The organism is Natronococcus sp. A-GB1 (assembly GCF_029688845.1).
Classification (GTDB): domain Archaea; phylum Halobacteriota; class Halobacteria; order Halobacteriales; family Natrialbaceae; genus Natronococcus.
This window is the reverse complement of sequence record NZ_JARUKW010000015.1, coordinates 54,934-109,562: the sequence shown is the minus strand read 5'-3', so window position 1 is coordinate 109,562 and position 54,629 is coordinate 54,934. Positions and strand designations below refer to the sequence as shown.

Annotated in this window: 60 protein-coding genes and 1 pseudogene (2 of these 61 only partly in view); 32 read left to right on the top strand and 29 right to left on the bottom strand. The window is 65.7% G+C overall.

Translation table 11 applies throughout. The features are described from left to right. Together QA600_RS17065 and QA600_RS17060 are read right to left on the bottom strand one after the other, a co-directional pair. Positions 1–798, bottom strand: partial view of a phosphatase PAP2 family protein gene (locus QA600_RS17065; RefSeq protein ID WP_278293145.1) — the 5' portion only. The gene continues 213 nt to the left of window position 1, outside the view; the window shows 798 of its 1,011 coding nt (coding positions 1–798); its start codon is at positions 796–798; its stop codon lies off the left edge, out of view. Between the two features lie 61 nt (positions 799–859). Next, a complete protein-coding gene (locus QA600_RS17060; RefSeq protein ID WP_278293144.1) occupies positions 860–994 on the bottom strand; it encodes a transporter in 135 nt (44 codons plus the stop codon). 185 nt (positions 995–1,179) lie between these two features. Here QA600_RS17060 and QA600_RS17055 point away from each other — a divergent pair, with 185 nt between their 5' ends. From QA600_RS17055 to QA600_RS17035, 5 genes are all read left to right on the top strand, one after another. Then, positions 1,180–3,039 carry an aldehyde ferredoxin oxidoreductase family protein gene (locus QA600_RS17055; protein WP_278293143.1) on the top strand — a complete coding sequence of 620 codons (1,860 nt, stop codon included), beginning with the start codon at positions 1,180–1,182 and terminating at the stop codon, positions 3,037–3,039. Next, the gene (locus QA600_RS17050) at positions 3,039–3,320 is read left to right on the top strand and encodes a ubiquitin-like small modifier protein 1 (RefSeq protein WP_278293142.1); all 282 of its coding nucleotides are present in this window, start codon (positions 3,039–3,041) and stop codon (positions 3,318–3,320) included. Before QA600_RS17055 ends, QA600_RS17050 begins: the two co-directional genes overlap by 1 nt. An 83-nt stretch (positions 3,321–3,403) precedes the next feature. Further along, positions 3,404–4,630: an iron-containing alcohol dehydrogenase gene (locus QA600_RS17045; protein ID WP_278293141.1), complete on the top strand. Its 1,227-nt coding sequence runs from the start codon at positions 3,404–3,406 to the stop codon at positions 4,628–4,630. A gap of 173 nt (positions 4,631–4,803) precedes the next feature. Further along, positions 4,804–4,950: a C2H2-type zinc finger protein gene (locus QA600_RS17040; RefSeq protein WP_278293140.1), complete on the top strand. Its 147-nt coding sequence runs from the start codon at positions 4,804–4,806 to the stop codon at positions 4,948–4,950. A gap of 87 nt (positions 4,951–5,037) precedes the next feature. Further along, positions 5,038–5,304, top strand: coding sequence for a hypothetical protein (locus QA600_RS17035; RefSeq protein ID WP_278293139.1), 267 nt, complete (start codon positions 5,038–5,040; stop codon positions 5,302–5,304). 67 nt (positions 5,305–5,371) lie between these two features. Here the strand turns inward: QA600_RS17035 and QA600_RS17030 are convergent, their stop codons facing one another. Then, the gene (locus QA600_RS17030) at positions 5,372–5,749 is read right to left on the bottom strand and encodes an SHOCT domain-containing protein (RefSeq protein ID WP_278293138.1); all 378 of its coding nucleotides are present in this window, start codon (positions 5,747–5,749) and stop codon (positions 5,372–5,374) included. A gap of 31 nt (positions 5,750–5,780) precedes the next feature. Next, entirely contained in the window at positions 5,781–7,424 is a 1,644-nt protein-coding gene (locus QA600_RS17025) for an FAD-dependent oxidoreductase (protein WP_278293137.1), read from the bottom strand. Between the two features lie 125 nt (positions 7,425–7,549). Here QA600_RS17025 and QA600_RS17020 point away from each other — a divergent pair, with 125 nt between their 5' ends. After that, a complete protein-coding gene (locus QA600_RS17020) occupies positions 7,550–8,647 on the top strand; it encodes a glycerol dehydrogenase (protein WP_278293136.1) in 1,098 nt (365 codons plus the stop codon). A gap of 51 nt (positions 8,648–8,698) precedes the next feature. Next, positions 8,699–9,301, top strand: a complete 603-nt coding sequence (gene hpt, locus QA600_RS17015; protein ID WP_278293135.1) for a hypoxanthine/guanine phosphoribosyltransferase — start codon at positions 8,699–8,701, stop codon at positions 9,299–9,301. Between the two features lie 168 nt (positions 9,302–9,469). On the opposite strand, the gene QA600_RS17010 is transcribed toward hpt, so the two are convergent. Next, positions 9,470–10,264, bottom strand: a complete 795-nt coding sequence (locus QA600_RS17010; protein WP_278293134.1) for a transcriptional regulator FilR1 domain-containing protein — start codon at positions 10,262–10,264, stop codon at positions 9,470–9,472. 204 nt (positions 10,265–10,468) lie between these two features. Here QA600_RS17010 and QA600_RS17005 point away from each other — a divergent pair, with 204 nt between their 5' ends. The 5 genes from QA600_RS17005 to QA600_RS16985 all read left to right on the top strand — a co-directional run bounded on the left by QA600_RS17005 (position 10,469) and on the right by QA600_RS16985 (position 14,986). Continuing rightward, complete coding sequence (locus tag QA600_RS17005) at positions 10,469–11,470, top strand: DMT family transporter (RefSeq protein WP_278293133.1); 1,002 nt, start codon at positions 10,469–10,471, stop codon at positions 11,468–11,470. Between the two features lie 112 nt (positions 11,471–11,582). Next, entirely contained in the window at positions 11,583–12,656 is a 1,074-nt protein-coding gene (locus QA600_RS17000) for a Vms1/Ankzf1 family peptidyl-tRNA hydrolase (protein WP_278293132.1), read from the top strand. Between the two features lie 111 nt (positions 12,657–12,767). Then, complete coding sequence (locus tag QA600_RS16995) at positions 12,768–13,424, top strand: hypothetical protein (RefSeq protein WP_278293131.1); 657 nt, start codon at positions 12,768–12,770, stop codon at positions 13,422–13,424. A gap of 103 nt (positions 13,425–13,527) precedes the next feature. Further along, the gene (locus QA600_RS16990) at positions 13,528–14,025 is read left to right on the top strand and encodes a hypothetical protein (RefSeq protein WP_278293130.1); all 498 of its coding nucleotides are present in this window, start codon (positions 13,528–13,530) and stop codon (positions 14,023–14,025) included. A 166-nt stretch (positions 14,026–14,191) separates the two neighbouring features. Then, positions 14,192–14,986, top strand: coding sequence for an alpha/beta hydrolase (locus QA600_RS16985; protein ID WP_278293129.1), 795 nt, complete (start codon positions 14,192–14,194; stop codon positions 14,984–14,986). On the opposite strand, the gene QA600_RS16980 is transcribed toward QA600_RS16985, so the two are convergent. Then, positions 14,987–15,622 carry a metallophosphoesterase family protein gene (locus tag QA600_RS16980; RefSeq protein ID WP_278293128.1) on the bottom strand — a complete coding sequence of 212 codons (636 nt, stop codon included), beginning with the start codon at positions 15,620–15,622 and terminating at the stop codon, positions 14,987–14,989. A gap of 95 nt (positions 15,623–15,717) precedes the next feature. On the opposite strand from QA600_RS16980, the gene QA600_RS16975 reads away from it, so the two are divergent. Both QA600_RS16975 and QA600_RS16970 read left to right on the top strand, forming a co-directional pair. Further along, positions 15,718–15,894: a hypothetical protein gene (locus tag QA600_RS16975; RefSeq protein WP_278293127.1), complete on the top strand. Its 177-nt coding sequence runs from the start codon at positions 15,718–15,720 to the stop codon at positions 15,892–15,894. A 3-nt stretch (positions 15,895–15,897) separates the two neighbouring features. Beyond that, positions 15,898–16,863 (top strand): TIGR03885 family FMN-dependent LLM class oxidoreductase, encoded by a 966-nt coding sequence (locus QA600_RS16970; RefSeq protein ID WP_278293126.1) that lies wholly within the window; start codon positions 15,898–15,900, stop codon positions 16,861–16,863. A gap of 303 nt (positions 16,864–17,166) precedes the next feature. Here the strand turns inward: QA600_RS16970 and QA600_RS16965 are convergent, their stop codons facing one another. Next, complete coding sequence (locus QA600_RS16965) at positions 17,167–17,808, bottom strand: hypothetical protein (protein ID WP_278293125.1); 642 nt, start codon at positions 17,806–17,808, stop codon at positions 17,167–17,169. A gap of 235 nt (positions 17,809–18,043) precedes the next feature. On the opposite strand from QA600_RS16965, the gene fer reads away from it, so the two are divergent. Both fer and QA600_RS16955 read left to right on the top strand, forming a co-directional pair. Next, a complete protein-coding gene (gene fer / locus QA600_RS16960) occupies positions 18,044–19,216 on the top strand; it encodes a ferredoxin Fer (RefSeq protein WP_278293124.1) in 1,173 nt (390 codons plus the stop codon). A gap of 361 nt (positions 19,217–19,577) precedes the next feature. Then, complete coding sequence (locus QA600_RS16955) at positions 19,578–21,080, top strand: potassium channel protein (RefSeq protein ID WP_278293123.1); 1,503 nt, start codon at positions 19,578–19,580, stop codon at positions 21,078–21,080. A 292-nt stretch (positions 21,081–21,372) separates the two neighbouring features. Here QA600_RS16955 and QA600_RS16950 read toward each other — a convergent pair whose 3' ends face one another. Beyond that, positions 21,373–22,164, bottom strand: a complete 792-nt coding sequence (locus QA600_RS16950) for a helix-hairpin-helix domain-containing protein (RefSeq protein ID WP_278293166.1) — start codon at positions 22,162–22,164, stop codon at positions 21,373–21,375. 271 nt (positions 22,165–22,435) lie between these two features. Between QA600_RS16950 and QA600_RS22835 the strand changes: the two are divergent. Continuing rightward, a pseudogene (locus QA600_RS22835) lies at positions 22,436–23,421 on the top strand (transposase). Between the two features lie 67 nt (positions 23,422–23,488). Further along, complete coding sequence (locus tag QA600_RS16935) at positions 23,489–24,007, top strand: gamma carbonic anhydrase family protein (protein ID WP_278293120.1); 519 nt, start codon at positions 23,489–23,491, stop codon at positions 24,005–24,007. Between the two features lie 101 nt (positions 24,008–24,108). Here the strand turns inward: QA600_RS16935 and QA600_RS16930 are convergent, their stop codons facing one another. The 3 genes from QA600_RS16930 to QA600_RS16920 all read right to left on the bottom strand — a co-directional run bounded on the left by QA600_RS16930 (position 24,109) and on the right by QA600_RS16920 (position 26,824). After that, positions 24,109–25,284 carry a CaiB/BaiF CoA-transferase family protein gene (locus tag QA600_RS16930; protein ID WP_278293119.1) on the bottom strand — a complete coding sequence of 392 codons (1,176 nt, stop codon included), beginning with the start codon at positions 25,282–25,284 and terminating at the stop codon, positions 24,109–24,111. Between the two features lie 104 nt (positions 25,285–25,388). After that, on the bottom strand, positions 25,389–25,592 hold the full coding sequence (locus QA600_RS16925; protein WP_278293118.1) for a hypothetical protein: 204 nt from the start codon (positions 25,590–25,592) through the stop codon (positions 25,389–25,391). 5 nt (positions 25,593–25,597) lie between these two features. Then, entirely contained in the window at positions 25,598–26,824 is a 1,227-nt protein-coding gene (locus tag QA600_RS16920) for a thiolase family protein (protein ID WP_278293117.1), read from the bottom strand. Positions 26,825–26,994: 170 nt separating this feature from the next. Here QA600_RS16920 and QA600_RS16915 point away from each other — a divergent pair, with 170 nt between their 5' ends. Further along, on the top strand, positions 26,995–27,606 hold the full coding sequence (locus QA600_RS16915; RefSeq protein WP_278293116.1) for a VOC family protein: 612 nt from the start codon (positions 26,995–26,997) through the stop codon (positions 27,604–27,606). Positions 27,607–27,621: 15 nt separating this feature from the next. Here the strand turns inward: QA600_RS16915 and QA600_RS16910 are convergent, their stop codons facing one another. Then, positions 27,622–28,266 (bottom strand): DUF6517 family protein, encoded by a 645-nt coding sequence (locus tag QA600_RS16910; RefSeq protein ID WP_278293115.1) that lies wholly within the window; start codon positions 28,264–28,266, stop codon positions 27,622–27,624. A gap of 170 nt (positions 28,267–28,436) precedes the next feature. Between QA600_RS16910 and QA600_RS16905 the strand changes: the two genes are divergently transcribed. Continuing rightward, complete coding sequence (locus QA600_RS16905) at positions 28,437–29,747, top strand: aspartate aminotransferase family protein (protein WP_278293114.1); 1,311 nt, start codon at positions 28,437–28,439, stop codon at positions 29,745–29,747. A gap of 63 nt (positions 29,748–29,810) precedes the next feature. On the opposite strand, the gene QA600_RS16900 is transcribed toward QA600_RS16905, so the two are convergent. Continuing rightward, a complete protein-coding gene (locus QA600_RS16900; protein ID WP_278293113.1) occupies positions 29,811–31,400 on the bottom strand; it encodes a fused MFS/spermidine synthase in 1,590 nt (529 codons plus the stop codon). Between the two features lie 3 nt (positions 31,401–31,403). On the opposite strand from QA600_RS16900, the gene QA600_RS16895 reads away from it, so the two are divergent. Together QA600_RS16895 and QA600_RS16890 are read left to right on the top strand one after the other, a co-directional pair. Next, positions 31,404–31,649, top strand: a complete 246-nt coding sequence (locus QA600_RS16895; protein WP_278293112.1) for a hypothetical protein — start codon at positions 31,404–31,406, stop codon at positions 31,647–31,649. A 397-nt stretch (positions 31,650–32,046) separates the two neighbouring features. Further along, a complete protein-coding gene (locus QA600_RS16890) occupies positions 32,047–32,658 on the top strand; it encodes a TMEM175 family protein (RefSeq protein WP_278293165.1) in 612 nt (203 codons plus the stop codon). A 32-nt stretch (positions 32,659–32,690) separates the two neighbouring features. Here the strand turns inward: QA600_RS16890 and QA600_RS16885 are convergent, their stop codons facing one another. Continuing rightward, positions 32,691–32,915: a hypothetical protein gene (locus tag QA600_RS16885; RefSeq protein WP_278293111.1), complete on the bottom strand. Its 225-nt coding sequence runs from the start codon at positions 32,913–32,915 to the stop codon at positions 32,691–32,693. A gap of 86 nt (positions 32,916–33,001) precedes the next feature. Here QA600_RS16885 and QA600_RS16880 point away from each other — a divergent pair, with 86 nt between their 5' ends. Then, on the top strand, positions 33,002–33,406 hold the full coding sequence (locus tag QA600_RS16880) for an SRPBCC family protein (RefSeq protein ID WP_278293110.1): 405 nt from the start codon (positions 33,002–33,004) through the stop codon (positions 33,404–33,406). Positions 33,407–33,433: 27 nt separating this feature from the next. On the opposite strand, the gene QA600_RS16875 is transcribed toward QA600_RS16880, so the two are convergent. Next, positions 33,434–34,708: a GTP-binding protein gene (locus tag QA600_RS16875; RefSeq protein ID WP_278293109.1), complete on the bottom strand. Its 1,275-nt coding sequence runs from the start codon at positions 34,706–34,708 to the stop codon at positions 33,434–33,436. A 94-nt stretch (positions 34,709–34,802) separates the two neighbouring features. Between QA600_RS16875 and QA600_RS16870 the strand changes: the two genes are divergently transcribed. The 3 genes from QA600_RS16870 (at position 34,803) to QA600_RS16860 (ending at position 38,145) form a co-directional block, all read left to right on the top strand. Continuing rightward, on the top strand, positions 34,803–35,099 hold the full coding sequence (locus QA600_RS16870) for a hypothetical protein (protein WP_278293108.1): 297 nt from the start codon (positions 34,803–34,805) through the stop codon (positions 35,097–35,099). Further along, on the top strand, positions 35,099–36,082 hold the full coding sequence (locus tag QA600_RS16865; RefSeq protein WP_278293107.1) for a TRC40/GET3/ArsA family transport-energizing ATPase: 984 nt from the start codon (positions 35,099–35,101) through the stop codon (positions 36,080–36,082). Before QA600_RS16870 ends, QA600_RS16865 begins: the two co-directional genes overlap by 1 nt. 176 nt (positions 36,083–36,258) lie before the next feature. Then, a complete protein-coding gene (locus QA600_RS16860) occupies positions 36,259–38,145 on the top strand; it encodes a carbon starvation CstA family protein (RefSeq protein WP_278293106.1) in 1,887 nt (628 codons plus the stop codon). A gap of 92 nt (positions 38,146–38,237) precedes the next feature. On the opposite strand, the gene QA600_RS16855 is transcribed toward QA600_RS16860, so the two are convergent. After that, entirely contained in the window at positions 38,238–38,858 is a 621-nt protein-coding gene (locus QA600_RS16855) for a hypothetical protein (protein WP_278293105.1), read from the bottom strand. A gap of 84 nt (positions 38,859–38,942) precedes the next feature. Here QA600_RS16855 and QA600_RS16850 point away from each other — a divergent pair, with 84 nt between their 5' ends. Next, on the top strand, positions 38,943–39,167 hold the full coding sequence (locus QA600_RS16850; RefSeq protein WP_278293104.1) for a hypothetical protein: 225 nt from the start codon (positions 38,943–38,945) through the stop codon (positions 39,165–39,167). Here QA600_RS16850 and QA600_RS16845 read toward each other — a convergent pair whose 3' ends face one another. From QA600_RS16845 to QA600_RS16825, 5 genes are all read right to left on the bottom strand, one after another. Beyond that, a complete protein-coding gene (locus QA600_RS16845) occupies positions 39,168–40,361 on the bottom strand; it encodes a redox-regulated ATPase YchF (protein WP_278293103.1) in 1,194 nt (397 codons plus the stop codon). It abuts the gene before it with no gap. 138 nt (positions 40,362–40,499) lie between these two features. Then, the gene (locus QA600_RS16840; protein ID WP_278293102.1) at positions 40,500–40,787 is read right to left on the bottom strand and encodes a hypothetical protein; all 288 of its coding nucleotides are present in this window, start codon (positions 40,785–40,787) and stop codon (positions 40,500–40,502) included. Positions 40,788–40,879: 92 nt separating this feature from the next. Continuing rightward, positions 40,880–41,977 carry an alanine--glyoxylate aminotransferase family protein gene (locus QA600_RS16835; RefSeq protein ID WP_278293101.1) on the bottom strand — a complete coding sequence of 366 codons (1,098 nt, stop codon included), beginning with the start codon at positions 41,975–41,977 and terminating at the stop codon, positions 40,880–40,882. A 21-nt stretch (positions 41,978–41,998) separates the two neighbouring features. Continuing rightward, complete coding sequence (locus tag QA600_RS16830; RefSeq protein WP_278293100.1) at positions 41,999–42,676, bottom strand: class I SAM-dependent methyltransferase; 678 nt, start codon at positions 42,674–42,676, stop codon at positions 41,999–42,001. A 54-nt stretch (positions 42,677–42,730) separates the two neighbouring features. Beyond that, entirely contained in the window at positions 42,731–43,507 is a 777-nt protein-coding gene (locus QA600_RS16825) for an NAD(P)H-hydrate dehydratase (RefSeq protein WP_278293099.1), read from the bottom strand. 114 nt (positions 43,508–43,621) lie between these two features. On the opposite strand from QA600_RS16825, the gene QA600_RS16820 reads away from it, so the two are divergent. Continuing rightward, positions 43,622–44,248, top strand: coding sequence for a phosphoribosyltransferase family protein (locus QA600_RS16820; protein WP_278293098.1), 627 nt, complete (start codon positions 43,622–43,624; stop codon positions 44,246–44,248). Positions 44,249–44,260: 12 nt separating this feature from the next. Here QA600_RS16820 and QA600_RS16815 read toward each other — a convergent pair whose 3' ends face one another. Both QA600_RS16815 and QA600_RS16810 read right to left on the bottom strand, forming a co-directional pair. Beyond that, positions 44,261–44,401 (bottom strand): rubrerythrin-like domain-containing protein, encoded by a 141-nt coding sequence (locus tag QA600_RS16815; RefSeq protein ID WP_278293097.1) that lies wholly within the window; start codon positions 44,399–44,401, stop codon positions 44,261–44,263. 111 nt (positions 44,402–44,512) lie between these two features. Continuing rightward, positions 44,513–47,365, bottom strand: coding sequence for a bacterio-opsin activator domain-containing protein (locus QA600_RS16810; RefSeq protein ID WP_278293096.1), 2,853 nt, complete (start codon positions 47,363–47,365; stop codon positions 44,513–44,515). A gap of 376 nt (positions 47,366–47,741) precedes the next feature. On the opposite strand from QA600_RS16810, the gene QA600_RS16805 reads away from it, so the two are divergent. Next, entirely contained in the window at positions 47,742–48,248 is a 507-nt protein-coding gene (locus QA600_RS16805) for a hypothetical protein (protein ID WP_278293095.1), read from the top strand. Between the two features lie 7 nt (positions 48,249–48,255). Here the strand turns inward: QA600_RS16805 and QA600_RS16800 are convergent, their stop codons facing one another. From QA600_RS16800 to QA600_RS16785, 4 genes are all read right to left on the bottom strand, one after another. Then, positions 48,256–49,110: a YihY/virulence factor BrkB family protein gene (locus QA600_RS16800; protein ID WP_278293094.1), complete on the bottom strand. Its 855-nt coding sequence runs from the start codon at positions 49,108–49,110 to the stop codon at positions 48,256–48,258. Positions 49,111–49,160: 50 nt separating this feature from the next. Next, entirely contained in the window at positions 49,161–49,367 is a 207-nt protein-coding gene (locus tag QA600_RS16795) for a YwbE family protein (protein WP_278293093.1), read from the bottom strand. An 88-nt stretch (positions 49,368–49,455) separates the two neighbouring features. Further along, complete coding sequence (msrB, locus tag QA600_RS16790; RefSeq protein WP_278293092.1) at positions 49,456–49,854, bottom strand: peptide-methionine (R)-S-oxide reductase MsrB; 399 nt, start codon at positions 49,852–49,854, stop codon at positions 49,456–49,458. Positions 49,855–49,893: 39 nt separating this feature from the next. Beyond that, positions 49,894–50,046, bottom strand: a complete 153-nt coding sequence (locus QA600_RS16785) for a hypothetical protein (protein ID WP_278293091.1) — start codon at positions 50,044–50,046, stop codon at positions 49,894–49,896. 104 nt (positions 50,047–50,150) lie between these two features. Between QA600_RS16785 and QA600_RS16780 the strand changes: the two genes are divergently transcribed. The 3 genes from QA600_RS16780 to QA600_RS16770 all read left to right on the top strand — a co-directional run bounded on the left by QA600_RS16780 (position 50,151) and on the right by QA600_RS16770 (position 53,379). Continuing rightward, on the top strand, positions 50,151–51,392 hold the full coding sequence (locus tag QA600_RS16780) for a TIGR00300 family protein (protein ID WP_278293090.1): 1,242 nt from the start codon (positions 50,151–50,153) through the stop codon (positions 51,390–51,392). A 175-nt stretch (positions 51,393–51,567) separates the two neighbouring features. Beyond that, positions 51,568–52,518 (top strand): phytoene/squalene synthase family protein, encoded by a 951-nt coding sequence (locus tag QA600_RS16775; RefSeq protein ID WP_278293089.1) that lies wholly within the window; start codon positions 51,568–51,570, stop codon positions 52,516–52,518. Between the two features lie 714 nt (positions 52,519–53,232). Next, the gene (locus QA600_RS16770) at positions 53,233–53,379 is read left to right on the top strand and encodes a hypothetical protein (RefSeq protein ID WP_005556583.1); all 147 of its coding nucleotides are present in this window, start codon (positions 53,233–53,235) and stop codon (positions 53,377–53,379) included. A gap of 39 nt (positions 53,380–53,418) precedes the next feature. Here QA600_RS16770 and cruF read toward each other — a convergent pair whose 3' ends face one another. Both cruF and QA600_RS16760 read right to left on the bottom strand, forming a co-directional pair. Then, positions 53,419–54,282, bottom strand: a complete 864-nt coding sequence (gene cruF / locus QA600_RS16765; RefSeq protein ID WP_278293088.1) for a bisanhydrobacterioruberin hydratase — start codon at positions 54,280–54,282, stop codon at positions 53,419–53,421. Further along, positions 54,275–54,629 carry the 3' portion of a prenyltransferase gene (locus tag QA600_RS16760; protein ID WP_278293087.1) on the bottom strand. 530 nt of this gene lie beyond the right edge of the window, so only the last 355 of its 885 coding nucleotides appear in the window; its start codon lies beyond the right edge, outside the window; it ends in the stop codon at positions 54,275–54,277. Before QA600_RS16760 ends, cruF begins: the two co-directional genes overlap by 8 nt.

Sequence of the window (54,629 nt, the reverse complement as noted above, 5' to 3'; positions counted from 1 at the left end):
GGCGACCACGAACCCGCCCTCGACAGCAATCAGCAGATCGAGCAGCCTGACGACCGCCAGCAGCGGGAGCACGAGCAGCCCCAACAGGAGCAGGGAGGCCCCCAGCGGCTCGGCGTCCCGATTCTCGAGGAGCGGCCACGTCACGAGTCCGCCCAGCGAGGCCCCGATCGCCATCGTGGTGTACTCCTCGGAGCCGAGAAGGAAGGCGGCGACCGCGATCGCAAGCGAGAGCGCGAACATCGGCGTGACCGACCGGTTCGTGATCCGGAGCGCGACGGCGACGAGTCCGAGTCCCAACAGCGCGCCGAGGGTCACGTCACCGAGGTAGTGGACCCCGATGACGACCCGCGAGAACGGGATCGTGACGATCAGCGCAGCCGCAACCGCGTAGCGCTGCCAGCGCTTCCCGGCACCCATCACGGCCGCCAGCGCGCCGTAGACCGCTGCGGCACCCATTGCGTGCGCGCTGGGCGTACTCCAGCCCGGGTACGTCTCCGGTGCGAACGCCAGCGGTGGGTCAGCCGCGTACAGCGGTCGCTGCACCTCGAGGATTCCCTTGAGTCCCGCGACGAGCGCGAGGGTCGTCACGGCGATCGCGAGCACCATCGCCCGATCGTGGCGGTCCTCCGCCGCGCCGAACCAGTACAGCAGGGCCGCGACAGTCACGAGGGTCGCGCCGTCGCCGAGGGCGGTTAGGATTCCGAACGCTTCGACCGCGATCGATGGCAGCGCCTCGTTGACCGCTCTGTTCACCTCCGGGTCGAAGAAGAACGTGGGCAGGTCTTGCCCCTCGCTCATCGTCCGTATCGTTTCGAGGACGACTTACTTGACTCTGGGGCCGGCTCACCTCGCGAACGTGTTAGTTTTCGGTGAATCGTCTGAGTCCGAGGCCGACGGTGGTCAAGAGGGCGCCGAGGACGATTCCGAGTGGCGGCGGTAGCGGAACGACCCTCGCGACGCCAACGAGGATGACGATGGTCGAAAGTCGAGTCACGGGGAACGTATCGCGGCTATCTGGAAAAAGCCACTGCGCGCGTGGGCGACGGGCGATCGTGTATGTCGAACGAAAGTGACGTCCGTGGACCCTTCTCGATGCACCGACGACCCTCGACGTTCATACGGCACGCAGGAACACTGCCGATGAATTAAGGGGCCCTCCGCCGTACAGTGTTCGTATCAATGTCCGAGACGCTCCCCTCGGTGTACGGCGGCGAGATCCTCCACGTCGACCTCGAAACCGGCGATAACGAGATCGAATCGATCGACCCTCAGGACGCCCGGCGATTCCTCGGCGGGAACGGGTTCGTCGCCAAGCAGGTCGCCGAACACGTGCCCGTCGACGCGGACCCGTTCGATCCGGAGAACGTGCTGGCGCTGGCGGTCGGCCCAATGAACGCCACCCCGTTCCAGTCGACGTCGCGCGGCGTCGTCGGCTTCGTGAGCCCGATGACGAACGGCTTTTTCGACTCGACGTTCGGCGGCACGTTACCGCAGGCGCTGAAGACGACCGGGTTCGACGGCGTCGTGCTCCACGGCGCCGCCGAGGAACACTCGTACGTCGTCGTCGATGAGGACGGCGCCGAGGTGAAGTCGGCCGACGGCCTCGAGGGAACCGAGACCTACGAGACGTGCGGGGAGATCCGCGACCGCGAGGGCGTCGGCTACGACACGCACGTCCTCGCGAACGGGCCGGCGGGCGAGAACCAGGTTCGGTACGCCTGTTTAGTTCACGAGTCGAAGCTTCGCGAGGGCGTCGCCGGCCGCGGCGGCGCGGGCGCAGTGCTCGGCTCGAAGAACGTAAAGGCCATCGCGGTCCAGGGCGGCGACTTCCAGCCGGAACCCGCTGGCGACCTCCAGGGGCGAGCAGTCCAGCAGATGGGGCGGCTGATGGAGGAGACCGAGATGCTCCAGGAGTACGGTACTTCGGGGCTGGTCAACCCGATCAACGAGATGGGCAAACTCGGCCATCGGAACATGCAGACCGAGCAGGCCGACGCCGAGGATGCCGAGGCGGTAAGCGGCGAGACCCTGTACGAGGAGTACGTCACCGAGGACACCACCTGCGCGAACTGCGCGGTCAAGTGTGGCAAACACGTCTCGGTCGAAGCCGAAGGGATCACCGAGGGGAAGATCCCGGAGTTCGAATCGCTGTTCGGGACGGCGACGCTCCAGGAGGTCTACGACCCCGAGCGCGTCATCAAGGCCAACGACCTCTGTGACCGCCTCGGCATGGACACGATCTCGTGGGGCGTCACGGTCGCGTTCGCCCGGGAGTGCTACGAAAAGGGCCTGCTCGACGACGACGACTCGCCCCACCTCGAGTTCGGGGACGCCGACGGGCTGGTCGAACTCGCCCGGAAGACGGCCGAGCGCGAGGGCTTCGGCGACGACCTCGCCGAGGGCTCGTTCCGGCTGGCCGAGTCGCTCGACGACGAGGCCGACCGCTACCTCTACGGCGCCAAGGGTCTCGAGTTCGCGGCCCACTCCGCACGCGGCCTGAAGGGGATGAGCATCGGCTACGCCACGGCGACCCGGGGTGGCTCTCACCACGACACCCGACCCACCCTCCAGTACGACGGCAACCACGACGAGACGACCAAGGGAACCCCCGAGTTCGCCGCCCGGACCCAGCACTTCACCGCGCTGGGCGACTCGCTGACCCAGTGTCGGTTCGTCAGCGAAGCGGGCTGGGGCGCCCGGGTCAACGAGCGCTACGCGGAGGCGATCAGCCTCGCGACCGGCTGGGAGCTCTCGACGGAGGACGTCGAGGCGATCGGCGAGCGGATCTACAACCTCGAACGCCTGATCAACGTCGCCCGCGGCGTCGCTGACCGCGGGACGGACACGCTCCCCCACCGGACGATGCACGAGCCGATCCCCGACGGCCCCTCCGAGGGGATGTACTGTCCACCCGAGGAGCTCGAGGGGATGCTCGACGAGTACTACGAGTTCCGCGGCTGGAACGACAACGGACATCCGACGACCGACACCGTCGAGCGCCTCGACTTATCCGATGTCGCCGAGCACGTCGCCGACTGATGGAGCTCGAACTCCGGTACTTCGCGATGATTCGCGAGGCCGTCGGCGAGCGGACGACGACTCGTGAGTTCGACTCGGGAACGACCGTTCGGGACGTCCTCGCCACGCTCGAGGACGACCATCCCGACCTCGAGGGGACGCTGCTCGCCAACGACGGGGCGGTTGCCCGAAGCATCACCGTGTTGCGAAACGGCACCAACGTTACTCACTTCGAGGGCGGCGCGACCGAGCTGGCCGACGGCGACACGCTCTCGATCACGCCGCCTGTGACCGGCGGGTGAACGGCTCCGGACCTCGGTGAGCGACCGCCGTCGTCATCTATAATGGTGAACCTTCTTGAACACGCTTTGCGTTGGCACAACACATGTCCGAGCTCACGCACGGAACGCGCACCGTGGTCTCGCCGGGAAAGACGCTGTTCGGCATCGACGCCAGCGAGCGGATCGGCGAGTACGCCGATCGATACGGGGAGACGGCGCTCGTGGTCGCCTCCGAGATGATCTACGACATCCACGGCGAGCGAATCGTCGAGAACCTCGAGGCGAGCGGCGTCGAGACGGCGCTGTACACCGGCGTCAGACCCGATCCGACGGTCGAGAACGTGGAGAACGCCTTCGAGGTCTGGGAGGACCGAGACTGCGACGTCATCGTCACGCTCGGGGGCGGCTCCTCGATCGACGTCGGCAAATCGGTCGGCATCCTCGCGGCTAACGACGGCGACCTCCGGGAGTTCGGCGTCGACAAGGCGGGCTACGAGGGCGTGCCGAACCCGGCGCCGCCGATTCTCGCGGTCAACACCACGGCGGGAACCGGCAGCGAGACGACCCGAACGGCGGTGCTGACCGACGAGTCCACTGCCACGAAGTTCATCATCGTCTCCGAGAACATCGTTCCTGACGTCGCCATCGAGGACCCCGAGCTGACCCGGTCGCTTCCGAAGAGCCACACCGCGTTCACCGGAATCGACGCCTTCGCCCACGCCATCGAGGCGTTCACCTCGGTCGAGAGCTACCCCATTACGGACGAGTACGCCCGCAGCGCGATGGAGCGCATCGTCGACTCGCTGCCGGCCGCCTGGGCAAACGGGGACGACATCGAGGCTCGCTCGGAGATGATGATCGGGCAGTTCCACGCCGGCAAGGCCTTCGGCAACTCCTCGGTCGCGCTCATCCACGGGATGGCCCGTCCCCTCGGCGCACAGCTCCATATCCCCCACGGGCTGGCGAACGGACTCATCCTCCCCTACGTCGTCGAGTTCAACCAGCTGGCCGCACCCGGGAAGTACGCCGAGGTCGCTCGAATGCTCGGAGTCGCCGACGAAACCGACGCCGACCGCGTGGCCGCACGACGGGCCAGTGACGGTGTCGAGCAGCTCTGTGAGGATATCTCGCTCACCGGCTATCTCGACGAGTTCGGCGAGGTTCCCGACCGCGAGGCCTATCTCGAGGTCGTCCCGAGGATGACCCAGGACGCCTTCGACTCGGGCTCGCCGGACAACAATCCCCGAAAGCCGACCCGGGACGAACTCGAGGCGCTCTTCGAGCGGGTGTACGACGACGCGCTCGCGCCCGACAGCCGGCGCCGGTCCTGAGCCGCTCGGTAACTGCTCGAGGGACTCCCGTAACGCGGCCTCGACGCGCCGACGAGTTGCGGACACTCGATTCGGCGCTGGGACCCATTCCATGACCGAACCGATGACCGAACACCCATCGTGTGCAACGTTCACAATTATTGTGGCGGATGTTAGGACAGGCGTGTATGGTAATGGATCCGCGAGACGACGAGAACGTCGAAGAATCGAGTGCGTTCCCCTGCCCGGTCTGCGAGGAGGCCTTCGACTCCCAGCAGAAACTGGCGGAACACGGCGAGAACGAGCACGAAGATACTGATATCGGTTCGAAACAGCCCTGATCGAACGCTGGCGTACGCACGGCAGGAATTCGGCGGGTACAATTAAGTAATACGGCGTTGATAAGTATGGATAACGGAGAGTTGACTGTGTCTCTCACTGACAACCCACGCCCGCCGCTCCCGTCGTGGATCACGGACGCCTACGAGGTGCTGTCGACCCGGATCGTCGACTCGAGCACCGGCCACGACGAGGTTCCGGCAATCGATCGCGAGCGGGCGGTGACGATCCTCACCGAAGTCGAGGAGCCCGCGCTCGAGCGGGTCGACGCCGAGCACGCGATCACGCGGCTGCTCGAGCGGGGCTACCTCTACGAAGTCGACGGCGAGCTGCGCGTGACCAGCCGCTCCGACTGACCGTCGACGTCGCGACCCGCGTTCGCCCCTGTAAGGTATGAGGTTCCACCAGCACTGAGCGGTCGGCTTAGGGCCGTTCGTCCTCGCTTCGGAGCCAATTCCGGCGCTTTTCGAACTCCTCGTCGGAGAGGTCTCCGCGAGCGTACGCGACTCGTAGCTCCTCGAGTGCCGGATCCGAGCGACGACTCGAGGAGCCGACGAGAGCCCTATACAGCAGGTAGCCGTCGCCGAGGATTACAGCCAGCGGGAACAGCCACAACAGGACTGTGAACCACCCTGCGGTTTCGTTCCGGGTCCACACGTGGCTGCCGCCCCTCAGTCCCATCATCGGAACGGCCAGCAGCATCAGCAAAACCGACAGCAAGAACAGGACGGCGAGAACGAGCAGCAGGGTTCGGACGACTGTTTCGTCGGCAGCCGTACGGGGACGTTCGACGGCGATCACCAACGTATCGAACGGGTGCTTTCGCGGCCAGTCAGGCTCGACCTCGACCGCCCAGCCGACTCGTCACCCGTCGAATCGACTGGGTCACCGCTCCGGGGTGGGGCAGCCCGAGTCGGTACCGGATCCGATCCTGGCGCTTGAACGGCTCGAGCACCGCGGGCTCCTCGAGCTCCCAGATCCGCGCGGTTTCGCGAACGCCGTGGCGCCGACAGATCGCGTTCGCGGCCCGGCGCCCGGCCTCGTTGGCCGACTCCATCGACGCCAGGTCGCTGTTGGTCCGGACGTAGTCGCTCGCGATCGTCAGGTTCGGAACGCCGACATCTGCGGGGGGACGGTTTCGCAACGCACCGACCGTGTTGATCAGCAGCGGGGAGCGGTTCTCGACCCCTTCGACGGGGTCACTGCCGACTTCGACGAGTGCGGGATCGAGGAACCAGTCGACCAGCAGATCGTCCGTGAGCCGTGTCTCGGGGCCGTCGAGGTGTCGTTTGAGCTGCTCCCAGATATCCGTCGCGACCTCCTTGCGGGAACACCGTCGTGCGGGCTTGTCGTAGACGATTCCGGGTGTATCCCAGTCTGAGGCGATCACCGAGAGGACGCCCTCGACCTCCTCGGGACCGTGCTCGTCGAGGTCGTACCCCGTCCAGAACTGCCGCTGAGAGATCGACGTCAGCGCCCAGGGGGCGTCGGCGTACACCTGGTGGCCGCGGGTCAGCTCGATGTCCTCGCGGAGGTAGAACTGGATCCCGTTCATCCAGGCCGTCTCGAGGCGGTCGATCCGTCGGAGCTCGGGCGCGACTCGAGCTAGCTCCGGCGTGACGAACTTCGGGGCGACCTCGACGGGAACCGCGAGGACGTACTCGTCGCTTCGGACTCGGTTCCCATCAGCCAGCTCGAGGCCCGCGACCTGCCCCCTGTCGACCTCGAACCCGTGGACCGGGGTCGCCGGGTGGAACTCGACACCGAGCTCCTCGAGGTACGCGACCCAGGGATCGATCCAGGCCTCGTTGGTCGGCCCGTTCAGGATCCGTTCGGTCGGCCGGCTCGGATCGAGCTGCCCGAACAGTAGCTGCATGTAGATCGTTCCAATTGTCCGGGCGCTGCCGACCTCCGGCCGGAGCGCGACCAGCGACTGGGTGGCGAAGGCGAGCCGATCCTGGAACTCCTGCGAGCGGTTCTCTGCGTCGATGAACGTCCACCAGGAGACGTCGTCGAGTTCGTTCTCGCGGCGCTCCTCGCAGGCCGTCAGCAGGTACGCCAGCCGCTCGAGCAGGAACCGAACGTCCTCGGGCGGCAAGTCTTCGGCGAACGCCGGCCGGAGCGCCTCGAGCCACTCGCGGAGCGACTCGGGGCTTCCGGTTTCGGCGACTCGGTCCGGGCGGTGAGTGCTGGCGATCAGCGTCGCCTCGGTCTCGACGAGGTTATCGGCAACCGTTCCGCCGTCGTCGGGAATCCGCTCCATCGTGTCGACGACGTGGCGGTAAAACGCCGGGAAGAAGCGAAACCCGTGCTCGCCGTGCAGTCCGCCGGGGTCGCCGTCGATCGGCATCGAACGGGCCTTCCCGCCGAACCGGTCGTTGGCCTCGTAGACGGTCACGTCGAACCCGCATTCGGCGAGTTCCTGTGCCGCGGTGAGCCCGCCGATCCCGCCGCCGACTACGGAAACCTCTGTCATCGGAGTGGCTAGGCGGACGACCTACCTAACGGGTTGGCCTAACAGTGGTGTTCCGGAAGTTCGGCTCGAACGTGTCAGCTCCCGAGGAAACGCCTATTTGTTCCTCCGTGATGCGAGATTCTCGCATGATTCGATCGTTCAAATCACCGGCAGCATACGTACAGGGCCGCGACGCCCTCGACCAGCTCGGCGACCGCCTCGCGCCCAGTGGGGAGTCGGCGCTGGTGCTCGCCGACGCCGACGTCCTCGAGATCGTCGGCGATCGGGCCGAGGCGAGCCTCGAGGACGCCGATGTCGAACCGATTCTCGAGGAGTTCGGCGGCGAGTCCTCGGAGGCCGAGATCGACCGCCTCACCGAGATCGCTCGCGAGGCCGACGCTGACGCGATCGTCGGCGCCGGCGGCGGGAAGGCCCTCGACACGGCCAAAGCCGTCCGGGAGAACGCGGGCGGCGCGATGGTCTCGGTGCCGACGATCGCCTCGACGGACGCGCCGACGTCGGCGCTCTCGGTGATCTACTCCGAGGACGGAGAGTTCGAGCGCTACTGGTTCTACGTGGACCACCCCGATCTGGTGCTGGTCGACACGGCAGTGATCGCGGGCGCGCCCGTTCGTTTCTTCAGATCGGGGATCGCGGACGCGATGGCGACCTGGTTCGAGGCCGATGCCGTTCGCCGGGCCGACGGCGAGAACTTCTTCGACGAGGGGCCGACCCACGCCGCCCATTCGCTCTCGAGACTCTGTTACGATCTCCTGCGGGAGCACGGTCGCTCGGCGGTGCAGGCCGTCGAGCGGGGGATCGTCACCGAGGGCGTCGAGGCGGTGACCGAGGCCAACACTCTCCTGAGCGGACTGGGGTTCGAAAACGGCGGGATCGCGGCCGCCCACTCGGTCCACAACGGACTCACCCAGCTCGAGGCCACCCACCACGCGACCCACGGCGAGAAGGTCAACGTCGGAATCGTCACCCAGCTCGTCCTCGAGGGACGGGACGACGCGTTCGTCGACGACGTGGTCGACTTTTCGATCGAACTCGGACTCCCCGTCACGCTCGGCGAGCTCGGAGTCGACGACCCCGACGAGGACGACCTCGAGCGGGTTGCGCAGGCGGCGGTCGCGGAAGGGGAGACGATCCACAACGCCTTCGATGCGAGCGCCGAGGAGGTCCGTGACGCGCTGCTGGCGGCCGACGACCTGGGCACACGACGGCGCGCGGGCGACTGAGCCGCCCGCTGAGAACGAACGGCTTTTACTCGGATTGGCCGAACCCACGCCATGGAGCGCCTGCTCGCCTCGCTCGACGACGCACCGATCATCGACAAAGACGGCTACGAGTACCTTGTCCACCCGATCAGCAACGGCGTCCCCCAGCTCGAGCCCGCCCTGCTGCGGGAGGTCGTCGTCGAGGTCATGCGAACCGCCAACCTCGAGGTCGACAAGATCGTCGCCCCCGAGGCGATGGGAATCCACCTCGCGACCGCGGTGTCCCTCCAGACCGATATCCCGCTCGTGGTGATCCGCAAACGTCCCTACGGGCTCGAGGGCGAGGTGTCGCTCCACCAGGAGACGGGGTACTCGGAGTCGGAGATGTACATCAACGACGTCGCCGAGGGCGACCGCGTGGTGGTCCTCGACGACATGCTCTCGACGGGCGGCACCTTAGCGGCGATCTGTGAATCCCTCGACGAGATCGGCGCGGAAATCGTCGACGTCGTCGTCGTCATGCGGAAGGTCGGCGACTCCGCGCTCGACGATACCCCCTACGAGGCGACCAGTCTCCTCGACATCACCGTCGAGGACGGCGAGGTGATCGTCCACGACGTGCCGGACTCCGTCGAGGCCGACGCGATCCCCGACTCTGCACAGGATAGTGGATAGATGGGGCAGTAGTCGGCAGGAGACGACCGCGATTTCCAAAGCGCTTGTGTGGCGGTTCGCAACCCGGCAGCCATAGCTGTCGACACCAGAACGCGGAGACGGACCTCGAGTGCGAACTCGACGACGAGCCACCGTTATCGAAGTCGGTGCTGCTGGCGGTTCAGTACCTCAGGATGACAGCGCCTCGACCTCGAGCGGATCCGCCGTCCGCCAGTAGTGGTCGTAGGTGTCCTCGGCCCACGCCCGGACGGCCGGATCGTCGGAGTCGATCGACGCCCGGAGGACGCCGTTCTCGTCGCGAAGGAGCAGGTAGACGACGTCGTCGACGATCATCGCCGCGATCGGGACCCCCTCGTCCCGAACTCTGAGTTCGGCCCGGTCGGACTCGACGAGCGATCGCAGTCGGTCTCGTAGCCCCGATTCCTCGGCGAGCGCCTCGATCGCGCGTCGGGAGAAGACGCCCCTGAACCGCTGGTCGCCCGCGGTCGTTCGCTCCTGGACGACCGTCAGCGTCTGCTCGTTGAACGCGTGGGAGAACGTCCGGACCTCATCGCCCTCGCGCAGGAGCTCGAGCAGGCGCGACAGCGGCGCGTTCGGCCGCATCTGCGAGGGCCGAGTGATCGTCGCGTCCGCCAGCCGTTGCAGGTCGACGTCCATCGCGTGGGTCGGAAGGTAGTCGATTACCTCCCGAAGTTTCATCTCGGTCTCGAGAATCTCCCGGAGATCGGTAAATCCCTCAGCAACGAGTCGTCCCGTCGCCGTCGCCACGTAGGCGTCGCCGTCGCGTCGAGTCCAGGATCGGCCCTCGAAGTCGCCCAGAATGCGTCCGAGCGTCGCCTGCGAGGCACCCGTCGCCTCGCCCAGTTCGCCTCGCGTTCGCCGTCCGTCGGCGAGCAGTCCGAGGACTTCGACGCGGTTGGCCGACAGCGCGAGAAACTCGATCTCCTCGAGCGTCGATTCCATACGGTCGCTGCGTCCTCCGAGTGTAAGTCGGTTTCGCACCATGAAAAGTTTTCACGCTATGAAATCCCCGCGCAGGACTTCCACCTTTCCCGATATGAAATATTTTACGAACGAGCCTATACGTGCGGTGTTCGTACTCGAGAGCAAGATGGAAGATCTCGAACCTACACTATTTACGCTCGATACTGCGGAGGTGTCCAGTCGGTGATCGCCAAGCGAACGATCGTCCTATTCGCGCTCGCGAGCCTCTTCTTCGGAGGCACGTTCGTCGCCGCGAAGGCCGGTCTCGAGTACTTCCCGCCGCTGCTGTTCGTGGCGCTGCGCTTCGACATCGCGGCCCTCATCATGGTCGCGTACGCAGTCGTCCGGTTCTCGCGGGAGGACCTTACCCCGACGACCGCAGGCGACATCATCGGGATACTCGCGACCGGCGGACTGGTCATCGGGCTGGCGAACTCGCTTTTGTTCGTCGGCCAGCAGTACGCCACCAGCGCCGTCGGCGCGATCGTCTTCAGTCTCAACCCGATCCTGACGCCCGTGTTCGCGGCCGCGCTCCTCTCGACTGAGCGCCTCTCCGGTCGCGGTGCGATCGGGATGGGGCTCGGCCTCGTCGGCGTCGCGCTCGTCGTCAGCCCCGACCCCGCGATGCTGGTCGGCGGCGACGCCCTCGGACGCGCGATCCTGTTCGCCGGGGCGGCCAGCGCCGCCCTCGGCGCCGTACTCATCCGACGGGTCGACGCGACCCTCTCGAGTTCGGTCCGGATCGCCTGGGGACTGCCCCTCGCCGCGGCGCTCTCCCACGCGCTGTCGCTTGCCGCCGGCGAGTCGGCGTCGTCTATCACCTGGAGCGCCAGTGCGATCGCCGCGCTCGCGTACGTCAGCGTCTTCGCCGGCGTCCTCGCCTACCTCGCGTACTTCGCGCTGCTCGACGAGACAGGCGCGATCGAGGCCAACCTGGTGTTCTACGTCGTCCCCGTCGTCTCGACGCTGGGCGGGTGGGCGATCCTCGGCGAACGGATTGCCCCGCTCGCGGTCGTCGGCTTCCTGACGATCTTCGCGGGCTTTGCGGTGCTCGGCAGCGAGTCGGTCGACGTCCGCTCACGGCTGTTCGCTCGGCTCCCGCTCGAGCGGCCGCGGTCGAACGCCGCCGACTCGTCCGATCGGACGGCGGTGCCGAACGACTCCCGGTTCTCCCGGTCCGACTGAGACGGCGTGCTTGAGAGCGCTGGCCGGCTTCCTAATCGGCCGCTCCCCAAAGAGAAAGCTAGTTCCGGTTCGAGACCGCATCTCGCGTCGTCTCGAGCTGATCTTCGAGCCTATGTCATTCTCGAACTACGACCTCCACGAACGACTCGACCGCCTCTCGAACGTTTCCGCCGACCGGGATATCCTGGTTTCGCTCGCCGTTCCGCCCGGCGACTCCATCGGCGAGGCCCGCCAGCCCGTCGAGACCGACTACGCCGAGGCGACCCAGCTCGACGAGCAGTCGTCCCCGAAACCGCTCGTCGACGCCCTCGAGGCGGTTCGCGATCGGCTGGGCGAGTACGACGAGATTCCCGACAACGGCCTACTTGTCTACGCCGGCGCCCCCGACGGCGACCTGTTGACGGCGACGTTCGACGACCCCCCTGTCGAGATCCAGGGGTCCATCTACGCACACGCCACCGAGTTCGACCTCTCGCCGCTCGAGTCCGTCACCGAATCCTCGGCGACGTACGGACTGCTCGTCGTCGAGCGCGGCGGCGCGGCGCTGGGCCGGCTCGACGACGAGGGCGTCGAGGAGATAGACGTCTTCGACAGCGACGTCCCCGACAAGTCGGGCGCCGGCGGTCAGTCGGCCGAGCGCTTCGAGCGCGACCGCGAAGGCCAAGAACGCAAGTTCTTCGGCGACGTCGCTGAGCGGGCGACCGTCACCTTCGTCGAGGACGACGAGATCGACGGCCTGTTGCTGGGCGGGACGACCGGAACGACCGAACGGTTCCGCGAGGAGGCCGAGCTCGACCATCGCCTCGAGGAGCTGATCGCCGGCGAGTTCACCGTCGAGTACGCCACCACGCAGGGTCTCGAACAGCTCGCCGAGAGGGGCCAGGAGGCGATCTACGAGCGCGACCGCGAGGCGGTCGGTGAGGCGCTCGATCGCTTTTTCGACGACGTCGGCTCCGGCGAGGTCGCGTACGGCAACGCGGACGTCGACGACGCCCTCGAGTACGAGGCCGTCGACACGCTGTTGCTCTCGACGACTCTCGAGGGGACGTCGATCCAGAAGTTAGGCGAGCGAGCCGAGGAGCAAGGCGGCGAGGCGCTGGTCGTGCCTGACGACTTCCCGAACGGCAATCGGTTCGCCGACGCCTTCGACGGGATCGGCGCGATTCTTCGGTTTCCGATCGAATAACTGGGCCGAGAACGCTCGAGGGGAGCTCTCGGGCGACATGAGCGGATCTCTCGGGACGGCGGAGAAGAGAAATCCTCATAGGAGCGGATCGCGATGTGAGGACCAACGTCAATGAGTCCCGTCACTACCGGTGGCACCGCAGCGAGTATCGCCTCGAACATCGTCGCGTTCGACGCCACGTACGGCGTCACGGTCGTCGCGACCGCCATGCTGGCGCTGTTCATGGTCATGATGGTGTTTCTCGCCGTCGCGCCGATCGTCTCCTCGAAGTGGAGCGAACAGCTCGGAGCCGACGTCGCCGTCGAGACGGCCGACGTCCTCCCGGAGGACGAGACGACCGACGCCTCCTCGGAAGACGAGGCTGCTGCCGCCTCGCCGGAAGCTGAGACAGCCGTCTCCTCGTCCGAAGCGGCCGCTGCTGGCGTCGCAGGTGCCGCCGTCGGCGACGCAGACGACGTCGAGGAGGGAACGTTCACGAGCGAGGACCTCGGCAAGCTCGTCGAGCGGGCCGACGGCAAGGTGATCGGCACCGTCGCGTCGGTCGGCGGCGAGCAGGCCCGCGTCGAACCTAGCCCCGACGCGCTCGACCAGATCCTGATCCGCCTCGACCGGATGGAGGTCGGCGAGGCCTTCGTCCTCGAGGCCGAGGACGTCCGGGAGATCAGCAGTACGCGGGTCCACCTCGAGCGGGAGTTCGTTCGCCCGACGGGCGAACCGACGCCGGAGACTGAAACCGAGACGGACGACGTCTCCGCCGCGACGGAGTAACTCCCGTCTCCCACTGACGTCCCGGACCCCTACCGCGTTCGGTTGCCTCGAGGCTGACTTCTGCAGGCACCACGCTCTTTTTTGCTGCCGTGAGATCGATCCTATGTGCGATACGTTCACGGACGACGATATCGGTGCGCGAGTCGAGACGGCCGACGGCGAGACAGTCGGCGTCGTCGCGGCGGTCGACGGCGCCGTCGTCCGGGTCTGTCCCCCGCCCGCGACTGACGGTCCGGAGTCGGCAGTGCCCGCCATGGCGACCGGCCCCGACGAGACGCGCCCGCTCGAGCCAGCCGCCGTGGACGAGCGGCAGGGTGATCGGCTCGTTCTCGAGCCCGGTCGCTCGCTCGAGTTCGACGCCGAAGATCGAAATCGCGCAGCGACCGAAGACGAGACCGACGCGTTCGAGGCGACCGAGCCGACCGACCGCGGCGCCGAAGCGGGCCCCGACGCCCTGACGGACCGAGAGCCGGAGGCCGAACTCGACCCGTCGGATCCGGACCGCAGCCCCGAGGTCGAGGTGTCGATCGACGAGAAATTGGGTCGGACGGAGAGTTCGAACGACGACCGTCGCGACGACGCCGACACTGAGAACCACTGAGCGCGAGCGGCCGTCCGAATCCTTTCCTCGAGTGACGGGATAGACCGATCGCTACCACCAATCTCGTTTGATATCGCACGTTAGAATTTATTTCGATGGTCGACGACGGCGCTCAGTTGTCGTTTCCGGGCCGGGAACTAACCACGTCGTCGTACACTGAGTGGGTATGGAGATATTCGACCGCAACGACCTCGAGGGCGTCGACGTCGACGGCCCGGCGGACGCACAGGCGATCGTGTTCGTCCACGGCGCGATGTTCACCAAGGAGATGTGGCTCCCCCAGCGGCGGGCGCTGGCCGACGAGTTCCGTGTCGTCGCGCACGATCTGCCCGGACACGGAACGTTCGCCGACGAGACGTTCCGGATGGAGCCGGCGATCGACCGCCTCGAGGAAGCGATCCAGACCGCGACCGACGGCAGCGCGGTGCTGGTCGGGCTCTCGCTGGGCGGCTACGTGGCGACCGAGTACGCCTCCCGCCACCCCGAGCAGGTCGACGGGCTGGTGCTGACGGGAAGCAGCGCGAACCCCGTCCGCGGGATGCGGCTGGTGACGCGGGCCAACGGTACCCTCGCACGCCTGCTCACCCGACCCGACGTCGGCAAGCGCGCCGTCGAACGTCTGGCGACCCGGTGGGTCCGCAACCGCGATCTGCCACCGGATGTCGAGGCGGCGATCATCGACGCGGGCTTCTATCCCAAGCAGTTCGGCGACGCCGGCCCGGACGTCCGCGGTGTGAACTTCCGTGAGAAGCTCTCGACGTACCCCGGGCCGACGCTGATCGTCAACGGCGAGCACGACAAGATCATGCGTCGCGGCGAGCGCGAGCACGGGGCCGCCGCACAGGACGCGCGGATCGAGGTGCTCGCGGGCGTCGGCCACATCTGTAACCTCCACCGACCGAAGATGTACAACGCACGGCTTCAGAACTTCGTGCACCAGCGCGTCGCGCCTCGACAGTAGTCACTCGCTCGAGTCGAGCTCGTGGCTCTCGAGGGCGAGCGTCTCTTGGTCGAGTTCGTAGTAGCGCTCCCAGGCCGGCGCGAGGCTCACGACGCGGGTGCCCGCGATCTCGGCTTCGCGGTGACTATGGTGGTGTCCCACGAGACAGAGCTCCGGCGAGAGCGACTCGAGCAGCCCGTCGATGTACTCGCAGCCGGGGTCGTAGCCGTACGACAACAGCCCGGTGGGAGCCTCGTGGACGAGCAAGACGTCGACGGTCGAGAGCTCGGCCGCCCGCTCGACGTCCTCGTGAGTGAAGTGTCGCCGCCGATCGCCCGAGAGTTCGGCGCGCAGGCGGTCGTACTGCGTCGGCGCGTAGTTGCCCGACAGCCCCGCCACGCGGACGCCCTCGACGGTCGCCGCCGCACTCGCCAGCAGGTGGACGTTCCGGGTTCCCTCCTGCTTCCCGTTTCGCAGCACTTCGATCGTGTCGAACGCCTCGTTGTTGCCCGCCACGAACCACGTCGGCGCCGGTAGCTCGTAGCACTCGAGGTCGCCGACCTGCAACACGGCGTCGGGCTCGAGTCTGCGGTAGTGTGCGAGCAAGCTCTCCCGTCGGTCCGGATCGGAGGCGTGGGCGTCGCCGAGCACGAGCATGCCCGTTTCGACGGGACGGATCCGGAAATACTGCTGGGCCGCGGGAAGCACATTCAGGGAGCGGGGTTTAGGCGACGGACGGTGACAGCGCCAGTATGAGCGAGACGCCCGAACGAGACGACCTCGAGTCGCCCGTAGACCGCAGGCGGAACGAGCTTCGAACCAGTCGACTTGCGGACGGCATCTGGCTCGTCGCGAGCCGTCCGTCTCGAGCGACCGAGCCGGATCGACGCCTCGAGGGGCGATCCCGAAGCGACGCCACGGAGGTGTGAGCCGTGGTCGAGATCGGTTTCCACGCCTCCCACGAGCAGTTTGCGCCGAGCGACCTGCTCGAGTACGTCGAACTCGCCGACGAATACGAGTTCGACGCGGTGCTCGCCTCCGATCACTTCCACCCCTGGAGCGAGCGCCAGGGCGAGTCGGGGTTTGTCTGGTCGTGGCTCGGATCGGCGATGGAGCGGACCTCGCTGTCGTTCGGCACCGTCAACGCGCCCGGTTACCGCTACCATCCGGCGATCGTCGCCCAGTCGGCCGCCACGCTCCGGGAAATGTACCCCGAGCGGTTCTGGTTCGCTGTCGGCAGCGGCCAGCTGATGAACGAAGGGGTCGCAGGTGTGGAGTGGCCGCTCAAGGACGAGCGCAACGCTCGCCTCGAGGAGTGCGCCGAGATCATGCACCGTCTGTGGGATGGCGAGGAGGTGACCCACCACGGACGGGTGGACGTCGAGCGGGCCACGCTGTACACCCGTCCCGAGTCGCCGCCGCCGCTGTTCGGCGCCGCGCTCTCGGCAGAGACCGCCCGCTGGCTCGGCACCCGCGACTGGGTCGAGGGGTTGATCACGATCGCGACGCCCGACCACGAGGGCCTCGAGGACCGAGTCGAAGCGTTCCGCGAGAACGCCCCGGAGAAACCGGTCGCCCTCAAGGTTCAACTCGCCTACGACGAGGACAACGACGCGGCTCTCGAGGGTGCCTACAACCAGTGGCGTACCAACTGCGCCCCCGGCTCGGTCACCCAGAAGCTCCGCACCCCCGAGGAGTTCGACGCGCTGGGCGAGCAGGTCACCCGCGAGCAGGTCGCCGAGAGCGTCCGGGTCTCGGCCGACCCCAAGGACCACCTCGAGTGGCTCCAGCGGGACCTCGCACTCGAGGTCGACAAGCTCCTGTTGCACAACGTCACCCGCGAGCAGAAACGGTTCGTCGAGGACTTCGGCGATGAGGTTCTTCCCGAACTCGAGTGAGAAACAGTAGGCGGGAACGCGATTCCGTGATTCAGTAATGAAGCGAGATCCGAGTTAGTCGAACGTTATGTGGAGCATGCGAACCTAACACGCTTACTTCCGTCAGCTAACAGAACTGTTGAGAGAGTCGTGCTGAATACAGCGCGCGTATCGTGCAGTGGTTATATGACAGAGATGTTATGTGATTTTTTGGGCACACAGGTTGGATTGCTGGTTTGGTTCTGCTGTAGTGGGTACTCGTCGGTGGATACGTCGTGGTGGCTGGATGATCCTCGTCTAAAATCAGGGATTTAACCGAGCAGATCAGTTCAGCCCTGAGGGATACTCACCCGTCTTCTGATAGTGGGAGATGACCTTGGCGAACGCGGCGACCTGGAGGGCGACGACGAGAACGAGCGTGCTCAGATACAACCAGTGGAGCGGATCGTCGGACGGGAACCCGGGCCGGAGATAGGCCCTGTCGTAGATGTGGACGGTGAGGAGCCAGAAGATCGCGTACGCACCGACAGTCTGATGCCACTTCCACGCTTTCCCGCCCATGTAGTCGTACGCTCGGTTGTTCGAGGTAGCCGCGAGCCCGACCGCCATGATCACGGCCACGAACGATCCGAACGCCCACGGGCTCATGTCAGCCAGGTAGCCGACGACGTCCCAGTCCCTCGCGTGGAACACGAAAAGCAGGTGAACGACGCTCCAAATCGCGAACCAGATCCCCAGTTCCGCCCGCCAGTTAACGGGGAAGTTGCCGGAGAACCGGCGCCTGATTCCGGGCCACAGCCTCACCGTCGGCCCGACGAGCAACACCAAAACCAGGAGGAACCACGGCACTGCTCCGACGACTCGCTGCTCGTGATATCCGGCCACCCACAACAACGCGGCGAATACGACGCTACCGATACCCACCGCAAGATGATGAGTGAGATCGTTGTTCGTGTCTACCGACATTATCTGTTTCCACGTCGACGTTCGAAGCCTTCAGTTATAAATTATAGTTATCGGATTGTGGATTGGCAGCCGGATTCGGGTTTAAAATAAGGTTTGCTCCGGTCGTCATCGTATGCGTCCCGCGGGGGGAGCATTGGCCCGGTTTCAGACATTCGGCTCGCTCCATCTGTAGATGGTTCCTTTAGACTGGAATGACAGCCGGGTTTAATATGGGACGGCAACGGTGCTCTCATGTATGTACAACGAGATCCTCGTCCCGACCGACGGGAGCGAAGTGGCGGAGCGAGCCGGAGCCGTCGCCGTCCGGATGGCGGAACACTTCGGCTCCGATCTGACCGTGGTCTCCGTTCGGGAGCCGGGCAGCGAAGAGCGAGCAAAACAGGCCGTGACGGATATCGAGGGCATCGCGACCGAGGCCGGTCTTACCGCACAGACGGAGATCATCGACGACGAGGAGTCGGCGATCCACCGGGCGATCATCGACTATGCCGAAGAGCGCGGCGTCGATGTCGTCGTGATGGGGACGCAGGGCCGGACGGGGCTCGGCCGGTTCCTGCTCGGCAGCGTGGCCGAACAGACCCTCCGGGAGTCTCCGATCCCCGTCATGACCGTCCACAAAGATACCGTCATCGACTTCGAGGTGAATAACGTCCTCGTCCCGACCGACGGGAGCGAGGGAGCGGAAGCCGCCACGGAGCACGCGATCGACCTCGTGGCCGAGGTCGGCGGGACGCTCCACGCACTGCACGTCACGTCGGAGGAGCGCAAGGAGGAGTCGTCGCCGATCGACGACGTCCGAGATCGGAGCGAAGCCGCCGGCGTGGAGGTCGTCACGGCCACACAGAGCGGTCGGCCGCACGAGGCGATCGCCGGATACGTGGCGGAGGCAGGGATCGATGTCGTCGTGATGGGGACACACGGTCACACTGGCCTCAGGCGATACCTGCTCGGGAGCGTCACCGAACGCACGGTGCGGTTCTCGCCGGTTCCGGTCGTCTCTGTGAAACCGAAGTCGGTCGGCGCCACCGTCGAGTTCCTCAACTACGAAGTAATCGAGGATCGAGCCTGGTCGCTGGAGGACGACGATCTCTTCGAGAAGGCGGCCGAGGCCGACCTGACGGCAGAGGCCTACGGGACGATGACCGTCGAAAAGGGCGAGTACATCCTCGAAGCGGCCGAGGGGGAAGGCTACGACTGGCCGTTCTACTGTCGGGGTGGTGGCTGTATCAACTGTGCTGCGGTACTGGTTGATGGCGAGGTCGAGATGGAGGTCAACCGGAGCCTCTCCGATGAGGAGGTCGATGAGATGAACCTGCGGTTGACCTGCGTCGCCACACCGACGACCGACGAGGTGAAATTAGTCTACAACGCCAAACAGCTCGAGCAGCTCCGTGAGCGGATTATCTAGATATTCTGTTCCCACACGAAAGCCGGGTATTGTCGACCAGTCGTCTGTGGCGTTCGCGGCGCTCGAATTCAGAGTCCGTTAAAACTTCGAGAGCCAGCTCTCCGACATCAATAAACAGGTATTGACTGCTGCATCCATGCTCTATACTCAGCACGACAGTAAAACTATCACTTCTTGAGGATTTTAATATAGCCATAGCTAAGCGTACTTGCTCGGCGTTGTTCACTAATACCATGAGCAATTTCATGGTAGTTCAACTAAAGCAGTAAATATGGTATATAGGCTGTCATCACGCACGTGGCGATTTCTGATTTTGGTCATGGTGACGACGGTCATCTTCACAGTCGCTTACAACATTGGGATGGCCCGATGGGAGAACCGGCCACAGAGCATGATTCAGTCGCTTGAAGTAGTTTTCCAGAGTTTTACCACGACCGGGTATGGGCAGGACGCACCCTGGGAAACACCACAGATGAATATTCTGGTTATCGGAATGCAATTAGCTGGTGTCGGTCTGATTCTTGCAGCGATCAATGCGGTCGTTGTCCCCTGGCTCCGATCGGCATTTCAGCCTTCACTACCGACAGATCCAGTGACACTTGAGGATCATGTTGTCATTTGTGGGGTCACTCCTCGCACTGAATCATTCGCTTCCGAGATGGACACGCGGGGAAAAGAATATGTAATTGTCGAATCTGACTTCGAAATAGCTACTGAATTATACGAAGCAGGGCAGACAGTCGTACACGGGGATCCTGAAGTCGTTACCACTCTGGAACAAGCTAGTGTCGATAAGGCTGCGGCAGTCGTTGTGGATGCATCTGACGATGTCAATGCCAGCATCATTCTTTCTGTTCGAGAGATAAATTCTGAAGTAACGACGATCGCCGTCACCGAAGATAGAGAATTACGTGAGTACCAACGGATCGCTGGTGCTGACGAATTACTCTCCCCACGGCAATTACTTGGCGAAAGCCTCGCTGTCCGAGCGAAAACGGCTACGATGTCGATTGTCGAAAACCGGATGGAGATTACTGATGATCTGGAACTGGCTGAAATCTCAGTTACTGAAGAAAGCCCCTTTTGTAATACGACGCTCGCTGATTGTCGATTCCATAAACGATATGGGGTGACTGTGGTCGGTGCGTGGGACAAAAACGAGTTCATTAGACTACCGGGTTCCGATTTTAAAGTTGAGGAGACTACCCATCTTTTGATCGCTGGCACCTCTGATAGTATAAATGATTTGCAAGCTGGGTTGCGATCAACCAATCATAGAAGGATACCCCAACGGGTGCTGATTGCCGGCTATGGAGAGTCCGGAGCGGCTGCAAAAAAAGCATTATCTGAAGAGGATATGGCAGTGACAGTACTTGATACCGAAGATAAGTCTGGTGTAGACATTGTTGGAGACGCACGCCAGCCAGACGTGCTTCAGGAAGCAGGGATTGAAGACGTTTCTGCAGTAATTGTGACTGTTTCGAATGATACGACTGCGATTTTCACGACACTAATAGCGAGTGATATGAATCCTGATGCAGAAATTATTGTCAGAGCAATCGAAGAAGAGAACACAACGAAGTTGTATCGTGCAGGTGCGGCCACTGTCGAAGCTCTTGCGACAATCAGTGGGCAGATGATCGCTACAACTATTTTTGACGATTCCCCGTTAACTTCATTTAAGGCACAAATACTCACAGCATCGGTCACATCTGACTATCTATCCGGGAAAACAGTTGCTGAAGCAGAACGAAAGACGGACATGAACCCCCTCATTATTATTCGCAATGGTAATGCTATTTTTGAGTTTGATCCGGATTCGTTCATTCTAGAAACAGGCGATATGATTGTCGGCAAGGGATAAAGAGTACTGTGCTAATACGTGTTAACTTCCTAGCCGATGTAGAATGACCTTGCGCGCTGCGTATGCAGTACGATACGACGACCCTCACTCGGATCTGATAGAACGTCACTAATCAATGCGCACTCTTCAGCGATCAGTTGATTCAGCATAGATTGGTCGGAAACAACGATCCAGTTGTGCTGCACTCATCCTCTCTATTCAGCAGGCTTCCCTTGACAGATATCTGGGCATTCGATTGCTGCGCCAGTACCTACTTGACCTATGCGTAGCGTGAGAACGCCACCAGTTGCGGTTAGGCTTCGGCCTGGTCGATCCACTCTCGAGCCTGCGAGGTCGAGACCTCCGCGGCCTCGGCGACGGTCTCCGGATCGGTATCCGTCAGGTCGTCGGCGGTCGTGATCCCCGCCTCGGACAGTCGCTTGCTGGTCGTCGTTCCGATCCCGTCGATTCCCTCGAGCGCGCGGTCGGAGTCGATCGGGATCGACGTTCCGCCGGCGTCGCGGGCCTGCTCGGTACGCTCCTCGAGTTGTTCCTGAATGGCGTCGATCTGGTCGGCCTGGGTCTCGAGAAGCTCCTCGACGTCCTCGGTTCGGTGCTCGAGCTGCGTTTCGAGTTCGTCCTGTAGCTCCCGGGTTCGCTCGAGCTGGTCGCGCAGCTGTGAGGCGAGCTCGTCGACGTTCTCGACGGTCCGGTCCTCGAGCTCGCGGGAGGACTCGAGCAGCCGTTCGGTGCTCGTCTCCATCGCGTCGGTAAACTCCGCGGAGAGCTCATCGACGCTCTCGGCATCGCGCTCGAGTTCCCGCTCGAGGGCATCGTAGAACTCCGCGTGGGTGGTTTTCAGCTGGTCGAAGCCCTCGTTGATCCCCTCCTGGATCGGCTCCCGGTTCCCGCCCGGGACCATCGCGGTCATCGTTCCGATCGTCCCGTGGGCCATCGCCTGTGCGAGCTCGAGTTGCTGGCGCTGAAGGGACTCCTGGCTCTTGACTCCGGTGAGTGCTATTCGGCTGGCGGTTCCCCGGGTCGCGAAGCTCCGCTCCGCGAGCTGCTGGCTCCCCTCGATCGCGGCTCGCTGGACATCGAACATCGCTCGGATCGGTGAATCTGACTGGCTCATGCGGTTCCCACCTGGCTCCACCACCGCTCGGTATAAATCCCGGGCTTGCACGTCCTTGGACGGCCTTCGGCGCCGCTACTGGCACTATAATACGGTCTCACAGAGATGCAAGGAGGAAGCCCACGGCTTGAGCCGTGGGAGGAATCCGGCAAGCCTCGAATCAAACCACAAACGAGAGCAGGCCGACCCCCCACGCCAGTCGTATAATTCATAAAGAGAAGATTCGATATGTGAAGCACAGATGGAGGACGTGATTCGCACCGTCAAAATCAAACTTGACGTACCCAGCGAGCGGTGCGACGACCTCCATCAGAGGAAAAACCACTTCCTCCACTGTGCCAATACGACGGCAGAGTGGGCGTGGAGGCACCCGAACGATTACTGCATAACCTCGAAACAGAAAGCCGAGAAAGCCTCTACGACCAACTTCGTAACGAAACGGAGTTGACCGCAAACCTCGTGCAGAAGGGGATTCGACGCGCTATCGAGGCCACGAAAAGCGGTGTCGCCCGACTCAAGAAAGGCGACAATACGAGTCAACCACAGTTCGACGCGTGGAGCGTCGTCTACGACAAACGCTCTGCGACGTTCCACCGCGACCACGTTTCTCTGTCCACGGTGAACGGTCGCGTCGAGTGTGACTATGTGATTCCCGACGACGCTGAGGAGACACCGATTGGTGCGTATCTGTTGAACGAGGACTACGAGTTCCGTATGTCCACGTTGCAGTACGACCGCCACTCTGAGTCGTTGCCCGTAACCATGCGTGTACGCATATCGCGTTCGAAAGCCTGACCGATATTCGCAAGCGAGTGGCTGGAGCGAAGCGATTCCACGCACGGGCGTTCCGACGCCTCTCCCAGTATGTCGAATACAAAGCCGAGATGTTCGGTATCGAGGTCGAGCAGGTGAGTCCCGCGTACACGTCTCAGCGGTGTTCGTCGTGTGGTTTTACCCACGAGAACAATCGACGGTCGAAGCACCAGTTCGTGTGCCAGAAGTGCGAGTACGAACTGAACGCGGACTACAACGCGAGCAAGAACATCGCTCGCAAACTTCTCAAGAACCTCCACTCGGGGCAGAAGTCTTCGGGTGGAGGCGCACCCTGTCAGTGTGCGCTACCGTCAGGGACGCTGAACCTGAACGGCGAGTTCCACGCCTCCGTCGATTCGACGGCAGAAGGGGGAGTCCATTGACAAGCCCACGACTGAAGTCGTGGGTAGCTGACATAAGGCACGCTGACAGTCAGCGTCGGGACGACGACGCTTAAGATCACGGTCGTGGTCGACCGGCTATGGTCGACAGCCGAACCTACGAGTTCGAAGGGACCAGTCCGTCAATCGACGACGACGCCCAGGTGAGCGGGGACGCGATCCTCGTCGGCGACGTTGAGGTCGCAGCCGAAGCGAGCGTCTGGCCGGGGGTCGTCCTGCGGGGCGACGTCGGTCCCGTTCGGATCGGCCGAGGGACCCACGTCGGCGACAACGCGACGCTGCACGCGGCGACCCTCGAGGAACGGGTAATGGTCGGACACGGCGCCGTCCTCAACGAAGCGACGGTCGAGACGGGCGCCCTGGTCGGATTCAACGCGACGCTGAACACCGACGCGACGGTCGGGTCCGGCAGCATCGTCGCCGCGGGGACCGTGATCCCCGACGAGTACGCGATCCCGCCGGAGTCGTTCGTCCGCGGCGTCCCGGCCGAGGTCACCCCCCTCGAGGAGACCGGGATCGATCCCGAGGCGATCTTCGAGGAGTTCTCCTCGGGGGCGTACACGGATCTGGCCCGCCGTCACGGCGACCTCTTCGAGTAGGGCCGCGTCGCCGTCGTCTCATACGGATTGCTGTAACGATTTACCGGCGCAACCGCCGCACGGGTCGCGGTTACGCCGATACTGACTTACAGCAAACCGTATCAGCGAACCGCGCCCGACTCGAGCAGCCGGTCGATCGTCGCCTCGGCGTAGCCGGCCTCGGCGAGGTACCGACGGGTGTGTTCGCCCTGTTTCGGGACGGACTCGGTCGTCCCCGTCGACGTCTCACGGTGACGGGCCGGAAACCCGATCCTCGGCGGCGCGTCCTCGGGATGCTCGACGAGCCCCCGGGCCCGGAACTGCGGGTGCTCGTCCAGCTCCGCGGGCACGTAGATCCCGGTGACGGCGGCGTCGACGTCCGCCAGCGCGGTCTCCCACTCCTCGCGTGTTCGCTCGCGAAAGATGGACTCGAGCTCGGCCCGCAGGGCCGCTCGCACGTTCGGGTCCGTGGAACCGTGTTCCTCGAGCAGGTCCGTCCGACCAACGGCCTCGCAGAACGCCCGCCAGAACTTCGGCTCGAGGGCGGCCAGGGTCACCCAGTTACCGTCGGCGGTCTCGTAGCTGTCGTACCACGGCAGCGCGCCGGTCAGCGGCGTCTCGCCCGGTCTGGGCTCGGCGGGGTCGCCGGTGAGTGACTGGTAGGCGACCGCCTGGGAGAAGGAGGCGACGACGTCGGCCAGCGCGACGTCGACGTACTCGCCGCTTGCGTTGCCGAGTTCCCGTGCGAGGACGGCCTCGACGATCGCAAAGGCCGCGAACAGGCCGCCAGCCATGTCGCCGATGGGGTAGCCAGGGATCTGCGGCTTGGCGTCGGGCGAGCCACGGGTCATGTCGAGCAGCCCCGCGGCTGCGACGTAGTTGAGGTCGTGACCCGCACGATCGGCCCAGGGACCGTCCTGGCCGTAGCCCGTGATCGAGCAGTAGATCAGCTCGTCGTTGTACTCGCGGAGGGTCTCGTAGTCGACCCCCAGTCGGTCGACGACGCCCGGACGGAAGCTCTCGAGGACGACGTCGCTCTCCTCGACGAGCCGGTAGAACGCCGTCCGTCCCTCCTCGCTCTTGAGGTCGACCGCGACGCTTCGCTTCCCTCGGTTCACCATCTCGAAGATCGCGCCGGTGCCGCGGTCGGTAAGCGGCTCCATCGCACGGGCGTAGTCGCCCGCGTCGGTGTCTTCGACCTTCACCACTTCGGCTCCCGAGTCCGCTAACAGCTGTGTCGCGTACGGGCCGGGCAACAGCCTCGAGAGATCGAGAATTCGAACGCCGTCGAGTCGCATACCCGAAGGGTCGCGACGAGAATACTTTACAGTGGACCTCGCTCGGACGCGGAACGGAACCGGGACGTCCGCTACTCCGGTTGCGAATCGTTCGCTCGACGGGTCTAACGGTCGGCGTCGGACTGTCTCATCGGGCCCCACAGGACGATCAGTGCGCTCACGACGACGGCCGTCGAGAAACCGAACGCTGCGCCGGAACCGAACCCATCACCGAGACCGTAGCTCACTGCTCCGATCAGCGGCGGAAGCACGACCAGCAGGAGTACCGCTTCCCGGACTGCGGTCGATTCGGTGATGGCGTCGACCACCGTCCCTACACCCGTTCGACGATCGTCGCGATCCCCTGGCCGAAGCCGATACACATCGTCGAGAGCCCGACGTCCCCGCCCGTTCGCTCGAGCTCGTGGACCAGCTTCGTCACCAGGGCTGCGCCCGTCGCCCCCAGCGGGTGGCCGTGGGCGATCGCGCCGCCGTTGACGTTGGTTCGTTTCCAGGGGGCGCCCGTCTCCTCGAGCCAGGCGGCGACGACCGAGGCGAACGCCTCGTTGACCTCGAACAGGTCGACGTCGGCCAGCTCGTAGGCCGACTGCTTGAGGACGCGCTCGGTCGCCGGGATCGGTCCCGTCAGCATCGTCACGGGGTCGACGCCGACGACCTCCGTCTGGACGATCCGGGCCATCGGTTCCCAGCCGTGGGCCTCGGCGGCCGCCTCGCTCGCGATCAGCAGTGCCGACGCGCCGTCGACGATCCCCGAGGCGTTACCGGGGTGGTGGACGCCCTCGCCTTCCTCGCGGAACGAAAGCGGGAGTTCGGAGAGTGTCTCGAGGTCGGTTTCGGGACGAGTGTGTTCGTCCGATTCGACGACGACCGTCTCGCGGGTCGCTTCGCTCCCCGCTCGACTGTTCGAGTCGCGCTGCGACTCGCTTTCCTCCCCGTCCAGTTCGGTCTCGACGGGAACCACCTGGTCGTCGTACCGTCCCTCGTCCCAGGCCTCTCCCCAGCGGCGCTGGGAGTCGACCGCGAGTTCGTCGAGCTCCTCCCGTGTAAAGCCGTAGTTCTCGGCGATCCGCTCGGCGCCCTCGCCTTGATGGGTCAGCTCGTCGAAGTGTTCGAAGTAGGTGTCGGTGACGGCGCTCTCCCCAGCGACGCCGTCGACGCCGTCCGATCCCAGCGGCACGCGGGTCATGTGCTCGACGCCGCCGGCGACCAGCACGTCGTGCTGGCCCGCCATCACGTTCGTCGCAGCGAAGTTGACCGCCTGCTGGCCCGAGCCGCACATCCGATTGAGCTGGACGCCCGGAACGCCGTCGCCCCAGCCCGCGACCATCGGCGCGATGCGGCCGATATTGAGTCCCTGCTCGTTGACCGGGGTCACGCAGCCGTAGATCACGTCCTCGATCGTCTCCGGGTCGAACCCGTTGCGCGTCTCGAGCGCCTCGAGGGGCGCCGCGGCGAGGTCCTGAGGGTGCGTGTCCCTGAACGACCCGTTTCGCTTGCCGAAGGGGGTCCGGACGGCGTCGACGATTACTGCCGTTTGCATAGCGTATACGTGCCCGACCCCGCGCATAGTCGTTCGGGCTCCGGCGTCGGATCGGTTCGCCCGCCGTTCGGTCCGAAAGCGTCCTCGAGACCGGTCCGAGACCGCACGTCCGATTCGTTCCCCCCGATTCTGAGGACCGTTTACGTTCCCAGGGCCCCTATCGGTGGCTGATGACGGACGATCCCGCGATCACGGCCGACCGACCCGACAGTCCGATCCAGCTCGCCGGCACCGACCACATCACGCTCATCGGCAGCAACGAGGACGACACGATCGAGTTCTACCGCGATCTGCTGGGGATGCCGCTGGTACTCAGACAGCCCAACCTCGACGATCCCGATTCGACACACCTCTTCTTCGACACGGGCGACGGACGGATCCTCACCTTCTTTGTGAGCGACGATCGCCAGTCGAACGAACAGCCACTGCGCCACCAGGTCGGTTCGGTCCACCACATCTCATTTTCCGTCGAGCCCGAGCGGTTCGTCGAGACCAAGGAGGCCCTCGAGGAGGCGGGCCGGGGCTACAACGAGTTCGATCGGGGAATCTTCCACTCGCTGTACACTCGCGATCACAACGGGCTGACGATCGAGCTCGCGACCGACAAGTTCGACGTGCCCGACGACCGCCGCGGCGAGGTGCTGGCGACCGCCCAGCGACTCCGGGTCGAGGACGGCGCCGACTTCGCAGAGGAGCGCCACCTCGAGGCAGCCCTCGAGGAGCTGGGGGTCGAGAGCGAAAAGTACGATCTGCCCGACGCCCCGTCGAGTGCCGGGCTCTGAGACGTCGAGAGAATCTCAATCGGGCAGCTCCTCGAGCACGCCGCTCATGAGCGAGCGGACGTGCTCGCCCTCGTCGTCGAGGTAGGTCGGATAGACGCCGAGCGTCGCGACCAGGTCGTCGCCGGCGTCGACGGTCTCGGTGACGAGGACGTCGACGTCGACCGTTCGCCCGTCGAACTCGGCCTCGCCGGTGAACGTCGACAGCGTCGTCGTCTGCTCGAGTATCGTCAGCTCTTCGTCCGAGTCGTGATCGACGCTTCCGAGCCCGTCGTAGGTGCTCACGACCAGATCGACGAGGTCGCTCGCCGAGCGCTCCCCGATCGGATTGAGCTGTCGGCCGGCGATCCCGACCTGCGGGCTCGAGAGGACGACGAACTCCGCGCCCTGGTGTTCGCCGAGCAATCCCATGTCGATGGTCTTCTCGTACTCGGTAAGGGCGTTGATCAACACCAGTTCCTGAGAAATGACGGAGACGCTGACCGTCTCCTCGAGGCGAAGCTCGTCGACGTCGGTCCGTTCGTAGCCCGCCTCCTCGCGGACCTCCGGGTCGATCCCGGCCGGCGTTGCCTCGTGTCTGTCGAGCCCAACCGTCCCGAGACAGCCCGCGAGGCCCGTGATTCCGATCGTCCCCGCTCCGGCGATCAGCTGTCGGCGTTTCATTCTTTAATTCAATTGTCCCGAACATACAAGATCTTTTGGGATTCATCACTTCGAGACGTTTGGGACGACCTCGTCTATCATCCGTCTCCGAAGCCTGGCACGCCACAGGCGGCTCAGCGCGTCGAACGATGTCTAAACGCCTAACTGCGCTCACGGAGAACGGCTCGAGGATGACCGATCCGAACGACGCTGCAGCGATGAGTGACCTCGTCGACCGCGCACGTGAACTTATCCCCGGCGGCGCACAGACGGGACTGCGGGCGCAAGCCTACGAGACCGGCGACGTCGCCTTCGACTCGGCGTCGGAGGCCACGCTGACGACAGTTTCGGGCGAACGGTATACCGACTACCACCTCGGGTTCGGGCCGATCGTCCTCGGCCACGCACACGACGGCGTCGACGAGGCGGCTCGAGCGGCCATCGACGACGGCGTGCTGTACGGGGCGGGCACGACACCCCTCGAGGTCGAGGTCGCCGAGCGCCTCGTCGATCTCGTCCCGAGTGTCGAAATGGTGAATTTCTGCAACAGCGGCAGCGAGGCGACCTACCACGCGATTCGGCTCGCACGCGCCGCCACCGGAAACGAGAAGGTGCTGAAGTTCGAGGGCTGTTACCACGGCTGGCACGACTACGTCGACGTCAGCGTCTACCCGCCCGCCGACCGCGTCGGCGAACGCTACCCCGAATCCGACGGGATGCTCTCGGCGGCCGTCGAGAACACGCTGGTCGCGCCGTTCAACGACCCCGACGCGCTCGAGGACGTCTTCCGGGAGCACGGCGACGAACTCGCGGCCGTCATTCTCGAGCCGATCCCCCACTCCGTCGGCTGTCTGCTCCCGGAACCGGAGTTTCTGGAGCGACTGCGCGAGGTGACCGAGAGCCACGACGTCCCGCTCGTATTCGACGAAGTCATCAGCGGCTTCCGCCACTCGCCCCGCGGCGTACAATACGAGTTCGGCGTGACGCCCGATCTTACCTGCGTCGCGAAGGCGCTCGGCAACGGCTACCCCGTGGCGGCCGTCGGCGGTCGGGCGGACCTGCTCGCGCAGGCGGGCGGCGACAACGAGTCCGGCGTCGTCATCAGCGGGACGTACTCGGGGAGCCTGCCGGGGCTCGCCGCCGCCCGCGAGACGATCGATACGATCGTCGACGAGGACGTCCAGGGGTATCTCACGGATCTCGGGGATCGCTACCGCGACGGCCTGACCGATCTGCTCGAGGATCACGCCATCGACGGGCGGGTCGTCGGCCACCGAAGCATCTTCAGCGTGCAGTTCGGCGTGGACGGCGAACCGCGAACCTACGAGGACGTGCTCGGGCTCGACGAGGAGCGCTTCCGCGCGTTCGCGGCGGGGATGCGCGAGCGTGGGCAGTTCTTTACGCCGAACCCGTACAAGCGCCACCACCTCTCGTTCGCCCACGACGAGAGCCACCTCGAGTCGTATCTCGACGCCGCGGACGCGGTCCTCGCCGAACGCTGAGCCGACCGCGTCCTCGGTTGGACCGTACTCCGCGTCGTTCTGCCGTCCCCCGAGACCGCTCGCTTAGCCCGCTTCCGCAGCGACCGTCGGATTCGCCGTCGTCGGCTCCGACTCCTCGGTCTCCTCGATGACGTAGCGCTGGCCGAGCATCGGATCGAGCAGGCTGTCGACAGGCGCACGGTCGTCGCGGAGGACGGGAACGTCGTCGGTCTCGGGGTCGGCCATGTAGTGGTTGACCTCGCCGCTCAGGTCGACGCCCAGGTCGCGCTCGTCGTTTCGCGCCTCGAGGTCGTCCTGTGAGAGTTCCTCGTCGTCTTTGGTCGCGACGAGCTGGATGTTCTGGACCGAGTCCTCGTCGGAGGTCCGGAAGCTGTACACCTCCGGGAACGCCTCCGCCATCGTCGCGTGCTCCGCGCGGTAGAACTCCGAGGCCGAGCCGCTGGGCGCCGAGACGACGTTCGCCAGCAGGACGCCGTCGTCGCTCAGCCGGTCGGCCGCGAGCTCCATGAACTCCTCGGTCGTCATGTGAAACGGCACCTGGTCCTGTTTGTAGGCGTCGAGCACGATCACGTCGTACTCCTCGTCGTTGCTCTGGAGGAACTGCCGGCCGTCCTCGGCGTGGCTGGTCATCGTCTCGCCGTGCTCGAGGCCGAAGTAGTCCTCGGCGGCCTCGGTCACCTCGGGGTCGATCTCGACGACGTCGACGTCGACGTCGTACCGGTCCTCGAAGTCCTGGGGACCGGTGTACCCGCCCCCGCCGATGAAGAGGACGTCGTCGACGGCCTCGTGGTCGTCGACCATGAGCATCGGCAGATGGAAGTACCTCGTGTAGGCGAAGACGTGGCGATCGGGCTCCTCGAGGTCCATCGCGCTGTGGTGGGCGCCGTCTAAATACATCGTCCGGACGTCGTCGTTGTCGTCGACGACCTCGAGGTGCTGGTGTGGCGTCTGGCTCTCGTGGACGACGTCGCCGCGGTGGTCGAAGTCGACGGGGCCGCCGCCCGCGGCGGTGACGAGCAACAGCACGACGACGACGCTCGCAACCGTCGGATTCCGCGGGGGCGACGGCAGCGTGAGCGTGAGGGCGGTCGCGACCAGCGTCAGGCCGAACAGCAGGCCGATCTGGGCGATGCTGAGGTAGGGGATGAGGACGAACGTCGTCGCGCCGGCACCGAGGATGCTCCCGATCGTGCCGAGCGCGTAGACGTGGCCAGAGGCCTCTCCGATCCCGCGTTTTCGGGAGAGTTCGGCAGCGTAGGGGCTGATGAATCCGAGCAGGTACGTCGGCGGGCCGAAGAGGATGATGACGGCCGGCAGCGAGGCGTATCTGGGCGGGATCGCCAGCGTCGCCGTGTATGTGAGCAGCAGGTCGTTGGCGTAGATCACCACCGCGACGTACACCGCCGTTGCGAGCATGAGCCAGGACATCTCCCGGGTGGTCGCCGTCGCCGCCCGCTTGCCGCCCTGCCAGTACCCCAGACTCAGCGCGGCGAGCAACACCGTCAGAATCCCGCCGACGGTGTAGATGTGGCTGCCGAACTGCGGTGCGACGATCCGCACCGCGAGGATCTCGAGGCCCATGCTGGTGATCCCCGAGACGAAGACGGCGAGCTCGGGCTTCGTGGGCCGGTAGTCGGGGAGGGCGTTCCGCATTCGTTGTTCCCACAGTGTCGCCGGGTTCGTGAGTACCTGTCGGCTCGAGCCGAGCCCGTCGAACTACCCGAGGGCGGCGACCTCGTCAGACTCGAGCGATCGGTAGGGAACGCCGTTCGCCTCGAGGACGGATTCGAGTTCCTCGAGGCCGCGATCGATATCGATCCCGACCCGTCGACGTGGGCGTCCGGGGACTCGCTCGGATCGGTCTCGAAGTGCGCCGTCAACTCGAGCCCCTCCGGGTGGTGATACCCTCGCACGTGGATCTGCCACCACTCGTAGCCGCTCGGGTGGTCAGCGACGTACTCGACGCGGCGGAGATTGCACACCTCCCCGAAGTACGCGAAGGACATGTCCCAGTTCGGCGCGAAGTGGCACTCGCCGAGCAGCCGTTCGACCTCGGACGACGACAGCGAGACGAGCAGCGCCGGCTCGAGCGGTTTCGGTCGCGTGAAAAATCGGCCGCGCGCCGAGAGGAGCAGGCGTCTGCAGTCGCGGAGCAGCGTATCCGTCAGATTCGTTCGAGAAAGCCGTCGTGGCATGCTGTGTACACCACCCCGAGGGGCCTAAAGAGAGGGCCACGTTGCAGTCACCGAGTCCGGGACGATCGGTTATGCTCGTCCACGGTGTCTCCGGGAGTATGCCGATCGTTCGTCTCCTCGAGGGCGAGGACACCGACCGAATCGACGGACTGAGCGACGGGCTGTTCGCGATCGTGCTGACGCTGCTGGTGCTTCAGTTTCAGATCCCCGACGTCCCCGCGGATCGGGCGGCTACGGAGCTTCCCGCGGCGCTCGCCGACCAGGAGACGCTGCTGTTCAGCTACCTGCTGTCGTTCGGGGTCGTCGGCCTCTACTGGATCGTTCACCACAACCTCTTCGAGCGGATCGAGCGCCACGACCGCGGGCTGCTGTACGGTAACCTCGTCTTCCTTCTGTTCGTCTCGTTCATCCCGTTCCCGACCGAACTGGTCGGAATCTACGGGACCCAGTTCGCGTGGACGCTGTACGCGTGTAACCTCGCGCTCGTCGGCCTCTCGCTGACGGGGCTCTGGTGGTACGCCTACCGTCGCGGGTTCACGATCGACGAGATCACGCCGCGGGTCGGTCGTGCCGTCGCGACCCGGGGACTGATCAGCCCGGCCGTCTTTCTCCTCTCGATCGCCGTCGCCGCCGTCAGCCTCACCGCGGCGTTTCTAACGCCGATCCTGATCGTTCCGCTACAGGCGCTGTGGGTGCATCGATTTCGCGAGCCCTGACGGGCCAAACGACGGGATCTATCACGGGCCGATCACGGCCGCGTCATCACGAGCGTGAGCACGAACAGCCCGGCGGCGACCGCGACGACGATCGTGAGGCTGACCTCGACCAGTCCGATGACCGCCGCGCCCGCGACGATCATCCAGCCGAACAGCAGCGACAGCACCGCGTTGAGAACCAGCAGCACGCGCGGATCGCCCTTGGAGGACTCGAGCCCCTCGCGGAACCCGTCCCGGTCGGCGTCGGGGTCGGCCATACCCGAGTAGGCGAACGTGGCTCACTTAGCCGTTTCCGTCGGCCGGCGAGGCCGACACTTATGCCGGCTCCGACGAACGACAGGGTATGCGGGAAGTCACGGTCTCTCGGCGGGTCGACGCGACGGCGGTCGAACTCTCCTCGCGGTTCGACCCGCCGGCGATCGTCGAGGCCGAGGGGAGTTTCACCGTCGACCACGTTCACGACGAGGGCGACGCGACGATCGTCGTCGCCAGCGGGCCCGGCATGCGGCTTCCGCTCCGGTTCGAATACCGCGAGGACGCCCTCTACTACACCCAGGAGGGCGAGCAGGGCCCGTTCGACCACATGGAGACGTGGCTCGAGTTCGACGAGCGCGAGGACGGCACCGAGATTCAGTTTCGATCGTCGGTCTCGCTTTCGGCCCCGCTACCGTTCGGCGATCGGATCGCCGCCTGGAAGCGAAAGGGCGAACTCGAGCGCGCGCTCGAGGCGATGGCCGACGCGTTCTAAAGTTCTCGAGGCAAGAGTCGACGCGTTCTACGGTTCGCGAAGAACGACCGGCTCGTCGTCTGTGTCCGGGAAGGGATTCTCGAGCGCTTCCGCCCGCTCCCACTCGTCGTCGGTGACCAGACAGTTCCGGAGCTGCGAGCGCAGCAGTTCGTCCTCGAGGTCGGTCCCGATGAACACGAGTTCGGTCCGGCGATCGCCGTACTCGTCGTGCCACTCGAGGTCGGGACGGTTCGATCGGTAGAGGTCGCGTTGTATCTCCGAGAGCGCGACGATCCAGGGACCGTCGCTCGTCGCCCGAACCGATCGTCCGGCCTGGGAGAGATCGACCCTCGCGTCGCTGCCGGCGACCCACACGACGCCCTTCGATCGGACGACGTCTTCGGGCAGCTCCCGGAGGAACGCGGCGAAGCGCTCGGGATGGACCGGGCGGCGCTCCCGGAACGTCAGCGAGTCGACGCCGTAGACCTCGTCGGGGTGACGGTGGTCGTGGTGGTCCTCGTCGTGGCCGTGTCCGTGCCCGTGCCCGTCGTGATCGTGGCCGGGCTCGTCGGTTTCGGAGTTCTCGCTCTCGTCGTTCCCCTCGCCCTCGTCGCCCTCGAGTGCCCGCTGCCACCCCGCGCCCTCTCCCAGCTGGCCGGGATCGAACAGGTCTACCCCGAACAGGTCGTCGGGATCGATCGCGCTGAACTCCGTTCTGCGCAGTTCGGCATCGGGCCGCAGCGCCCGGACCAGCGCCTCGGCCTCCTCGAGCTTCGCGGGCTCGCAGAGGTCGGCCTTGTTGAGCAGGACGAGGTTCGCGACCTCGAGCTGTTCGATCAGCAGGTCCGAGAGGGGGCGGTCGGCCTCGCCGTTGGGATCGCCGCGCCGTTCGGGGACGTCCTCGCCCGCGAAGGCGTCGAGGAAGAGCCGAGTGTCGAGCACCGTCACGAGCGCGTCGAGCTCGTAGCGGGCGGCGACCCGCGAACTCGTCGTAAAGAGCCGGGCGACGGGCTCGGGCTCTGAGATCCCCGAGGACTCGACGATCAGGTGGTCGAACGAGCGCTCGCGGGCCAGACGGACGACCGCCGTCTCGAGGTCGTCCTGAAGCTCACAGCAGATGCAGCCGTTCGAGAGCTCGGCGACGCCGCCGGCGTCGAGATCCGACCCCTCGGCGACGAGTTCGGCGTCGACGTTGACCTCGCCCATGTCGTTGACCAGGACCGCGAGCTCGCGGTCGCCGGCGTTGCGAAGCAGGTGGTTGAGCAGCGTCGTCTTGCCGGCGCCGAGGCTCCCCGAGAGGACGGTGACGGGAATCGCTGACATACGAGTGTGTTGGAACTCGGCGACTAAGGTGCGTCGGCTCGAGGACGGCCGGAGCACGACACCTTTTAGCCTCGAGCCCCGAGGATCACCGACAATGACGCTCGCCGACCGGATCGCGCAGTTCCGAGAAATCCTCGAGGAGTGGCTCCGCGGGCTCTATCACGGGATGATCGCTCACCCGGCCTACGAGAAGATCGAGGCCGAGGCCGAGGACCAGGAGGACGCGTTCATGCTGGCGTGTTTCCCCGACGCCTTCGGCATCCCGAGCCCGGTGTCGTACTACACGGCCGAGCTGCTGCCCTTCCTCGAGGACGAGTACGAGGCCTGGCAGCGACGGCTCTGGGATCGGGGCTCGGTGATCGAGCGCAAGGGCCACCAGTACCACTTCTGATGACGGAGTTCGTTTTCTTCGGCGGGAAGGGCGGGGTCGGCAAGACGACCGTCTCGAGTGCGTACGCGCTGAACTGCGTCGACGAGGGACTCGAGACGTTGGTCGTCTCGACGGACCCGGCTCACAGCACGGCCGACGTCTTCGATCAGGACTTTGGCGACGACCCGCGGTCCGTGGAGGGGTACGACGGGCTCTCGGCGCTCGAGATCGATCCCGAGCGGGAGGTCCAAGACCACCTCCAGGGGCTCAAACGCCAGCTGAACTCGCAGCTGTCGGCGGCGATGGTCAACGAGGTCGACGTCCAGCTCGAGATGGCCCACCAGACGCCGGGTGCCTACGAGGCCGCGCTGTTCGACCGGTTCGTCGACGTGATGCGGTCGGCCGATCCGTACGATCGGGTCGTCTTCGACACCTCGCCGACGGGGTCGACGCTGCGGCTCCTGGCCCTGCCGGAGCTGCTCGAGAGCTGGATCGAACGGCTGATGCACAAGCGCGAGCGCAGCATCGACCTCTACGAGAAGGCCGCGATCGGCAACCAGGAGCCGCGGCGAGTGATGGACGGCGATCCGATCCTCGCCCGACTGCGAGAGCGCAAGGAGCGCTTCGAGTTCGCGGGCGAGACGCTTCGAGAGAACGCCGCGTTCTACCTGGTGATGAACCCCGACGAGCTCTCGATCCGGGAGACCGAGCGCTCGCTCGAGACCCTCGACGAGGCAAACCTGCCGGTTCGCGGGCTCGTGATCAACCGGCTAACGCCCGAACCCGAATCCCACGAGGAGGGACGGGGCGCTCGCTACCTCCGCCAGCGGGTGGCGACCGAGCGCGACCGCCTCGAGCGGATCGAAGACGATCTCGACGCACCCGTAGTCGCGACCATCGAGACCCGCGTCGAGGAGGTTCGGGGAAGTCTGCTCGAGGACGTCGCGGCCGGTCTCGAGATCGCCGTCGACGGGGATGCGGGCGAGCGGGCGCGAACCGAGTGAACACTGCTGTCGGAGACCGGTGACCCGGTTTCGTCACCCAAGTGTCGGATTTCTCACCTTCAGGAGAATAAATCCTTCACAAATGTGCCGAAATTTGCTGTCGTTGTGCGTGATCTGAACTCAATGAATTATATTTATAGTGCCTCCGCGCAACCACCCGCTCGAGAAAGGATACCATGGTAGGTGTAATTTGGATCGTGGCACTGGTGCTGACGACGTTTACCGCCTCGTACATCGTATACGGGCGGTACCTGTCGCAGTTCGTGGGGCTCGACGACAGTCGAGAGACGCCAGCACACAAGTATCGAGACGGACAGGAGTACGTACCGGCGAAGAAGCCGGTGCTGTTGGGGCATCACTACTCGAGTATCGCAGGCGGCGCGCCGGTCGTGGGACCGATTACGGCTGCACTGATTTGGGGGTGGGTCCCGGCGGTGCTGTGGGTCGCGATCGGTAACCCGCTGATGGGCGCAGTCCACGACTTCGTCTCGCTGTCGAGCAGCCTGCGACACGAGGGGAAGTCGATCGGCTACATCATCGGCCAGTACGTCGGCGAACGTGGGAAGAACATGCTGCTGTGGTTCGCGTTCCTGCTGACGATCCTCGTGGTGGCGGTGTTCGCGCTCGTCATCGGGGTCGTGCTGGACGCCTACCCGCAGGCCGCGACCGCGAGCATCATCTACATCACGCTCGCGCTCCTCTTCGGGCTCTGGCTCTACCAGCTCGGGCTCCCGTTCTCGGTCGGGACCGTCGTCTTCGTTTCGGGCGTCTTCGCGTCGGTCTGGATCGGCATCCAGTACCCGCTCGCGCTCGTCCCGCCGGCGGAGGCCGGCGGGTACCCGGAGGGAACGATCGTTCTGCTCGACTCCGCGCCGGCGTTTATTCCGGCGCTGCTCGAGAGTACCAACATCGGCGCCTGGGTGCTCGTGATGCTCGTCTACGGCGGCGCTGCGAGCGTCCTACCGGTGTGGATGTTGCTCCAGCCTCGCGACTACCTCTCGTCGTTTCTGCTGTACACTGGAGTCGGCGGGGGTCTCCTCGCGGTCATCGTGGGTACGCTCATGACGGGAATGGGGACCGACGCGGTCCACCCCGAGACGGGCGCGCAACTGGACCTCGACATCGCGATCGGCGCCTGGTACGGCTTCTTCGGCGAGGGCGGTCCCCTCGCGGCCGAGGGGCTCATCCCGCTGATGCCGCTGTTCCCGCTGCTCTTCCTCACCATCGCGTGTGGAACTATCAGCGGCTTCCATTCGCTGGTCTCATCGGGGACGACCTCGAAACAGCTGAACAAGGAAAGCGACGCCAAGCTGATCGGCTACGGCGGCATGCTGGCGGAGGGACTGCTGGCTGCGGTCGCGCTCTGTGCCGTGGCGGTCATGGCGATCCCCGCCGCCGACGGCGGGATCGGACTCGCGTTGCCGAACTTCGCGACCGGCGGCGGGGCGATCCTCACTACCCTGGGGATCCCCTTCCAGTACGCCGCGCCCTTTATGGCGCTCGTACTCGCGAGCTTCCTGCTGACGAGCATGGACACGGCCGTTCGGCTGGGTCGGTACATGGTCGAGGAGATCGTCGGCACGCCGGAGACGAAGGTCGAAGAGTACGCGGCGAGCCGCTACGTCAACACGTCGATCATCGCCGTCGTCGCGTTCTTCCTGCTCGGTAGCGGTCGGTGGGAGGACCTCTGGACGCTGTTCGGCGGCGCGAACCAGCTGCTAGCGTCGCTGGCGCTGCTCACCGGTACCGTCTGGCTCGCGAACTGGGACCGGTCCAAGCAGCTGATCTCGACCGGCGGCCCGATGGTGCTGATGGGGTTCATCACGACGATCGGCCTTCTCTGGGTCGGACTCTACCAGATCCTCGCCGGGCGACTACTCGGCATGACCGCCGAGGCGGAGACCGAACTGCTCGGACAGGCGTCGGCCGTCGCCCAGCTGGTCATCATCGCCGTTCTCATCTGGCTCGCAATCTCGCTGTTCAAGATCGGCTACGACAACCTGCGAGCGCTCGAGGAGGGTGACGACGGCGTCGCGGCCGACGTCGGTGCCGACGACGACTGATCGCGCGGGCCGCGTTTTTTGTTTCGCGATCGACCAGCGGCGTCGCTCGGTAGACGGTGATTCGAAAGTATCGACCGCACTGACGGTGACGACTACAGTTGGAGCCGCCTCGAGAGCAGATCCAGAACGCCCGGCTCCTCGTACTCGATCGGCTCCCAGAGGCGGAAGGCGGTCGCGACGTCGGCGTTCTCGCTGGCGACCAGCTCCTCGTCGTCGGGCGCGACGACGACGAGGTTAATCTCGTAGTGGCCGTTGTAGCCGAACTTCAGGAGGGTTCGGCCGTCGAAGCCGGCGACGCGCTCCCGGACCGGATTGGGGATCGACGGCACGATAGCGACGAACGTGAAGTCGGTCGAGAAGTGTTCCTCGTCGGTGTCGATCCACTCGTCGGCCAGGCGCTCACCCAGTTCGACGAACCGATCGAGCGCCCGGTCGTCGACGCGCTCGAGCCGCCGCACGAACAGGTGCTCGGTCGAGCCGTGCTCGCCGATCGAGATCGAGGGGTGGAGGAAGTGTTTCTGGCTTCGCAGCTCCATCCGGCCGTACAGCGTGAAGCGCTTGCCCTCGACCCGGTACTCCTTCTCGAGGTCGTAGTTGTGCAGCAGTCGGTCGCTCACCCGGTCGACGTACTCGTCGTCCCAGTCAGGTACGTCCGCAGGGCGCTCGCCCGACGGCTCCTCGAGGTCGGACTCCGGCGGCCCGTCGGTATCCATGGTTGGAGATACCACGGCGAGGCCAAAAACTCGTCGGCATCGGCGGGCGGGTACGCTTTAGTCGCTCGAGGACGTGTCTCACACATGATCAAGGAACGCGAGTCCTGCGGTCGCTGCGGGATCTCGAGCGCCCTCGAGGCGGCAAACGCCGACCGGGACGAGGAGGAGCGTGCCGAGCGCGATCCGTACGGCGAGGCCCGCATCGAGGTCGACGAGGACGAACTCAGGCGTCTCTCGCCGGGTGCCTGGCTCTCGGGGGTCGCCGAGCGGCTCGGCGCGCTCGGCGATCGGCTCGCCTGGGGTCGCTGATCAGTTGGTCGTGATGACCTCGAGGACGTCCCGCGATTCGACCGCGTAGTCCTTACCGAGCTGGCGGTTCGACCGACAGTCGACCGCGTGGAGGAAGCCGTCGCCGATATCCGAGTGGAGGCTGTAGGCGAACTCCTCCGCGCTCGATTCGGGCGGGATCAGGTAGCAGTCGGGCAACACCTCGCCGCGCTCGTTGCCCAGGCCGTTGGCGCCGCCCGGGAAGACGGGGACAACGCCGAGGACGTCGAACAGCGCCGTCTCGAGGGCGGCCTGGACGCCCGTCGCGCCGTAGCGTTCAAGGAAGTCGCGGATCTCCTCGAGCCCCTGTTCCTGTTCGCTCGAGACGTCGCCCGTAATCTCGAAGTCGTCGTCGCCGGGTCGGTAGTCGACGACGCCGGCCTTGTCCGCGGACTTCAGGGCCTTCTCGGCGTGGGCGCTACAGGGGACGATCGTCAGGTGGTCGTAGTCGGGATCGCTCGTGATCTCCTCGTAGTTCTCCTGGGCTTCCGGCGTGTCCATCTTGTTCGCCGCGATCAGCATCGGCTTGGTCTCCGTGCGGATCTCGCGGGCGAGCGCGAGCCTGTCGTCGGCGCCCCACTCGGCGGGCTCGAAACCGATCCCGACCCGACGGATCAGGCGCTTGATCTCGTCCTCGTTGGTCTTGAACGCGCTCATCTGCTCGGCGAGCTCCTCCTCGATCGCGTCGTCCTCCGTCGTGTAGCCGGACTCGTAGCGCTCGATCCCCTTCTCGAGGATACCCAGGTACCACTGGTCGAGTTCCTCCTCGAGGAAGTCGATGTCGTCGCGGGGGTCGTGGCCCTCGGTAGGTTCGCCCTCGAGGTCGGTCTCGCCGGAGAAGTCGACAACGTGGACGAGCACGTCGGTCTCGTTGAGATCGGTCAGAAACTGGTTACCCAGTCCGTTGCCCTCGTGGGCGCCGGGGATCAGTCCGGCGACGTCGACGAGCTTCGTCGGGACGAAGCGGGTGCCGTCGTCGCAGTAGCCGACCGACGGCGTACACTCCTCGTCGAACTCCGGGGCAGCACACTCGACGCGCACGTAGGCCTCGCCGACGCTCGGGTCGATGGTCGTGAACGGATACGCCCCTTCAGGGACGTCGTTCATCGTCGCCGCGTTGAAAAAACTGGATTTGCCGACCGACGGTTTGCCGACCAGCCCGATCCTGTAACTCATTGTTCGGGTTCGTCGGGACGAACGTATACGGGTTACTCTCTCGAGGCGGAGTGCTATGCTGAGTCGTATCAACGAAAAGGTCGCGGCTCGGGTCGCGCTTCGGAACGTTTCGTCGGTTGCGTCGGCGATCCGGCTCCGTCAGACGTTACTCCTGCTGATCGCGCGCCAGCTCCAGCCGGCCAGCGCGATCACGACGAGCGCGAGGACGCCGAAGGCGGCCCACTGGCCGGTTTCGGAGTCCGCAATCGGTGCGAAGACGTTGACGAGACCGGTCGCCTGCATCATACCGACGGCGAGCAGGAGCAGGGTAAGAATCGAGACGACCGCAATACCGAGCCAGTTGCGCGCCATCCACTTCCCTTCCCGCTCGGCCTCTTGCCTGTCGTGAGTCGGTTTCTCGGTGGGTTCCTTGTCGGGTTCGTCCATGCGTAGGTATAGCGGCGGTTCCGACGAAACGGTTCCACCTGCACGCTCCGGGTTTGGGGAGGACACCCGTCCGGTTCTGGCTCGGAGATCCGTCAGCCGAGGACGTCCGCGAGCGCGTCCATCGTTCGCTCGACGCGGTCCACTCGAGCGTTGTGCCCCATGTGACCGATCCGGAGAACGTCGTCCTCGAGTTCGCCCAGTCCCGTGGCCAGCAGAATGTCGTGATCCTCGAGCACCGCCTGCTGGAGCGCCGTCGCCTGGCCCTCGACCGCGAGGGCGGTGACCGTCGGCGAGCAGTCGGCCTCGTCGGTCGGGTACGGCTCGAGGCCGAGGTCTGCCGCGCGGGATCGACACGTCGCCGCGGCTTCCTCGTGGCGCGCGAAGACGTCCCCGAGCCCCTCCTCGAGCAGCAGGTCGACCGCGGCGTCGAGCCCGTAGAGATTCGACGAGAGGTGGGTGTATGGGAACCACTCCTCGTCTGCGGCCGTTCGCCAGGGCTCGAGATCGGCGTACAGCGAGGGGTTGTTGACCGACTCCATGCGCCTCCAGGCCCGGTCGCTGACGGCGCAGGTGGTCAGCCCCGGAGGCGCGCTGAGACACTTCTGGCTCGCGCCGAGACAGACGTCGATCCGCCCGGTCGGCACCGGCGTCCCACCCAGCGAGGAGACCGCGTCGACGATCGAGAGCACGTCGCGGTCCTCGAGGACGTCGAGGATTCCCTCGAGGTCGTTCAGCGATCCGGTCGGCGTCTCGCAGTGGACCATCGTCGCGACGTCGAACTCGCCGCCCCTGTCGATGACGTCCGCGACGACGTTGCCGTCGAGGGTCTCGTGCCACGGCACCTCGCTGACGACCGCCTCCCCACCGTAGTTCTCGACGAAGTCGGTGAACCCGTCGCCGTAGAGCCCGTTCGAGAGACAGAGCACCCGGTCGCCGGGACCGACCAGCGAGGCGACCGCCGCCTCGAGGCCGAGGATCCCCTCACCTCCGAGGACGACGACGTCACGGTCGTCGTCCTCCGCTTCGTCGCCCGCTTCGTAGACGGTTTCGAGCTTGTCAGTCAGCGAACGGTAGAACTCGAAGAACTCGGACTCGAGATCCGGATTCGGCGTCGGCTCCCCCATCGCCTGCCGGACGGGTTCGGGAACCTCGGTGGGTCCCGGCGTCATCCGCAGCCTGTCGTCTGACATAGCTTGATCGGGGGCTTCCGTCTAAATAAAGCTGGTCCGATCTCGGCCGCAAACTCCGCCGCGACGCCGACGGAGCCGCCCGCGGACGATCGGCGTCGCGGGAAAGATCCCGACCCCGACGCGCTCGAGGTCATCGACGGCGAAGGCGTCGTGACAGACGAACCGCTCGACGGTATCTCGGGTGAGCTGACAGCCGCCCGCGGCGCGGCTCCACAGTGGGTTCAGCAGCTCCTGGCCCGTCGCCCGCCAGCCGTCCGCCCGGACGTGCTCGAGAAAGCGCAGTTCGCCGCCGGGTTTCAGCACGCGGGCGACCTCCTCGAGTGCGCGGTCGGGGTCGGCGATCGTACAGAAGACGAGACTCGAGAGGACGACGTCGACGCTGTCGTCGGCGTACGGCAGCGACTCGGCCCGTGCGTCCCGCAGGGTGACCTCGTAGCCGACCTTGCGGGCCTTCTCGGCGGCCTGTCGGCGCATGTGTGGATCGGGCTCGACCGCCTCGTAGTCGATTCCGTCATCCCCGTCGGCGACGTACGGAAAGTTCGCGCCCGTTCCCGCCCCGACGTCGAGAACGCGACCCGAGAGGTCCGCGGTCAGGTACTCCCGGTGGGTCCTGAACAGCAGCCGGTCGGGGACGACGGTGTCGTAGACGGCCGCCACGAACGGGTGGGCGATCTCCTCGGACTCCTGCGGATCGAGCATAGCGTCCCCGATTCGAGCGCGGGTAGACAAAAGCCTGGTTCCGGACGGTGCCGATCAGCGGGTCGTATCCGGGATTCGATCGATGACGTCCGTCGCGAGGACCCCGGGGCCGTGCTCGGCCGTCGCGAGTTCCCCGCTCTTGCCGAGGATCCAGGCGCCGAGTTCGGCGGCCTCCTCGCGGTCCATCCCCTGGCCGAGCAGGGAGGCCGTGATCCCGGCCAGCGTGTCGCCCGTCCCGGCGACGGTCAGCGCCGAGGTCCCGGTGTCGTTTTCCATTCGCTCGCCGTCGGCGATGATCTCGTCGACTCCCCCGGTAAACGTCAGGACGGCCCCCGTCTCTCTGGTGAAGGCTTCGAGGGACTCGTAGGATTCGGCGATCGCGTCCTCCTCGGACTCGTTGGGCGTCAGTATCGCGTTCGAGAGGTCGGCCTCGAGGGCGGGTTCGATCGCGATTGCGTCGACGACGATCGGGACGTCGATCCGATCGATCGCCTCGCGGACCGCGTCGGGGTCGGCGTCGGCGAAGCCGGGGCCGATCACCATCGCGTCGGCCCACTCGCTGACCTCGACGACGCGTTCGACGGCGACGGCGTCGAACCGTTCGCCCTCGTACTTGCTGGCGAGCAGGTTCGGATCGTGGCTCGCGACGATCTCGTAAATCTCCTCGGTGACTACCGTTCTGACGTGATCGGAGCCGGTTCGGAGCGCGGCCCGACCGACGATCGCGGGCTGGTTCGGGTAGTCGACGCTGCCGGCGACGATACCGATACAGCCGTTGTCCGTTCCCGATTCCTCGGTGATGTTCGAGAGCGTCCGCTGGAGTCGTCCCATACCTTGTCGTTCGTCGGCAGCTAGGTAGCCGTTCGGCAGGCGTCTCCCGGTCTCCGGCGTACCGGTCAGTGTGTGTGACGACAACGCATAGTATGTCGGCGTCGTAGGACGCCTATGTTCGCGAACCGATCCGACGCCGGCGACCGACTCGCGGCCGAACTCGAGGATCGCAGGATCGAAGCCGACGTCGTCCTCGGCATTCCACGCGGCGCGCTGCCGGTTGCCCGCCCCGTCGCGGACGCGCTCGAGGCCGATCTCGACGTCGTCGTCGCCCGGAAGCTCGGTGCACCGTCGAACCCCGAACTCGCGATCGGCGCGGTCGCGAGCGACGGCAGCGTCTGGCTGAACGACGACCTCGTCGAACGCCTCGGCGTCTCGGAGTCGTACCTCGCGGACGTTCGCGAGCGAGAAGCGACGAACGCGCGGGAGAAAGCCGATCGGTACCGAGGGGGAGAACCTCTGCCCGAACTCGCGGGAAAACGGGTCGTCGTCGTCGACGACGGGGTCGCGACCGGGGCGACCGCGATCGCCTGTCTCAGACAGGTTCGTGAGGCCGGCGCCGAACGGGTCGTCCTCGCGGTTCCGGTCGGCTCGCCCGAGTCCGTCGCCGACCTCGAGTCGGAGGCCGACGAGGTGATCGCACTCGTCGCTCCGGGAAACTTCCGGGCCGTCGGCCAGTTCTACCGAGAGTTCGGCCAGGTTACCGACGAGGAGGCGGTCGGATATCTCGAGGAACGGTAGCCGTCCGGTCGATCACTCGAGGGGCGTTCCCCGGTTTCGCATGTCCGCGCCGCAGTTAGGACAGCTTCCGGGCGCCGTCGCGCTGACGACGGTTCCGCAGCCGAAGCACTCGTACGTCGATTCCTCGCTTGGATCGAGTTTCACGTCTTTCATAGGGTGTGGAACGAGCGGTTCGGTCGAGCTCGTATACTAACAATAAAAGGGATATTAGGTTGAGCGTGTCCGTCAGATAGCTAGCCCCTCAGCCCAAACGGGGTTCACTATTCAACCCCCGGCCGACGGCACCGCCGGGAGGCCGGTCTCCTCGAGTAGGACTGCGAACAGCGTCCGCTGGACCCGACGGATGTGGCGGTAGAACGCCGCCGACGAGATACCGAGCGTCTCGGCGATCTCCGCCCCGGAGCGCTCGCGGGGTGACTCGAAGTAGCCGCCGTAGTAGGCCATCTGGACGACCTCGAGCTGACGGTCGGTCAGTCGCTCGAGCAGCTCCGAGCGCAGATCCTGTGGGGCCGTCCGTTCGACGGTGCGCTTTGAGCGAAGCTCGACGTCGGTGAACGCGTTCGCGACGACGTCGGCGCTGGCGGCGGGGTCGACGCTGCTCGGCACGTCGACGACCAGTCGGGTCGTCTCGGGCGTCGCCTCGAGCCGGTGGAGAACGATCCCGTGATCGGCGAGCCGAAGCGCCAGGAACGGCCGCGAGAGCTCGAGCAATACCGTCGACCCGTCGCCGTCACCCACCGTCTGGGCGTCCTCGACGGCGACGAGATCGGCCGCGGCCGCCGCGACGTCCTCTGCGGCGGCCCCGTCGACGGTGACGAACACCGCGACGGTACCCTCGTGCTGGCGAACGCCGCCGTCGAAGGAGAGCACGCAGTCCAGCCGACGGGCCAGCCGCGCGAAGACGAACTCCTCGTCGGCGACGTCGAACTCGAGGCGGGTCCGCGAGTCCGACAGCAGCGCCCGCTTTCGCTCGACCGCAGCGATCGCGGCGGCGATCGTCTCGCCGAGTTCCGCGAGCACCGCCCGGGTGGTGTCGTCGAACGCGTCGGGCCGATCGGCGTAGACGGTCAACACGCCGTAGGTAAACTCGTCGTAGGCCAGCGGCACGGCGATGGCTGACTGGTAGTCCCGCGAGAGGGCGGCCCGTCGCCACGGCTCGTCGTGGAGCTCCTCGACGACGTTCGGAACGACCGTCACCTCCCGGCTGGCCGCCGTCCGCGCCGCGGGCTCGGTCGGTTCGGCGAGCGAGAGGGAGACGCTGTCGAGGTACTCCTGGCCCCGCCCGCTGCCGTCGTGTGCGCTCGACTCGAGGCGCTCGCCGACGGCGTCTGCGGCCCCGATCCAGGCGAACGCGAACCGTTCGGCCGCCGTCAATCGCTCGCAGACGGCGCGTTCGATCTCCTCGCGAGTCTCGGCGCCGACGAGCGCGGCGTCGATCTCCCGGATGATCTCGTTCATCCGGTTGAGGCGGGTGAGTTGCTGGTTCCGCCGCTTGAGTTCGCGGTCCCGATCGCGCAGGCGCCGCTCGCGCTCGACCCGGTCGAGGGCGGCCTCCGCGGTCGCTGCGAGCAGCTCGGTCAGCTCCCGCGAGACCTCGTCGAAGGCGTCGACCTCGGACGAGCCGACGACGAAGACGCCGTGGTCGCCCAGCGGGACGAACCCCACAGACCGGAGCTCCGTGGTCGGATCCGACAGCGTCGGCGACTCCCGAACGTCGCCGAAGAACTGGGCCTCGCCCGCGAGAAAGACCTGTCCGGAGATGCTGGCGTCGTTCGCCCGCCTGTTCGGGAGTGGACCGTGCAGTCGGTCCATTCCCGGCGAGGCCGCCACCGGCCGCAACACGTTCTCCTCGGTGTCGAACCGCAGGGCCGCGCTGGCCTCGAGGTCGAGGACGTCGGTCGCGTCCGCGACGATCCGGTCGGCGATCTCGGGTTCGGTCTCGGCGTACAGCAGCTCGCGGGCGGTGCCGTGTAGCGCCGTCAACGCCTCCTCACGGCGCTTTCGGGTGGTAATATCCCGACAGCTGTACAGCATCGTCCCGTCCTGGATCGACACTTCGCGGACGTTGACCAGCAGGCTGTGTTCCCGGCCGGCCCTGTCGGTTGCCGTACACTCGATGTTGGTCAGCACGCCCTCTGCGGCGAGGGCCTCGCGATCGAACAGCTCTGGTCCCAGAAGCTCGTCGATCGTGCCCATCTCGTGAATCTGGTCGTCGGTGTAGCCGAAGATGAAGTGGACGTTCGGACAGACGTAGGTGAACGCGCCCTCGTCGTCGGTGATGAGGACGGTATCGGTCATGTGGTTGAGCGTCACCCGGTGGAGCTCCTCGGACTGGCGGAGTTCGGTCTCGAGGCGGACGCGCTCGGTGACGTCGACGGCACGGGCGAACAGCGAGACGACGGCGCCGCTCTCGTTCCGAACCGGTCGTACCGTGACGTCGAGGGTCCGGGGCTCTGCCTCGCGCTCGGCGTCGAGGCTCACCTCGAGCTCCCGGCGGGCGATCGTTCCCGCCGCGGCCCGATCGATCGCCTCGCCGATCACCGCCTCGGATTCCCACCACGACAGCGTTGCGAACGATCGGTCTATGAACTCGTCTGCACCGGCGTCAAGCGCCTCGAGCGCGGCCTCGTTGGCTCGACGAATCCGGCCGTCGGGGTCGAGGGTCCACGAGTAAGCGTCGGGATCCGCGAAGATCGACTCGAACTGTCGGGCTCGCTCTCGGCGTCGGCGCTCGGCGGTTCCCGTCGAGAGCGCGCGGTCGATCGTCGACTCGAGTTCGTCCAGCCCGCAGAGAGGGAGGTACTCGGTCACTCCCGCGGCGACCGCATCGCTCGCGAGCCCCTCGTTGCCCTCCTCGGGGACGAGAACGACCGGCAACGCCGGATCGCGCTCGCGGAGTCGTTCGAGCAGTTCGAGCCCGGTCGTGCCGTCGAGTCGCTGTGCGGTGACGACGCAGTCGATCTCGGTCGCCGACAGCGTCTCGAGTGCGGTCCCGATGTCGGGTGCCGATCGAACCGTGCCCGGCTCGAGTTCGCGGACGCGATTCGCGAGCGGCGTCTCGGCGCCGGTTTCGACGACGAGTAGCCGAGGATCGTCGCGAGTCCATACGGAAGCCATTCGTTCGTCGCTTCGACCTCCGTCGGTGAGAACGTACCGATCGGTCGAGCCGACAACCGCTCTACGTCCACCCTCGTCGGGCCGGGCTACAGACCGGCTCGATCGGCCGACCGAGCGGATCTACGACCGCATCGACCGAGTCGGCAGACAGCGAGCGCGTCCGTGCTCGCTGCGGTCGGTGAACCGATCGGTAGTACGAACTTCGTGTTTCACTCGTTTCGTGCCGTTTCACACGGTTCGGTGGGACGAAACCGAGTAGCGATCCAGTAACGAGCCTCTGTGAACGGTTCTACGACATTCAATGTTTTATATTAACCAGGTATTGACATACAGCAGGTCCGACGGACGTCGTATGATAAACCCTCGCCGACGAAGTGTGATCACGGGCGGATTCGCGCTGGTCGCTGGCGACGCGATCACCGCCGTCGGCACTGGCGACGAGGCCGTCGGCGACGGAGCCGACATGAACTCGAACGAGAGCGGACCGGACGCCGAGGAGCCAGACGAAGCGGGCAGGTCCGACGAGCCGGGCGGCGAAGCCGACCTCGAGGGATCCGACGAAGAGTCGGCCCGCGATGCCCTCGACGACCCCGATACCGCCGCGCCCACGCTCGAGTTGTCCGTCTCGCCCCCGGAGTCGGTCGCCGCCTCGGACGGGCGCGCCGAGTTCCTGATTACGGTAGCCAACTGCGGCGAGGAGACGCGCTCGGTACCGATCGCCCTCGAGGTCGGCTGCGTCGAGGACGAACTCGAGACGCCGTCGCTGGCTCCCGGCGAGCATACCGACGCGTACGCGAGCTACACCGATCTCGACTCGGGCGCCCTCGAGTGGTCGGTCGCCGTCGGGCCGGTATGTGAGCGCGGGACGCTGACGGTGACGTAACGGGACGTCAACGATCGGGGAGCTCGAGTTCCTCCGGCGGCAGCCACTCGTCGTCCGGGTCGACGCGGCCGGCGAGCACTGCGTTGACGACGGCGCCGATCAGCAGACAGAGCGCGCCGAGGTAGACCCACGTCAGGATCAGCAGGACGGCGCCGGCGATCCCGAACAGCACGACGCTCTCGGAGGTCGCGATATAGATCCGAAAGCCGACCGCCAGCGCCGCCCAGGTGACGGCTGCAAACGCCGTCCCCGGCAACACCTCCCGCACCGAGACGTCGGTCTGGGGGAACAGGTAGTACATCGGGAAAAACACGAGCGGAAGGGCGACGAGGAGCCCGATTGCACTCGCAACCGCTGCGAGCAGCCCGCCCGCCTGGATCGGGAGGCTGACCCCGACGACGCCGACAAGCACGACACCCAGCGCGATCGTGACCGTCGCGAGCAGGCTGTTGACTGCGGTCACGAGCGTGACGGTCGTCACGCTCTCGACGTACGACTGGTGCTCTCGAGAGCCGTAGATGCCGGTAAACGCGCTGTTTATCGCCTGGAACGAACGGGCCGCACTCCACAGCAAGATGGCGAGCGCGAGCAGCGCCGCGCGGATCCGGTCGCCGCGGTCGCCGGCGATCTCCTCGAGATCCGCGTCGGCCAGCGCGTCCTCGAGGCCGAACGTCTCGGCGACGCCCTCGAGGATCGGCTCGAGAGCGTCGATGAGCGCCGCGCCGACGAGCACGAGAATAACCAGCGGTACCAGTGTGTTGAACGCGTGGTAGGCAAGTCCGGCCGACTTGACGCTGATCTGTCGTTGCCTGGCGACGGCGGCGACGTGGCGGCCCACCTCGAGCCAGCGGGATCCTCTCATCGACTACTCGGGCCGAACTCGAGCGGCCTGGGGTAAAATAGCGTCGAGAGTTACTCGTCGGGGGCGATCGACTGGACGTGGCCGACGACGCCGTTTTTTAGCTCGACGCGGGGCCCGTCGGGGGTGTCCTCGTAGACAGTGCCGACCTCGCCGATCAGCGGCTCGGTGTCCTCCGAGTGGACGTCCTGATCCTCCTGTACGATCTCGACGGTCAGTCCCTGTCGTAGCTCCTCCGCGGTCGGGCGTTCGCTCGACATGGACGATGATGGGATCGTGCGTTCGAAAAGGGTAGTGCCTGCATTCGCTTTAGGTCCTCGTCGGGGACGGGGCCGCCGTGGTGGCGGGCTACTCGCCGTCGAAGTCGAGGACCGCCGAGTTGATGCAGTAGCGCTTGCCGGTCGGCTCGGGGCCGTCGTCGAAGACGTGGCCGAGGTGGCCCCCACAGTTCGCACACAGCACTTCCGTCCGCTGCATCCCGTGGCTGTTGTCGGGACGGGTCTCGACGCGGTCGTCGTCGACGTCCGAGAAGCTGGGCCACCCGCAGCCGGAGTCGAACTTCGTCTCCGAGTCGAACAGGGTGGCGCCACAGCCCACGCAGGCGTAGCTCCCGTCTTCCTTGTGGTCGACGTACTCGCCGCTGAACGGCGCCTCGGTGCCGGCCTCGCGGAGGATGCGGTACTGCTCGTCGGTGAGTTCCTCGCGCCACTCGCGGTCGTCGGTCGGCACGTCGGGTTCGTTGCTCATGGGCCCCGTAAGACGGTGAGGGCCAAGAGTCTGTCTCCCCTATCGATGGGTCATGACGTCGGTGCTGCCACAGTCCGGACACTGGGTCATTCGTCCGAGCTTCGGGACCTCGAGTCGGACCCAGGCGTCGTCGCCGCCCGGCGCCTCGAACCCGCAGCTTCGACACCGCGACTTGCCGAGTGTGGATGCCATACGGTACCGTACGTCCAGGAGACCCATATAGCTTGATCCCGAGCCGGCTCGCTCGCGGTCCGAGACGCACAGATTGACGGTCCCCCATCGCCAACGGGACGGTGATGACTGTGGCGCGAACCGTAGAGCTCGAGGGACACATCATCGACTCGGGGACGATGGGGGCCTGTTTCGGAGCCGTGATGGATATGGGCGGGGAGTTCGAGGTCGAGGAGTTCGAGGTCGGCCGACACAAACATGCCGAGACCTACTGCCGGATGCGGGTGATGGCCGACACCGAGGAGGAGCTGCGGGCGATCCTCCACGAACTCAACCAGCAGGGGGCGACGGTGGCCGATCCCCGGGACGCGACCCTCGAGGCCGCGCCGGGGGACGGAATCGTTCCGGTCGACTTCTACTCGACGACCAACCACCCGACGGCCGTCCGCGTCGACGGCGAGTGGCACGACGTCGAGGGCGTCGAGATGGACTGCGCGCTGGTCGTCGACCGCGAGGACGGCGTTCGAGTTCGGACGAAGGTGCTGAACGCGATCGAGAAGGGCGACCTCGTCGTCACCGGCGAGACCGGGATCAGGGTGGACCCGCCCGAACGCCCCCGCAACGGGAGCGGCGGCTCGTTCGGGTTCATGCAGGGCGGGGTCTCGAGCGAACGTCCGTCGGCGTCGCTCATCGAGGAAATCGCCGACGAGATGCGGGAGGTCAACGCCGAGGACGGGACCGTCCTCGCGGTCTGTGGGCCGGCGATCGTCCACTCGGGCGGGCGGGATGCGCTGGCCGCCCTCGTCCGGGCGGGCTACGTCGACGCGATCAGCGCGGGCAACGGGTTCGCCGTTCACGACCTCGAGCGGGACCTGTACGGCACCTCGCTGGGCGTCGATACGGAGAGCCTCGAACACCCCCGAAAGGGACACAAACACCACATCTACACGATCAGCGAGATCGCCCGCCTCGGCGGGATCGAGGAGGCCGTCGCGGAAGGGGTCGTCGACGAGGGCGTGATGTACGAGTGCGTCCGGAACGACGTCCCCTACGTACTCGCAGGCTCGATCCGCGACGACGGCCCGTTACCCGACACGATCACCGACTCGCTCGAGGCCCAGAACGCGATCCGCAAACAGGCACAGGAGGCCGATCTCGTGCTCATGCTCTCGACGCTGCTGCACTCCGTGGCCGTCGGCAACTGCCTTCCGTCGACCACGAAGACCGTCTGTGTCGACATCAACCCCGCAACCGTCACCCAGCTGCTGGACCGGGGCAGCGCTCAGGCCATCGGAATGGTCACCGACATCGGGGCGTTCATCCCGATGCTCGCGGACGAACTCCTCGAGGCGAGCGACGAGACGTAGCTCCCTCCATGAACCAGCAATATCATCCGCATCTGACCCTCTCTTGCAGGGACTCGGCCGGGAGCCCATCCCTGTGAGGGCTAGTAGTTTTATACGTATCTGTCGTATGTGTTATCCCTGATAGCCGTTTGACGGCGCCCCCGAGCGGGCAGCCGTCGGACGGCCGGAGTCGCAAATGCAACAGGAACACATTGACGCGGGCAAGGCGATCCAGAAGCGGACCGGGAAGACCTTCTACCTCGCAACACGGTTTCTCCCCGAGCGGGTTCGCAACGCCACCCACGTCCTGTACGCGTTCTTTCGCATCGCAGACGAGATTGTCGACGACGCCGCGGATGTCCCGGCGGCCGAACAGCGCGCCGAACTCGAGTCGCTTCGCGCACAGGCCCTCGGCCGCGCCGAGCCTAACGATCCGGTCCTCGAGGCGTTTCGCGAACTCTGTGACCGGTACGGGATCGCCGACGAGGAGATCGAAACCTTCCTCGACGCGATGGAGTCGGACATCGAGACCTACCGGTACGAGACCTACGCCGACCTCGAGACGTACATGCGGGGTTCGGCCGCCTCCGTCGGCGTGATGATGACGGCGATCATGGAGCCCGACGAGCCCGAGACCGCCCTGCCCCACGCGGTCAAACTCGGCGAGGCGTTCCAGATGACGAACTTCCTGCGGGACGTCCGCGAAGATATCCTCGAGCGCGACCGCATCTATCTCCCTCAGGAGACGCTCCGGGCCCACGACGTTCCCGAGCGCCAGGTCGAGAATCTCGAGTACTCCGAGTCGTTTCGGGACGCGATGGCCGAGGAGCTACGCCGAACCGAGGACCTCTACCGGGAGGGCGTCGCCGGCATTCGCTACCTGCCCGAGGACTGCCAGCTGCCGGTGTTGCTCGCGGCGGTGCTGTACGCCGAACACCACGCGGTGATCCGCGATCGGGAGTACGACGTGCTCTCGGCGGACCCGTCGTTGTCGACGACACGGAAGCTCAAGTGCCTCGCAAAGACCCGCTGGCACTGGCACTGGAACCGCGACCCGGAGGCAGTGTTCGCCCGGGTGTCCGCGATTCCAGCCCTCGAGCCGGATCGACGCGGCCCGGAGCACGGCGACCGCGTTCCGACGCGGTAGCAGTCCGGATCCAGTATTCTGAGCCACTCCCGAAACTCAGCGGGATGGTAACTTCATCTGCGAATGGAACAGCCGGCGATACGTCTGCAGTGCCGACCAACCACACGGGGTGGGACTGAAAGGGGCTGCCGTTCTCGGGCGTTCCGACGACACAAGCACGCGACTGCAAGGAGCGCGCGCAGCGAGTCAGAACGCCCGAGAACGGCAGGGGCTTTCGCGGTAATACCGATAGAAGCAGACGCTGCTCGCACGAACACAGGGGATCGCCACGTCCTCCCCATCCGATTTCTGCTCACGGGCTATCAGCCCGTTCGCATGGTCCGCGGAACCTTCGGCTCCGCGCGACGCTCGCTCCGCTGTCGCTCGCTCATCCACTGGAAGACGCGTTGTGTCTTCCAAGCCGTTCGCTCGCATAGCTCGCAAAGACCTCGCGCAGCATCGTCGACCGCCCTCACTGACGTTCGGCCGGTCTGCTCACGGGTCACTCCGTTCCCCGTTCGCTCTTTCGAGGCGCTCCCTTCGGTCGCGCCTCACCGACAGCGCGCGCCACCGCAGAAGGAGTGGTCAGACCGAGCTGAGGCGTCGTTCACCCGTACGTAGCGCGAGTTTATCCCCTCCTCCGAAGAGCGAACCCGCCTCACCAGTTGCCGATATCTTAAACGCCCCCGATATCGGGGATACGATTTCGTTGTCCACAAGCTCGAACGATGAGTTATGAGCACGCAACACGACCCACTCGAACTCGACCAGGAGAACGCCCGCTTCGCCGCGACCGGACTGGCCGTCTGGCTAGCCCTGACGGTCCTCGCGATCGTCGTACTGCTTCTGTTCGGACCGGCGATCAGCGCCATCTTCGTCTGAGCCGGTCCGACACCGAACGCCGTTCTCGCGTCGATCCGATCAGCTCCCGCCCGGGAGTGCCGTCCTGACCATCTCGAGGTCGTACCGGTCGGTCCGGAACAGCCCCAGACAGAACAGTCCGGCGACCCCGGCGGCGATCCAGTTGCCGTAGAGCAGGTTGATCGAGCCCCACAGCAGGACGAAGCTGACCAGGTCGTCGAGGATGAACACACAGGAGCGAACGCGCTCGAGCAGCGCCGCCCGGTCGAAGGCGAGATCGACGAGGACGACGGCGACGGTGCCCGAGATCACCCAGCCGACGTAGTTCGAGAGGGGGACGCCGTAGTAGCCGCCCGACTCGAACGCCCAGAAGCCGATCGCGACTGCCGCGGGGTCGAGCACGAGGTCGATCGCGACGACGGCGGCGATCGCCGCGGGGATCCGGACGAGGGCACTGTCGGCTCGCCCGCCGAGTACCAGCAGCGTCAGCAGGTAGGCGTTGAGCACCAGCGGGATGAAAAACAGCGGCAGCGCCAGAGGCACCTCGCCGAGCAACATCGGCCCGAGCTGAATCGTGTACTCGAAGGCGCCGTAGGGCCAGTCGGTCCGGACGCCGACGATCTCGATCGCGTAGGTGTAGACCGTCAGGACGCCGAGACAACCAGCCGCCCACCAGCCGATCCGGGGAAGGAGGCCGACGACCAGCGGCGAGCGCATCACGGCCGTCCCGAAGAGGATCAACAGGGGGTTGTACGCCAGCGGCTCCGGTAGGAGCCCCTCGGCGCTGGCGACCAGCGTGAGCGCGCCGATCGCCGGAAACACCACCGCGATCGTAAACCGGTTCTCGCGGATGACGTCCTCGAGTCGCTGCTGGAAGTCGGCTCGGTTCCACTCGGTCGGTCGTCCCGTCGTCAGCTCATCCATGCAGAATCACCCAGAGTCCGCCCATCGCCAGCGCTGCACCGACGACCGTGTTGATCGCCGGGAACCACCAGTAGGCCCGATCGACGGCCACGCTCGAGGTCGCGATCGCGACGACCAGCAGCGGGTAGACGGCCATCGCCGCGCCGAGGCGGGGATCGAGCGCGGCGAACGCGAGCGCGCTCGCGAGCCAGCAGACGCCGCAGTAGGCGTAGGTTCGAGTCTCGCCGAGGGCTGTCGCTGTCGTCCGAATTCCCGTCTCCCGGTCGGGTTCGATATCGGGGATTGCCGAGAACGTGTGCATCCCCATCGCCCACAGCCAGCCGCCGATGACCGCGAGGACCGGCGGC

Bases quoted from the DNA above. Each gene is read 5' to 3' on its own strand.
- QA600_RS16770 (WP_005556583.1), top strand. From the start codon at position 53,233: ATGAGCACGCAACACGACCCACTCGAACTCGACCAGGAGAACGCCCGC.
- QA600_RS17020 (WP_278293136.1), top strand. From the start codon at position 7,550: ATGATTCGATCGTTCAAATCACCGGCAGCATACGTACAGGGCCGCGAC.
- QA600_RS16990 (WP_278293130.1), top strand. From the start codon at position 13,528: ATGTGCGATACGTTCACGGACGACGATATCGGTGCGCGAGTCGAGACG.
- QA600_RS16885 (WP_278293111.1), bottom strand. From the start codon at position 32,915: ATGGCCGACCCCGACGCCGACCGGGACGGGTTCCGCGAGGGGCTCGAG.
- QA600_RS16910 (WP_278293115.1), bottom strand. From the start codon at position 28,266: ATGAAACGCCGACAGCTGATCGCCGGAGCGGGGACGATCGGAATCACG.
- QA600_RS16855 (WP_278293105.1), bottom strand. From the start codon at position 38,858: ATGGATACCGACGGGCCGCCGGAGTCCGACCTCGAGGAGCCGTCGGGC.
- QA600_RS16810 (WP_278293096.1), bottom strand. From the start codon at position 47,365: ATGGCTTCCGTATGGACTCGCGACGATCCTCGGCTACTCGTCGTCGAA.
- QA600_RS17025 (WP_278293137.1), bottom strand. From the start codon at position 7,424: ATGACAGAGGTTTCCGTAGTCGGCGGCGGGATCGGCGGGCTCACCGCG.
- QA600_RS16780 (WP_278293090.1), top strand. From the start codon at position 50,151: ATGACTGTGGCGCGAACCGTAGAGCTCGAGGGACACATCATCGACTCG.
- QA600_RS16860 (WP_278293106.1), top strand. From the start codon at position 36,259: ATGGTAGGTGTAATTTGGATCGTGGCACTGGTGCTGACGACGTTTACC.
- cruF (WP_278293088.1), bottom strand. From the start codon at position 54,282: ATGGATGAGCTGACGACGGGACGACCGACCGAGTGGAACCGAGCCGAC.
- QA600_RS17000 (WP_278293132.1), top strand. From the start codon at position 11,583: ATGTCATTCTCGAACTACGACCTCCACGAACGACTCGACCGCCTCTCG.
- QA600_RS16850 (WP_278293104.1), top strand. From the start codon at position 38,943: ATGATCAAGGAACGCGAGTCCTGCGGTCGCTGCGGGATCTCGAGCGCC.
- QA600_RS17050 (WP_278293142.1), top strand. From the start codon at position 3,039: ATGGAGCTCGAACTCCGGTACTTCGCGATGATTCGCGAGGCCGTCGGC.
- QA600_RS16800 (WP_278293094.1), bottom strand. From the start codon at position 49,110: ATGAGAGGATCCCGCTGGCTCGAGGTGGGCCGCCACGTCGCCGCCGTC.
- QA600_RS16875 (WP_278293109.1), bottom strand. From the start codon at position 34,708: ATGTCAGCGATTCCCGTCACCGTCCTCTCGGGGAGCCTCGGCGCCGGC.
- QA600_RS17045 (WP_278293141.1), top strand. From the start codon at position 3,404: ATGTCCGAGCTCACGCACGGAACGCGCACCGTGGTCTCGCCGGGAAAG.
- QA600_RS17010 (WP_278293134.1), bottom strand. From the start codon at position 10,264: ATGGAATCGACGCTCGAGGAGATCGAGTTTCTCGCGCTGTCGGCCAAC.
- QA600_RS16835 (WP_278293101.1), bottom strand. From the start codon at position 41,977: ATGTCAGACGACAGGCTGCGGATGACGCCGGGACCCACCGAGGTTCCC.
- QA600_RS16795 (WP_278293093.1), bottom strand. From the start codon at position 49,367: ATGTCGAGCGAACGCCCGACCGCGGAGGAGCTACGACAGGGACTGACC.
- QA600_RS16830 (WP_278293100.1), bottom strand. From the start codon at position 42,676: ATGCTCGATCCGCAGGAGTCCGAGGAGATCGCCCACCCGTTCGTGGCG.
- hpt (WP_278293135.1), top strand. From the start codon at position 8,699: ATGGAGCGCCTGCTCGCCTCGCTCGACGACGCACCGATCATCGACAAA.
- QA600_RS16975 (WP_278293127.1), top strand. From the start codon at position 15,718: ATGAGCGAGACGCCCGAACGAGACGACCTCGAGTCGCCCGTAGACCGC.
- QA600_RS16905 (WP_278293114.1), top strand. From the start codon at position 28,437: ATGACCGATCCGAACGACGCTGCAGCGATGAGTGACCTCGTCGACCGC.
- QA600_RS16950 (WP_278293166.1), bottom strand. From the start codon at position 22,164: ATGTTCGATGTCCAGCGAGCCGCGATCGAGGGGAGCCAGCAGCTCGCG.
- QA600_RS16935 (WP_278293120.1), top strand. From the start codon at position 23,489: ATGGTCGACAGCCGAACCTACGAGTTCGAAGGGACCAGTCCGTCAATC.
- QA600_RS16865 (WP_278293107.1), top strand. From the start codon at position 35,099: ATGACGGAGTTCGTTTTCTTCGGCGGGAAGGGCGGGGTCGGCAAGACG.
- QA600_RS16955 (WP_278293123.1), top strand. From the start codon at position 19,578: ATGGCCCGATGGGAGAACCGGCCACAGAGCATGATTCAGTCGCTTGAA.
- QA600_RS16845 (WP_278293103.1), bottom strand. From the start codon at position 40,361: ATGAGTTACAGGATCGGGCTGGTCGGCAAACCGTCGGTCGGCAAATCC.
- QA600_RS16775 (WP_278293089.1), top strand. From the start codon at position 51,568: ATGCAACAGGAACACATTGACGCGGGCAAGGCGATCCAGAAGCGGACC.
- QA600_RS16980 (WP_278293128.1), bottom strand. From the start codon at position 15,622: ATGCTCGTGCTCGGCGACGCCCACGCCTCCGATCCGGACCGACGGGAG.
- msrB (WP_278293092.1), bottom strand. From the start codon at position 49,854: ATGAGCAACGAACCCGACGTGCCGACCGACGACCGCGAGTGGCGCGAG.
- QA600_RS16825 (WP_278293099.1), bottom strand. From the start codon at position 43,507: ATGGGACGACTCCAGCGGACGCTCTCGAACATCACCGAGGAATCGGGA.
- QA600_RS17040 (WP_278293140.1), top strand. From the start codon at position 4,804: ATGGATCCGCGAGACGACGAGAACGTCGAAGAATCGAGTGCGTTCCCC.
- QA600_RS16785 (WP_278293091.1), bottom strand. From the start codon at position 50,046: ATGGCATCCACACTCGGCAAGTCGCGGTGTCGAAGCTGCGGGTTCGAG.
- QA600_RS16820 (WP_278293098.1), top strand. From the start codon at position 43,622: ATGTTCGCGAACCGATCCGACGCCGGCGACCGACTCGCGGCCGAACTC.
- QA600_RS16815 (WP_278293097.1), bottom strand. From the start codon at position 44,401: ATGAAAGACGTGAAACTCGATCCAAGCGAGGAATCGACGTACGAGTGC.
- QA600_RS16840 (WP_278293102.1), bottom strand. From the start codon at position 40,787: ATGGACGAACCCGACAAGGAACCCACCGAGAAACCGACTCACGACAGG.
- fer (WP_278293124.1), top strand. From the start codon at position 18,044: ATGTACAACGAGATCCTCGTCCCGACCGACGGGAGCGAAGTGGCGGAG.
- QA600_RS17055 (WP_278293143.1), top strand. From the start codon at position 1,180: ATGTCCGAGACGCTCCCCTCGGTGTACGGCGGCGAGATCCTCCACGTC.
- QA600_RS16900 (WP_278293113.1), bottom strand. From the start codon at position 31,400: ATGCGGAACGCCCTCCCCGACTACCGGCCCACGAAGCCCGAGCTCGCC.
- QA600_RS16965 (WP_278293125.1), bottom strand. From the start codon at position 17,808: ATGTCGGTAGACACGAACAACGATCTCACTCATCATCTTGCGGTGGGT.
- QA600_RS16995 (WP_278293131.1), top strand. From the start codon at position 12,768: ATGAGTCCCGTCACTACCGGTGGCACCGCAGCGAGTATCGCCTCGAAC.
- QA600_RS16985 (WP_278293129.1), top strand. From the start codon at position 14,192: ATGGAGATATTCGACCGCAACGACCTCGAGGGCGTCGACGTCGACGGC.
- QA600_RS16880 (WP_278293110.1), top strand. From the start codon at position 33,002: ATGCGGGAAGTCACGGTCTCTCGGCGGGTCGACGCGACGGCGGTCGAA.
- QA600_RS16870 (WP_278293108.1), top strand. From the start codon at position 34,803: ATGACGCTCGCCGACCGGATCGCGCAGTTCCGAGAAATCCTCGAGGAG.
- QA600_RS16920 (WP_278293117.1), bottom strand. From the start codon at position 26,824: ATGCAAACGGCAGTAATCGTCGACGCCGTCCGGACCCCCTTCGGCAAG.
- QA600_RS16930 (WP_278293119.1), bottom strand. From the start codon at position 25,284: ATGCGACTCGACGGCGTTCGAATTCTCGATCTCTCGAGGCTGTTGCCC.
- QA600_RS16915 (WP_278293116.1), top strand. From the start codon at position 26,995: ATGACGGACGATCCCGCGATCACGGCCGACCGACCCGACAGTCCGATC.